This is a genomic window from Adhaeretor mobilis (assembly GCF_007741515.1).
Lineage (GTDB): Bacteria > Planctomycetota > Planctomycetia > Pirellulales > Lacipirellulaceae > Adhaeretor > Adhaeretor mobilis.
In genome coordinates, this window is the sequence record NZ_CP036263.1 from 115343 (window position 1) to 173013 (window position 57671).

Consider the following 57671-nt stretch of genomic DNA (forward strand, 5'->3'; position numbering starts at 1 on the left):
GATTGCTTCGACCGCCGACTCAGCCCTGGGTTTTCGACCTTCCGCATGGCGCGAAACATTTCCAGTCGTAGATCGAACTCGACGAGTTGCTCCGTATATTCGGATGGAGCTTCCTCAGACTGAGGGAACCGCTCGCGCAGCTCATCCAGGTAGAGTGAGTCGGCCTGCTCCCAATCGCTTGGGTCGTCGGAAGCCATCAACGGCTGGGCTTTGGCAAACAGTGCCGCCTCGCTGTCAGGCATCATCGTCCAGGTGCCCACGCCGATGAGACCCGTCAAGCACAATGCCAGAAACCAAGCCCGTTCGTAGAATGGCGAGTCATCTTTCTTGCGAGTTTTCTTCCGGCGAATTCGCTTGAGTTCTCCGCTGTCGTCGTCTACCGACAGCCCACCTTGCTTGCCCGACCAACCATGTGCAGCCGCTCCTACGCCGGCAGCTACCTTGCGGCGCGCGTTGACAATTGCCCGGTGCGCTTCCTCAGCCGTGGCGAATCGCTCAGACCGTTTCACAGCCAGCAGATTTTTCACCAAAGCGTCCAGCCAAACCGGCGCGTCGAGCACCGTGGCCGATACCCGCGCCGCCGGGGCAATGCGTCGCGCTTCGATCAACTCTTCTGGCGTGTCGGCCGGCCAGGGAAACACGCCAGTCAAGCAGCGATAGAGAATCACTCCCAAGCTAAACAGGTCGCAGGCCGGCAAGTCCTTCGACTTTCGCCCGCGGAATTGCTCCGGCGAAAGATAGTGGGCCTTGCTCATCGGCGATCGCAGTCCGAGCACCTCATCGCGATCTGCCCAGGTGGCATCCAGTCCAGTGATTCTTAAGCCGATCTCGCCCTCTTCGCTTGCCTCGGTTGGTAGCAGCACATGTGCAGGGGTAAGCCGCCGATGGACGACCTGCTTGCTATGAAGATAGACAAGCCCTTCGCCTATCGCCTGAGCGATTTCCACGGCGGGCTCCCAGGCAAGTTTCCCCCGGCGCTCGAGCAGTTCGGCGAGGGATTCCCCTTCAACCAGTTCGAGCGCCAGGTAGGGTTGCCCCCCATCGATGGCTCCCCCCAGCAGCCGCACCAGTCGCGGATGCTCCAGCTTTTGCAGTCGGCGCACATCCTCCATGAACGAGTTCCCGCCGAGTGTGTCTTTGACAACCGCCGGGTCGATCAGCTTGACGGCCATCGACCGCTTCAGCTCCAGATGTACTCCGCGCAGCACATTGCTATCGGCCCCGCCGGCCAGCTCACCCCCGAGGGGCGCTTCCAAAGCAAAGGGTCCAATGCGCGAGCGACGGGAAAGAGGATCAGTCATCCAATTGAAAGAAAGAGTAAAGTAGCGCCCCTGCTCTCTCCATTCTACTTGGAATCACGCGAGCGGCAATTCGAGTGTTTTTCACCCCACAAATAGCCGCGAGCCAACGGCTCGTCGGGGAATCGATGAAAAAGCTCCTTGCTCTCAAGTGCACCGACGTCGGAAGGATACTGTAGCTAAGCCCCTCGGCTGCGCTCGGGACAGGCCACTAACGGCGATTAGGTGCTCAATCGCGACTTCACTCCTGCCCACTCCTGCATCGCAACCTTTGACACCTCGGGCAAAAGTAAATTTTCCTTGAGCCAACTGTTGCCGTTTCGATTTCTGCATCACAGCGGCCGCACCACTGGTGCTTGTAGACCAACAGCCTTTCTTCGCGATTCATCTTGCTGGGCGGTTTGCCGATGTCGGCAGCGCTGGCCACTATAATGCGGTTGTACTTCACGCCGGTACTTAGTAGGTCCACCAGTAGCTGCCACAGCTCGTCAAACTCCGCACGGCTAAGTGAATTGCCCGGTTGCTCGGGATGTAGTTTCAGTAGGTGCAAGACTTCGGCCCTGTAAACATTTCCCACGCCCGCGATCACGGCTTGATTGAGTAGCAGCGTTCCCATAGCAGAGCGGCTCTTGCTTATTTTATGCCAAGCCAGTTCGGGGTTCGCATCTTTGCGTAACGGATCGGGGCCGAGCCGATCGTAGATGGCAGTCACTTGCATCTGGTTGAGCAACTCGCACGTGTTGGGCCCCCGCAAGTCGAACGCCTTCTTCTCGCCGACAATTCGAACGCGTACTGCCCCACGCGGTTCGGGTGCAGGTAGCTTGTAACTTTGGAACTTACCGTAGAGACCAAGGTGAATGTGCAGTGCGGTCGCTGGCCGCTTCGCAGCCTTCTTCCAGTGATAGAATAGATGCTTGCCGTAAGCTTCGACCGACTCCAGGGCGCGCCCATTAATCAGCTTGGCTTGATCCTCGAACCTCCCTTGCGGCGAGCTGACTCGAAGCTTCTGTCCAACGAAGTCGCGATTGTGATCGCGCGCCAAGCGGTGAATTGTGTGGCCTTCAGGCATGAGTGGGTACTCTTTTGGCGAGTGTATAAATATACTAGGAGTGAAGCAGCAGAGTATGAACGCCGGTACCTCAATCTTCTACTGTTCCCACACGTTCCTCCAGCCACTCCACCCCAGTACGAATCTCCCCGAACACATCCCCGTGCCAGCCGTGGCCGCCTTCGTAAGGGACGAGCGTTACCTCAGCATCGGCTCGGCTCAGCACCTTGGCGGCTTGCTCCGCCATGCGGTACGGGCACACACGGTCGTCGCGGGAGTGCAGCAAGTAGTACGCGTGGCCTTTCGCATTTTTGAGCGGTGGAAGTTCCCTAGGCTTGAACACACTCATTGCTATGAGCGAGCCCTTCACGCGTTTACTCGATAGCGAAATCGCGTACGCTACCGGGCCGCTGGAGGACCAAGTTAAAGTAAAGATTCGCTGCGGATTGATTTTGCCGCCCGCTTCTCCAACCCGTTGGATCACATCATCGAGAATCGCTTCGACGAACTGCTCCGTTGAGAATTTCATGCCCTTCGCTTTGTTCTTCGCTATCGGCCACGCAATTTGCTGCTGCGGTGTCCACTTCAAGGCAACCGGCTGAGCCACGAGATACCCCTCCGGCAGCGCCTGTTGCCAAATGCGTTTGACGAACGGGTTGAAGTCCGCGCTGCCGTCGCCACCGGGCATGACGACCACAATTCCGTACCCTTCTGGCGGAGCTTTCTGTTCTTCAAGACCAATGAGAAAGTACCGTTGCTGCTTATTGTCTTCGAGAAAGACATCGACTGAAGGGGCCTCTGTGACCTCAGTCGCACCAGCTGGAAAAGCGCACGCGAAAAATAGAACGAACGCAATCCGACGGTTAAGAAGACTATGTGTCATACATGGGTTCCTCAAAATTCGTTGGACAGCCTCTCCTATTTGCTCGTTGTGTTGTAGAGAAAATGCACTGGAGGTCACAAGTAGCAACAATAATATCCTTCGCAAACTTGCTCTCGATCCCTTACCATTGGAAGAAGTATTCAGACGGAATCCCCTCGAAAGACCTGCCGTGGCGACCAGAACTCTGCTTTTCCTGCTAACGACATTCACTTTGGTCATCGGCAGCACTCCGTTGCAAGCTAAGAAAGCACCGCTCAACGTTCTGTTGATTTGCGTGGACGATCTTCGGCCCGAGTTGGCATGCTACGGCGTAGACTATATTCACTCGCCGAATATCGACCGCCTGGCGACCGAAGGTCGTTTATTCCGGCGCCACTTTGTGCAAGCTCCTACTTGCGGCGCTTCACGCTATGCCTTGCTAACTGGGTGCTACGGGCCCGGCGGCAACGGTGCCCTTTTTCAAAGGGCTGCAAAGTTGGAGGCGAAGTCGGCAGAAGTCTTGCCCAGCATGCCGGCATGGTTTCGGCAGCAAGGCTATACAACGGTGTCGGTGGGCAAGGTATCGCATCATCCGGGCGGACGTGGCGGGCCCGATTGGGATGATGAGTCGCAGCTAGAGATGCCCGACGCGTGGGATCGGCACTTGCTCCCCAGCGGCCCTTGGCAACACCCACGTGGTTGGATGCATGGGTTGGCAAACGGTGAAATTCGTCAGCAGAACGGTGGCATGGATGTGTTTCAATCTCTTGCTGGACCTGACACGATCTACCCCGATGGCGTCAGCCTGGATGTTGCGCTGGAGCAACTCGACGAGCTAACCGCCAAGCCATCGCAGCCTTTCTTCTTAGCGGTCGGCATCCTCAGGCCTCACTTACCTTTCGGCGCGCCTGCGAAATACATGAAGCCCTACGAGAACGTGACGCTTCCGCCCACGCCCCATCCCAACAAACCTGCCGGCAAGACCACCTGGCATCGCTCGGGTGAGTTCATGAGTTACAACCGTTGGGAACGCAATCCCAACGACGACCCCGCGTTTGCCATCGAAGTGCGCAAGCACTACGCCGCGTGTGTGAGCTACGCTGACGCTCAAGTAGGCCGCCTTACTAAAGCTCTTAGCGACAGCGACGCGGCTCAAAACACGATCGTCGTTCTCTGGGGCGATCATGGTTGGCATCTGGGTGAACACGCTGTTTGGGGCAAGCACACGCTTTTTGAGGAGTCGCTGCACTCCCCGCTGATCATTCGCTACCCTGGCATCAAGCAAGCGGGGCAAGCGACCGACGCCCTAGTGGAAACCAGGGATCTCTACCCCACGCTATGCGACTTAGCGGGCATTGCCCCGCCCGCGTTTCTTATTGATAATCCTCTAGCAAGCGTTTCTTTACGACCGCAGCTCGAAGACCCGTCAACAAAAGGTCACGCGGCGGTCTCTTACAACAAAGCCAACCAGACGCTACGCACAGAGTCCCACCGCCTGATTGTTCACAACGACGGTAGCTCAGAACTTTACGACCACACCAGTGCTGCGAAAGAAACGAAGAACATCGCCGCCAATGAGCCTGAGTTGGTCGAATCGCTCAAGGAAAGACTACGAGAGCGCTTGGGGCGGTCACAAGAATCAGCCGCCACGCGTTGACGCCCGGTTTTTCCTGCAAGAGGAGCAAGAACTGTGGGCTAACGCCCGGCGGCTGACTTCTTCCCCTCGTTATGAGTCAGCTCAATCTGCCGATCAACCGGAAACCCGTCGGGCAACGGCGTAGGACTGACTGTCACAATCGTTGTGTCTGCTAGGTCATGCAGAGTTTCCGAAACGAGCCCAGCAGCCATTTCGTCCAATTCGGCAAGCGGCTCATCGAGAAGGAGTAGCTTCGGCCCAGTGGCTAGCGCTCGGGCGAGAGCCACACGACGGCGCTCACCACCCGAGAGCGTGTTTGCGTCGCGCTCGGCTAGCTCGGCAAGGCCCAGTTTGCCAAGCCAGTGAAAAGCACTCATGGATTTGAGTCCGTAAGCCACGTTTGAGCGCACCGTGCCGCGGAACAACAACGGTTGTTGATGCACATAGGTGCGCGACGCCAGCGGGCACTCGATGCGAAGCTGACCTCGATAGCCTGACTCTAGCCCCGCAAGTGCGCGCAGCAGCGTCGTCTTCCCAGCGCCATTGACGCCGAGAATCGCGATGCGTTCGCCAGCGGCAATGTCGAGATGTTGGACTTCGCAAATCGACTTTCCGTCGCGAATGACTTGAAATTGTTCGAGATGGATCATGAGTTATGCTCTCGTTCCCACGCTCCCGCGTGGGAACGTAAGTCACTGCCGCTCTGCGGCCTTCGAATTGGCGCAGAGGGTGAACGTTTCTCGACAGTGGTGAATAGCGCCGCGGGCGGAGCGGCTGGATATCCCGTTACCACGCAGGAGCATGGGAACGAGGGGAGATTGTACCACAATGGGTGTGTCAGTTTTTCTCTCTAGTCAATCGCGTCGTAATGAAAAATGCGCCGAGAGCAACAAGCAACAATATCGAGCTCATCGCCAGGCCGCGAGCGAATTCGCCGCGGCCCGTTTCTAAGGCGGTAGCCGTAGCGAGTGTTCTGGTACGGTCTTTCAAGTTCCCGCCGACGATCATCGCGATGCCCAGCTCAGTAACACAACGGGCGAAAGCGGTCATGATTGCCAGCAGTACACCGGTGCGCGCTTCAGACAAATAGGTGAGCCCGCGTTTCCAGGGTGAGGCGCCGAGCGTGAATGCCGTTTCGCCCACGCGAGGATCAAGCGACTTTATCGCTCCGTGGGTGAGCCCAATCACAATAGGCAACGCCAGCAGCAGTTCGCCGGCCACGATTCCCCACGGCGAGTACAACAATTCCAACGGCCCCAACGGCCCGCGGCGGGAGAACATCGCGTAGCACAGCATCCCCACGAACACGGTCGGCAGTGCCATTGCCACGCGAGCGAGAAGCACCAGCGTCGCTTGCCCGGCAAACTGCTTACGAGCCAGCAACACGCCCAACGGCAAACCCAGTATTGCGGCAATGGCGACCGCGGTGGTCGAAATCCAAACGCTCCGCCATGCTGCCGAAAGTACCAGCGGATCACCAGACACAATCAAATGAAACGCTTCACGAAGGCCTTGCCAGACGAGGTTCATAGGGTGTGGGCTGATGCCGGGTAGGTGCAATGTTGTAGGCCGGAACTCGTACTACTCGTTCCGGCCTACGTTTAACAGGTTATTGGGGGTGAACAGTATCTCACCCTCGATTTTGAATTCACGTATCACTTGTTGCGCAATGTCAGAGATCAAAAAGTCGGCAAATGCGTTGGCGAGTTTCGAGCCTCTTGCTTCGTTCTTCTGCGGATCAACGACGATCACACTATAGGGATTAGCAAATTCTGGGAGTTCTTTAACAGTACCAGAAACCAAAGGCACGAGCTCGATCTTGCTTAGTCTTCCTAAGCGGGAAAACTTCAGAAAGGTGCCACGGTCGGTAAGCGTGTAGCCTTGCATTTCATCGGCAATGGTAAGAGTAGCACCCATACCCTGCCCTGTTTCGATGTAGTCGCTCCAGTCCGGTCGCCCGTCAGCTGCTTTCCAAAGTTGCAGTTCGCGTTGGTGGGTGCCACTGTCGTCGCCGCGAGACAAAAATCTTGCCTGCTGGCTGGCGATTCGCTGAAGCGCTTCTTCCGGTGGCAGATCGCGAATATTCGCCGGATCGTCGGCCGGGCCGATAATCAGGAAGGTATTGCTCATTACCGCTTCCCGCCGCGTGCCATGCCCGGCTGCCATAAACGCCTCTTCCGCTTCCGGCGCATGGACCAAGAGCACATCCACGTCACCTGCTTCGCCAAGCTTCAGCGCCTTGCCTGTGCCCGCGGCAACCACATCGACGCGCACCTGGTGTTGTTTCTCAAATGTAGTTAGCAATTCTTCAAGCAGACCTGAATCTCGAGTGCTTGTGGTCGTGGCTAGGCGAAGTGCAGAAGGCGCATGCTCTGCCTGGCAGCCAACCGAGAGCAGACCCAGTGCGACGAAAAGTGATAGGGTGATGAGCCTCACTTCAACAACTCATGCAATTTAAAATGAAACTTTCCGAGCTTCCCACCATAGTTGCCCGCGCCGATGGCGAGTACACCATCGCCAGCCGCTTCGTTGAGCAGCACTTTCATGGCACTGGCGACTGCTTCCTCATCAATGCCGTTTACGACGATTTCGTAACAAGCGTTCGCGCGGTCAACGAGCTTTGTTTCAACGCGACCCCGCAATGTGGGGCAGAAGGCTTCGTTAATGCTGGCCACCAGTTTCTTGTATCGCGAGCCCACTTTGCTGCCGCTGCGTACGACGCCGCCCGGAAAAGGTGCGATCACGCCCGGCATGTCGCGAATCGCTTCACTCGCGCGACGGGCCGCATTGAGCGCCGTGATTTGGTCGGTGCCCTGCAAGATGATGTTCCCACCAGCCACGCCTTTGCCGATGCCGACATTTTCCTCTACCAGGAACTCGCCATCCATCACGGGAATGCGCCAGTAACGCGTCCCAGAGATTACCTTGCTCTTTTGAAGCCCATCGCCGAAGTAACGTAAATGTTTGCCAAGGGGAATGGTTTCCTCTGCTTCTTCTAACCCATTGAACACGGCTGTCGTCGGGCAGGTCATAACGCACTGGCCGACGCGATTTGGAATCGCCTTGGAGAGGGCTTCCGTCGAAAACCCAAACGCAAGGACCACCGCTGCCGGACGACCGTCGGGCGACTCACTTGCAGGGATTCGCTGATCGACGCCCACCTCAGCGTCACACGCGATCACACTGGAACCATAGCCGCAAAGTTCATTCAAGGCGGCGTCCAGCCAGTAATCGTCGATCGCCGAGATGACCAACCGCGTGTAGCGCATGCGAAACGCTTCAGCGAACGTGTCAAGAATTTCGGTGGAGCCGATTTTCATGGCGGCGGCTTGCATGGCGAGACAAGTGAAAGGATTGAATCATCGCTCATCATCGCTGTCGCGAGCTTTGGTGACAAGCACTGCCATGAAAGGGAATAGAGGAATGCCGAAAGAGAAATACTCGTTTGGGGAATCAAAATAGCCGCGACTAAACAAGTCGCCGGGGCCAAGTTCGATTCAACACTCGCTCGCAAGGTCCCGGCAGACTGTTAGTCTGCGGCTAGTTTCAGTTCTCCAACTGCTGCTCTCCCTTCGACCTTCCCCTTTCGATTCGCGCTGTCATGTCCTCTTGCGAACATCTACAATATGCGTTCCCACTCATCAGCAGGTGCCTAGCGCCCTCCAATTAGCGCCCCAAACATGACCGACTACATTAAGATTGCCGGCGGCACGATTCACGATCCGGCCAACGATGTCGATGGCGCCACGCGCGACATTTGGATCTCCGACGGTAAGATCGTTGCCCCGCCGGAAGACGCCAGCGTGAAGCCCAACCGCACGATCGATGCGCAAGGCCTGGTTGTCATGCCGGGCGGCATCGACATGCACTGCCACATCGCCGGGCCGAAGGTCAATACGGCCCGCAAGATGCGCCCCGAGGAAAAGCGCGCCTCGGAGGTCGTCCACCGAACTACCAACACACGCAGCGGCACGATGGGCAGCGTGCCCAGCACGTTCGCCACCGGTTACAAGTACGCCGGCCTGGGTTACACGACTGCTTTCGACGCGGCCATTCTGCCGCTAGGTGCCCGTCACGCGCACGAAGAGTTCGACGATACGCCCTGCATCGATAAGGGCTTCTACGTGTTAATGGGAAATAACCACTACGTGATGAAAAGCATCGCGGAGAACGAGCCGCAAAAACTGAAAGCATTCATCGGTTGGCTACTTAAATCCACCAAAGGCTTCGCGCCGAAGCTCGTCAACCCGGGCGGCGTGGAGGTTTGGAAACAGAAGCAAGCCGGCAACGTACACGGGCTGGACTCTGAGGTCGACCACTTCAACGTCACTCCCCGACAGATCGTCAGCCAAGTGACCCAGGCCGCCAACGAGCTGGGTCTACCCCATCCGGTACACATACACTGCAACAATCTCGGCATGCCGGGCAATTGGGAAACCACGCTCGAAACGATGAAGGCGCTGAACGGTCACAAGGGGCACCTCACGCACATCCAGTTCCACAGCTACGGCGGCGGCGACGCGGACGAGAATACGTTTAACTCGAAAGTCACCCAGCTGGCCGAGTACGTCAACACGCACGACAACATTACCGTCGACGTCGGCCAGGTGCTGTTCGGCGAGACGACCAGCATGACCGGCGATGGGCCGCTGGGGTACTTCCTTTCCAATGTGTACGGCGGCAAGTGGTACAGCGGCGACACCGAGATGGAAGCCGGCTGCGGCATCACTCCAATCAAGTACAAGAACAAGAGTCTGGTGCACGCGCTGCAGTGGGCGATCGGCCTCGAATGGTACTTGCAGGTCGAAGACCCGTGGCGCGTGGTCATGAGCACCGACCACCCCAACGGCGGATCGTTCCTGGCGTACCCGCAGATCATCCGCTACCTGATGGATCGCCAGTACCGCAAAGATGTCATCAAGACGTGCCACCCGCGGGTGAAAGACCGTTGCACGCTCGGCGACATCGAGCGCGAGTACACGCTCAACGAGATCGCCATCATCACCCGCGCCGGCCCGGCGAGAATCCTCGGCCTAAAAAACAAGGGCCACCTCGCCCCCGGTGCCGACGCGGACATCACCGTCTACACGCCCCATGAGAACAAAGAAACGATGTTCGAGCTACCACGACTGGTGATTAAGGACGGCGAGATCATCGTCGACCAAGGCGACATGCGCGACCCGAGAAACGGTAAAACCCTGCACGTTCTGCCGGAGTATGACACCGGCGTGGAAACGGATATTCAAGCGTGGTTCGAGGAGTATTATTCGATTCAGTGGCGGAACTATCCGGTGGATGATAGTTACTTGCACAGGTCGGAAGTAGTGGCGGGGCGGTGAAAGGGCAAGTAGGGTCCGCTGTGAGCTTGTGAATTATTCAGCTACCTACTCGGCAGCTAAGAATTTAGAATCGGTGACTGCTTTGATTCTAACATGCTTTGCGATGGAGGTTCTTGATGGAACGTACCACACAGACCGGCACGGCCCGTTTTCAGCGTGCTGAGCGACGACAGATCGAGTTTCGCCCGCTCGCACTCGATCACTTGCTTGCTGAAGATCACGCAGCGCGACTGATTTGGGCCTACGTGGAAGGACTCGACCTGACGCTCTTGTATCAGAAGATTAAGGCGGTGGATGGGAATGCTGGTCGCAATCCGATCGATCCAAAGATTCTCCTCTCGTTGTGGCTCTTCGCCACCGTCGAGGGAGTCACCTCCGCTCGTCGACTCGCTAAGCTCTGCCAAGAACACTTGGCTTACCTGTGGATCTGTGGCGAAGTGAGCGTGAATTACCATACGCTGAGCGACTTTCGCACCCAACACCATGAGTTTCTCGACGACCTGCTCACTCAAAGCGTGGCCACGCTGCTGCACCAGGGACTCATTGAACTCAACAGCCTGGCCCAAGACGGGATGCGTGTTCGCGCATCGGCCAGTTCGAGTTCCTTCCGCAGGAAGCCCACCCTCGATGAATGCCTCGCCCAGGCGGAGCAACATCTGGAAACACTTCAGAGGGAGAGCGAAGAAGATGTCGGGGTTGAGAACCGTCGTGAACAGGCAGCACGGGTGCGTGCGGCTCGTGAGCGGCAGGAGCGTATTGAAGCGGCTTTAGAAGAGCGTGAAACGCTCGTTCCGAAAATGGAGCGTCGTAAGAAGGGTTCTGGTAGCGAAGCACGCGCTTCGACCACCGACCCCGAAGCACGCAAGATGAAGATGGCCGATGGGGGCTTTCGTCCGGCCTATAACGTACAGTTTGCGACGACGACCGATACGCTGGTGATTGCTGGTGTGGATGTGGTCAATGCGGGGACTGACGGTGGTCAGATGAAGCCCTTGATTGATCAACTTGAGCGGCGCTACCAGCAGGCTCCCGAGCAGTACCTGGCCGATGGGGGCTTCGTGAAGCTGGACGACATTACTGCCCTTGAGCAGGCGGGTATCACAACGTACCTGCCGATCATGGAGCAAACACGTAAGGAGTCCAAGGGGATCGACCCGTTTGCTCCGGTGAAAGGCGATAGCGAAGAGGTCAAGCGGTGGCGTGCCCGGATGGGCACTTCCACAGCGAAAGAGATCTATCAGCAGCGCAGTGCGACTGCTGAGTTCCCCAACGCCGGCTGTCGGAATCGGGGGCTGGGTCAGTTCCCGGTTCGAGGGTTGCTGAAAGCCAGAGCGATCTGTTTATGGCAGGCACTAGCGCACAACTTCCAGAGAACACTTGATTTACGGCGGCAAGCGACCGGGTAAGCTTGTGATGATCAGGCAAGGATGCCAACGCCATCGGGTCGTCAGCATCCCAAGCAACTTTAGCAAACAGGGGTGTTTAACAACGACACAACCAACCTTTCAAGAAAGAACCCCCGAGCACTAGGACCTCAGGCCCGGTTGAGAAAAATTCACGGCCTCTGTGCGGACCAGCGTGCTGGCTGGTATCTCTCCGGCACTCACCCCTAGTTCCGTCGCGACCATCGTTGCTCTTGGTCCGCACAGCGGACCCTACAGCCCCGCTACCCGCAACGCCGCTTCATACTCCTCCGGCGTATTGCAATTCATTAAGCTCCGCAAATGCGAGTCAACCGTGTGCAGCTCTTCGACCGGCACTTCGCGCGTGTCACATTCTTCAAACAAGAAGAACGGCCGCAGGCGATCCGCCGCGAGTAGCGCTTCAACATTGGGCAGCACACAAGTTCGATAAACGGCCGCCAAGGGATGGTGGAACTTTTGGTCCTTCGCCACAGCGATGTCGTGCTCGGTGTTGTCAATTTTGTGGAGTAACGCAAACAGCCGCTCCACGAATCCTGGCACCAGTAGTGGCACGTCGCAGCTCGTGGCGTAGGCCGCTTCGATATTCTCAGGCAGCGCTAGTAGTCCCGCGGCTAGCCCTTCTAGCGGGCCGCGTCCGGGATTTTCGTCGTAGGTGATCGCGACGCCGCTAGGCAGTTCAGGCAACTCTTGTCCCACCGCTGCCACCACCACGATGTTTTCCGTCGGAACGACTTCCCCAACGATGCGCACCACGCGCTGCAGCATCAGTTCTGGCCCGAAGGGCAGCAGCGCTTTCGCACTGCCCATGCGAGTCGATTTGCCTCCGCAGAGGACGATCGCGCCGTACTGGTTATCCATTCTTGTCTCCCGACACACATCACCCCAACTGAGTACAAATTCTCGCGAAGGCGCTAAGACGCAAAGTTGGTTGTGGGGGTAATCCTACTGTGAAATCCCTTAGCGCCTTTGCGCCTTTGCGAGAGCCAATTATTGTAGCTGTAGCAATCCTCCGCCACCCGTGCGACAAGCGTCATGGCTCTCAAGCTTACCTACATCGGCGAAACGACGGTCCCTGTCGAGATCGAAAACTTCACGCCTACCTGGGCGGTGGACAAGTCGCTTGACCAGATCAAGGCGTTTGAAATCTATCACGGCAACAGAAAGTTGCCGCTGGCAGAGTTTTTTGATGTCGAAGGAGATTCGGCTGACCATTGCTTCGACTTCCATGGCGACCTGTCCGGCGTGCATTGGATCGGTGCGCATATGGACTCTGGTGAGATCCACATTCACGGCAATGCAGGCCGGCATGTCGGTAGCGAGATGACCGGTGGCACGATTCACGTGCATGGCGATGCCGGCGACTGGGTTGGCGCGGAAATGAAAGCCGGGCTCATTCACGTGCATGGTAACGCGGGCCACTTGGTCGGCGCGGCGTATCGTGGTTCTACAAAAGGGATGTGCGGCGGTACGATACTTGTGGATAGCAACGCTGGCAACGAGATCGGTCTCACCATGCGCCGCGGCACCATTGTTATCGGCGGCAACGCTGGCGATGTGATTGGCTTCAATATGATTGCCGGCACCGTGATTGTGCTCGGCGAAAGCGGCATTCGGCACGGCGCAGGCATGCGTCGCGGCACCATTGCTTTGCTTGGCGGCAACTCCCCGAAGAATCCACCGCCGAAGATGCTCCCTAGCTTCAAGTACGCTTGTACCGCTCAGCCGCAATTCGTGAGTTTGCTACTGCGAGAAATCCGTGCTCTTGATTTTGCAATCCCTGCTGAGTTGCTGGCCGCCCAGTACGATCTCTATCACGGCGACATGGTAGCGCTCGGCCGCGGCGAAGTGCTGGTGCGCCACGCGGCGTAAGGCGAAGGTAGGGTATCGTCGAGTGGAGCGAGGCGTACCATGAATCCTGTGTTCGGTATGCCTCGCTCCACTCGGCAGTACCCTACCCCCACTTCAGTCGTACAAGAACACACCGACCTCAGTCCCCTCGTCGTAGCCTTCACTGTCGGCTGGAATCACGACAAAACCATCGGCCCGTGTGGTGCTACTCAAGACCGAGGAACCGCTATTTGTGATCGGTTCAACCCAGCTGTTCTTGGGATTGAACGCCACTCGCGCGTACACAAGACGGCCCAAGGGAGACATGAGTTTGCTGGCCACTGTTCCTTGCACGGAACGGTACGGCCAATTTGCGCTGCGCCCGCCGAGTTGGCGAATCGCACGGCCAGCGAAAAAATCATAAGCGCACAAGCACGATACTGGATTGCCCGGCAGCAGAATCACAAGCCGGCCATCAAGCGTGCCCATGCCAGTCGGGCTCCCTGGGCGCATGTGAATGCCGTGGATGCCTAGCTCCCCGTGTTCCGCTAGTAGTGTCGGTGCGTAGTCTTCCTGGCCGACGCTCGAACCGCCTGACACGAGTATGACTTCCGCATCAGATTTCAATGCGGCGAGAATCGCGTCGCGATCATCGGGCACGAGATCAGGACCAGATGTCATACCGCCATCGCGATTTACGAGTGCAGCAAGCATCGGCCCGTTCGCATCGGCGATCTGGCAGCCCGCTGGGGTTGTGCCGGTGGGAAGCAATTCGTTGCCGGTAATCACAATTCGTACGCGGGGACGCTGCACAACCTTGACCGCCGGGCAGCCAATCGAAGAGAGCACACCCACGTCTTGCGCTCGTAGCTGCCGGCCTGCTTGGAAAACTTCAGTGCCGGCGGTTATGTCCTCCCCAATCGTACCGACATGTTTGCCGGCAGCGATCTCATCCAGCACGAACAGTTGAGAATCGTGGAATTCACACCGCTCAGCCGGCAGCACCGCATCGGCACCGGCGGGCAGGGGCGCGCCGGTCATGATGCGCACTGCTTGACCAGGAGCGACTTCCCCAGCAAACGCCTCGCCCGGGAAGCAATCTCCGATAATCTCTAGACGCAAGCGATTTTCAGAGCCTGCTCCCCGCGTGTTTTCCGCGTGCAGCGCAAAACCATCCATCATCGCCCGCCGAAACTGCGGCACATCGACCGTGCTGTTCACGTTTTCCGCAAGCACTCGACCCGCTGCATCACTTAGCGAGATCAATTCTTGCATCAGTTCAGTAGTCGACGGACAGTGTTCATCGAGCCAAGCGAGTGCTTGCTGGACGGTTGATCGCACAGCGAATCCGCGCATGCGCACGTCTGCATTGGGGTGGGCGGCATTGGGGTGAGTATTTGAAGAACGCATAGATGATTGGCTTGTGTAGTCGGCTGGGTTCGAGTTAGCTATGATAGTCGATATGCGCGATCCAAGTAGCCCGCGAGCTACTTTCATCGAATTGAGATATTCAATTGTCCGTGACAAAAACCCACCACGATGTTGCCTGCACTGTCTGCGGTTGCGTTTGCGATGATATCTCTTTGGAAGTGCGCGATAACCAAATTGTCTCGCACAAGAATCTTTGCACCCTAGGCGAACCAGCGTTCTTAGAACTCACCGACGCTGCGTCATTGGTTTCTCACAAGAAGCAGCTCCCGGCGCAAACCTTGGGGTTAGAAGAGAAACTACAGTGCGCCGCCGAAATCCTCGCGAACAGCCGCGCACCACTGGTCTACGGTATGTCGCGCAGTAGCACGCCCGGCCATCGAGCGGCGGTTCGCCTGGCAGACAAATTGGGCGCCGTGATCGACACCACCGCCTCGACTTGCCACGCAGCATCGATCATGGCCTTGCAGCAGGTGGGCGAGAGCACCGCCAGCTTGGGCGAAGTGCGGCATCGTAGCGACTTGGTCATCTACTGGGGAAGCAATCCGCTAGTGAGTCACCCACGCCACATCGAACGCTTTGTCGACGCTCCCGGCCAGTTCATTCCCGGTGGTCGTAAGGATCGCAAGCTCATCGTCGTTGATACTGAGAAAACAAAGACGGCAGAGTTGGCAGACATTTTCATTCAGGTGGAACCGGGCGGCGACTTTGAACTGCTTTGCGCCTTAAGAATGCTCACCCAAGGCAAACCACTCGGGGTCGGTGGCCCCATTCACACCAACCAACCCTCGACGTCAGTCGGGGGATCAATCGGGGGAGTCGAACTCGAACAGATCGAACACTTAGCCAAACTGCTGCGAACCTGCCACTACGGCGCAGTCTTTTTTGGATTTGGCATCACGCACACGAGCGTCCCCCACGCCACGATCGAAGCACTACTGCAACTTGTCACCGAGCTCAACGACCACACTCGCTTCATCGCTCGGCGCATGCGCATTCCGGGCGACGTATCTGGCGCGGACAGCGTGCTCACTTGGCAAACCGGTTTTCCCTTCGGCGTCAATTTGGCCCGCGGCTATCCGCGTTACAACCCGGGCGAGTACACAGCCGGCAGCTTACTCGAACGCAAAGAGGTCGATGCCGTGGTGATTGTCGGCAGCGAGGGTGTCGCGAAACTGTCGCCCTCGGAGCAGGAATATCTAAAAACGGTTCCCACAATTGTGCTCGACTATCCTGGCAGGGAATGTTCCTTTCAGCCGACGGTCCAGTTTACGACCGGCGTGTATGGTCTACACTACGAGGGAACGGCCTACCGTATGGATGAAGTCCCCATTCCACTACGTGCCGTCTTGCAAAGCGACCTGCCCAGCGACGAACAGGTGCTGCAGGGGATTCTAGAGCGGGTACTAAATTAGTCATTCCGATAGCGCCTCCCCTCGTACCCACACTCCTGAGTGGGGACGCGATATCCAACCATTCCCGCCGCGAAATCGCAATCGCAACGGCATGATCTGTGTTACCCGCGACACTTGCGGTTTCGCCGTAGTTTAAATCTGAGTCCCTTCCCGCGTGGGAACGTGGGAACGAGGTCAGCGAGACTTAACCACCCCTTGAAAGACACATGCCAGAACAACAAGCCACAGACGCGCTCCAACACGTGCATTCGCGCGTGCGAGACTTGCTTAGCGATGCAGCCATCGCCGAAAGCGCACCTAACCGCCGCGTCAAACAGGCAGTTTTTCTCGCCCGAGAGCTGCAACGTCGTGCCTCCGAGCTGCAAACGCCGGCAGAGAAGCATCAGCAGCACGAGCTAGACGAGATGATCCAGTCGCCTGCAGACAAACAGACGTTGATGCAGATGACCGATCAGGCATTTCGCTCGCACTCATCGAGCCGCTCGGCTAATCAATTGGTGAACATTCTCGACGTGCAGGGCATTCCGCGGTTTTTTGGCGTGTTCGACAAGGCGATGCTCAAAGGCTTTCAAAACTTTGGCAGCTACCTGCCTGGCGTGGCGATGCCGTTGGTGAAAGAGAAAATGCAGCACGAGACGGCCAACGTGGTACTGCCCGCCGAAGAGCAACTACTCAAAAAGCATTTGATCGAACGCCATAAGGAAGGTTTGCGGATGAACGTGAACGTGCTGGGCGAGGCGCTACTCGGCGAGAAAGAAGCCCAGCGACGTTTGCAAAGTTACCTGCGGGCGCTAAGCCGGCCAGAAGTGGAAGTCATCTCGGTAAAAATTTCCACGATCTACTCGCAGATTTCGCCCATTGCCCGCGAGCGCACCATCTCGGTGATTTGCGACCGGATGGAACTGCTCTACCGGGCTGCGGTCAGGCACAAATTCACTTTACCCGACGGTAGCGAATCGACGAAGTTCGTTTACTTAGACATGGAGGAGTATCGCGACAAGCAAATCACCGCCGAGGTTTTCATGCGCACGCTTGATCGGCCGGGGGTGGAAAACGTCCGCGCGGGCATCGCCCTGCAAGCGTACCTCCCTGATTCGTTTGCCACACAAAAGTGCATCACGGAGTGGGCACGCCAGCGCGTTGCCGCCGGCAAGTCGCCCGTGACGATTCGTTTGGTGAAAGGCGCGAACATGGAAATGGAACGCGTGGAAGCAAGCCTGTTCGGCTGGCCGGTCGCCCCCTTCACGAACAAGATCGAGACTGACGCGAACTATCTCAAGATGCTGCAGTATGGGTTCCAGCCGGAGAATATCGCTGCGGTGCGCATCGGAGTCGCGTCGCACAATCTCTTCTCGCTGGCCTACGGGCTGGTACTTGCATTCGAGGCAGAAGCTCTTGACCTCGTGCAGTTCGAAATGCTCGAGGGGATGGCCAACCACCAGCGACGGGCAATGTTCGAGCTTTCCAAGAACATGTTGCTTTACGCGCCGGCTTGCACGCAAGAAGACTTTGTACACGCGATTGGCTATCTGGTGCGCCGTCTGGACGAGAACACAGGAGAAGAAAACTTCCTGCGCCACGCATTTAGTTTGAAAGTCGGCGATGACGAGTGGGAAATGCTCGAGGAAGGTTTTTTGCAGGCGTTTAGGCAAATCGATTCGGTGAGCGAGGAGCCCAATCGCACGCAAGACCGCAATGATACCGAAGCAGAACCAGCGCTGATCCGTTCGCTACGAGGAAGTGATACCTTCAACAATGTCCCCGACACCGATTGGTCGTTGCCGCAGAATGGTGAGTGGGCCCAGGGAATCGCCGAGCGCTGGCTATCGAGACACAGCGATGGGCCAGAGCATCACCGCGCTGCAGACGTGCCGCTGGTGGTCGCGGGCAAGGAGATCTTCGACGATCGCAAAGTCAACGACACGGTCGACCCTTCGCGTCCCGATAAGGTGGTCGCCCGCTACCGTGAGGGTACCAACGAAGATATCACAGACGCGGTGGCCTGCGCCGTAGACGATCCTACTGGCTGGCGACAACTGCCGGTTGCCCAGCGACGGGAAATCCTCGAGCGCGTCGCCGAGGAAATCGCCCGCCGCCGTGGCGATCTGATGGGTGCGATGCTTGCCGAGGGGGGCAAAACCCTCGCTGAGAGCGACCCGGAAGTCTCCGAAGCGATCGACTTCTGCCGTTACTATGGTCAATCGGCCATGGATTTTCACAAGCTGGAGGGCCTTACACCCAGCGGCAAAGGCGTGGTTGCCGTGGTATCGCCCTGGAACTTCCCGCTGGCGATTCCTTGCGGAGGCGTCGCCGCGGCGCTGGCGGCCGGTAACACCACGATCATCAAACCCGCTTCCGACACCGCCATGATTGCCTATCGTGTTTGCGAGTGCTTCTGGGAGGCAGGTGTGCCTAAAGAAGCATTGCAGTTCCTCACGGGGCGTGGCGGCACCGTCGGGCACCAACTGGTCACGCACGAGACGATCGATGCCGTGATCCTCACCGGCGGCACTTCAACCGCTGAAAAAATGCTCGCCGCCAAACCGGCGATGAACTTGCTAGCCGAAACCGGCGGCAAGAATGCCACGATTGTCACCGCCTTGGCCGATCGCGATTTAGCGATCAAGAACGTGCTGCACTCCGCCTTCAGCCACGGCGGGCAAAAATGTTCCGCCACGTCGTTGTTGCTTTTGGAGGAGGAAGTCTACAACGATCAGAAATTTAGAGACATGCTTTGCGACGCGGTCGAGAGCCTGCGGGTCGGCTCGGCCTGGAACCTCTCCACAAAAATCGGCCCGTTGATTCGCCCCCCCAGCGGAGATTTGGAACAGGGCTTGAAAGACCTCGAAGACGACGAAACCTGGGCCGTCATGCCGCGCCTGCACGTGGACGACAACCCCAACCTTGTCGCACCCGGCGTGAAGTGGGGCGTCACTCCCGGAAGCTATACCCACAACACCGAACTGTTCGGCCCTGTGTTGGGTGTGATGTGCGTGAAGGATCTCGAACATGCGATCGAGCTGGTCAACGCGACGGGTTATGGGCTGACTTCAGGACTAGAGAGTCTCGATCATCGTGAACACGAGATCTGGAAGCGTGGCTTACTGGCGGGGAATCTCTACGTCAATCGCTCTACGACCGGCGCGATTGTGCTCCGCCAACCGTTTGGTGGCATGGGCAAAAGCGCCGTCGGCCCCGGCGTAAAAGCTGGTGGCCCCAACTACGTCGCAACGCTGATGAATTTTGCAACCAAGGCGGAAGGTGGAGAGGGGACGAAGAACTCACCAGCGGAAAATAGCCGCGAGCTAACAGCTCACCGGAGCCCCGACACAGAATCAATAACTACCGAACCAACTCAGCCCCAGTGGGAAGCCTACCAACAACTCTGCACGGCAATCAACGATCCCACTCTCACCGCAACTCTCGCTAGCTACGAACAGTGGGCCGAGGAGGAATTCCTCAGCACACACGACCACTTCCAGCTCCTCGGCGAAGACAACATCCGCCGCTATCTTCCTGTTGAACAACTCCGCATCCGCGTCCACAGCGAAGACACCCCCTGGCAAGTCTACGCCCGTGTCGCCGGCGCTCGCGCAGCCGGTTGTGAGACGACCGTCAGCGTGCCGTCAGATTTGACAGGCGAGGCGATGAGTGCTGTGTCTCGCCTGAAAGAAATCGTTAGTGCTTGGTCACCGCAGGTGGAATTCCTCGTAGAGTCCGATAAGGAATTGGCGCAAAGGACGGCACAGCGAGAAGTCGGTCGGCTACGCTATGCCGACCCGACGCGGGTGCCCGCTGCAGTCCGGAAGGCCGCGGCCGATGCGCTACTTTACGTTGCCGACACTCCGGTAAGCGAGCACGGCCGAATAGAACTGCTGTGGTACTTCCGCGAGCAATCGATCTCGCACGTGTATCATCGTTATGGGAACCTGGGCCTGCGGAGCGGAGAGCTCAAGAGTTAGCCGCCATTGTCCCGATGCCGAGACAACGACGGCTATATTCTCTACTTCTTCCGCTTCTTCTTGCGGCTTTTTTGCGCCCAGACTTTAGCAAACGCCGGGTCGAGCCTCGCGAGCCGCTGGCGGCGCACGTCGATTTGTCGCACCTTCCCCTTCTTGGGCTTCACTAACACGAACGGCAGGCACACAGCACGCACGTGGAGTGGCTCGCAATCGCCGTAGGGAGTGATCGCCAAGCGCACAATCTCTTCTCGCTCGGTGGCCTCAACGCCACACTCCCACATGATTAGCGGCAGCTCGCACACTTCGTAGAGCACGCCCACCCAATCGTTTACGCGCACCTCTTCTGGCGCAAGCGACCTAGCAAGAGTCGTGCAAGCTGTGTCGGTCTCGCAATCGGTAGTGGTAGAAGAACCCATGCGGAGGTGGACAACGCTACCCTAGGGAAGGTTCGCAACTGCCGCTTGCGGCTTAGCCGACCCCGTCAACGTTGATCCAATCCGGAGGAGCGCGCCCTTTTGAAGAGCCGCATAGCGAGGCAATGGCAGACTCTACAACCCAATAACGCACTCCACAGTGCAGTCGATTTACAGAACGCAGGGTCGGTCATCGCACGGGCGCCGTACTTTTACTTGCCCATTGTAGTGGAGATTCTGGCTCGAATAGGGGCTCGCTCTAATCACCGAATCACCCATCAAAAAACCTCTTGTTTTCAAGCCTCAATCACGCCGCCTAGCCTGTTGTGAGGGAGCCCCTTCCACTGGTATATTAAAGGGCTCACAAACCCATTTCGCCGCGGGCCTTGGCCCGTGCTGGCGACCGCGCCAAATAGCGAAATTAGCACTATTGATCTACGTTTTTTAACGTACGAAGGACATCACACGTGGCGGATGACGATATCAACGAGGGCCCAGCAGGCTCCGAAGAAGGCTCTCAGGAAGAGGCCAGCACACCCGTGAGTCCTACCGATCACACGGCCAACCTCAATCCCGATGGCACTCCCGGCAACGATGCCCAGGGGAACCCCATCGTTCCCAACTTCGATCCCGCCACGGCCATCGCTGCGCGGCTGATCGATTTGCCGATCGAGGACGAGCTCAAGGATAGCTACCTCACCTACGCGATGAGCGTCATCGTCAGCCGCGCGCTGCCCGATGTGCGCGACGGGTTGAAGCCTTCGCAGCGGCGCATTTTGGTCGCCATGAACGACCTGAACCTGTCGCCGGGTGCCGGGCGCGTGAAATGCGCGAAGATTTCCGGTGACACCAGTGGTAACTATCACCCGCACGGTGAAAGCGTTATCTACCCTACGCTGGTGCGGATGGCCCAAGAATGGAACTTGCGGCACACCTTGGTCGACAAGCAGGGCAACTTCGGCTCAATCGCCGGCCTGCCCCCCGCGGCCATGCGATATACCGAAGCGCGTCTCTCGTCGATCGCTTGGATGATGCTCGACGACTTGAAGCTCGATACAGTCGACTTCGTGCCTACCTACGACGAACGGCACATGGAGCCGACCGTCTTGCCGTCCAAGTTCCCCAACCTGCTGGTGAACGGTTCGGGCGGTATCGCCGTAGGCATGGCCACCAGCATTCCGCCTCATAACTTGGGCGAGGTTTGCCGCGGTGTGATCGCCGTGATGGACAATCCGGAAATCAATGTCATCGAATTGATGGACATCATCCCCGGACCCGATTTCCCGACTGGCGGCACCATCTGCGGTCGTAGCGGCATCCTCAAGGGCTACCAAACCGGTCGTAGCACCGTCACGGTACGCGCTCGTACGAGCACTGAAGAGAAGGGTAAGAAAACGCGAATCATCGTTCACGAGATTCCTTATCAAACCTCGCGCGACTCGGTCATGCTGAAAGTCGCCGCGCTGGCGAACGAGGGGCGCATCGTCGGTATCTCGGACGTGCGCGACGAGAGCGATCTCAAAGAGCCCGTGCGCATCGTGATCGAATTGAAACGTGATGCCGACCCAGACGTCGTGCTCAACCAGCTTTACAAGTTCTCGCCACTGCAAGACACGTTCTCACTCATCTTGATCGCGCTGGTTGATGGTAAGCCGCGCATGCTCACGCTCAAGGAGATGCTCGAAGAGTTCCTCCGCCATCGCGTGACGGTCATCCGACGTCGTACACAGTTCTTGCTCGCTCGCGCACGCAAACGCAAGCACACCGTGCAAGGCCTACTGCTCGCCCACGCCAATATCGACGAAGTGATTCGCGTTATCCGTGCGTCGAAAACGCAGCCCGAAGCGAAGCAGGCGTTGATGCAAATCAAAACGCCCGGCGCGCTGTTAAAACGAGCCCTTGGCGACCAGGGGTACGAGCAGTTCCAAGACGAGCGGGGCGTTGCCGAGGAGTACTCACTCACCCCCGTGCAAGCCGACGCGATCCTACGCATGACGCTTGGCCAACTGGTCAATCTTGAGCAAGAAAAGCTAAGCGACGAGCACGCCAAGCTACTCATCGAGATCGCCGACTACATCGACATCCTTGGCGACCCGCAGCGCATTTTCACGATGATTCGCGAAGATTGCCAAATGCTGATCGACAAGCATGCCGACGAGCGCCGCACAGAGATCAGCCACGAAGAGATTGGCGACGTGAACATGGAGGATCTGATCGAGGAAGAGACGATGGTCGTCTCGATCAGCCACCAGGGCTACATCAAGCGCACCCCGGCCAGCGTCTACTCAGCTCAGAAGCGTGGCGGCAAAGGGATCAAGGGCGCGAAGGTCGAAGAGGACGATCCGGTCGAGCACCTGTTCGTTACCAGCACACACCACTACCTCTTGTTCTTCACGAACCTTGGCAAAGTGTATTGGCAAAAGGTCTACAACCTGCCGCAACTTTCACGCGACAGCAAAGGACGCGCGATCGTCAATCTCTTGAACCTTGCTGAGAACGAAAAAATTGCTGACTGCCGCGCAATTCGCGATTTTGAGCAACCGGACCATCACCTGCTGATGGCTACACGCAACGGTTTAGTGAAGAAAACCGACCTCAAGGCTTACAGCCGACCCAAGAAAACCGGCATCATTGCCATCAAGCTCAAAGAAGGCGATGAACTCATGGACGTAGTCGTTACCGGCCCCGGCGACGAAGTGATCCTCTCCACTGCCGACGGCATGGCGATCCGTTTTCGCGCAAGCGACGCCCGTTCGATGGGCCGGAACTCCAGCGGCGTCAAAGGCATCAACCTCAGCAAGGGGGATACCCTCGCCGGCATGGTGGTGGCCGACCCCGAAGCGACGTTGCTAACCGCCACCGAAAAAGGCTTCGGCAAACGCACCTACTTCGGCCCTAACGCCGAGGGCGAAGATGAGCGCAAAGACACTAGCGACGAAATCTCTAGCGGCAACAGCTACCGCACCCAAAACCGCGGTGGCAAGGGGCTACGCGACATCAAAACCACCGACCGCAACGGCTCGGTCGTCGGCATCTGCCGCGTCGATGAAACTGATGAGCTACTGATGATGACCGCTCGCGGAAAAATCCAGCGCGTGAAAGTCAGCGACTTCAACGTCATCGGCCGCAACACCCAAGGCGTCAACCTGATGACCCTCGGCGATGACGATTCCCTCGCCGCCATTGTTCGCGTGCCGAAGGAAGAAGCCAACGACGAGGAGATCGGCGAGATCATCGAAGGTGAAGCATCAGGCGCAACCGAAGAATCATCTGACGGTAGCGGTGAGGAAGAGTAGCTCCGGCCTGCGGAAAAGTAGCTCGGCCTTCCAGGCTGAGTTGGTTCAAACGTGAAATTTCCTACCCGCGTCGCCCAATGTGCGGGGTTCTCGTTCTCAACTCCACGATACTCAGGCAGGATGCCCGAGCTACTTTCAAGAGCTACTGCTACAATGACTGCATGAAACGCAAACTCGCTTACGTCGCCGTCATTCTGTTGCTCTTGTTTGGCTTCTTCCTCTACCAACTCTTCGGCCCGCATACCAAAGTGCAACTCGGTAAGAGCACCACGTTCATCACCGAGCCACTCGCTGACGATGGCCTTCCAAATTATATCCTGGCGATCACCAACAAGCAGTGGGAAGGAGTCACCCCAGAAAACAACGGGGCACTGCCGTTCTGCCGGGCGATGGGGCCGTTGGAAGGCATGCCGCTGGCCGAATTCGCGCTGCTGTGCAACGCCATTGGGCTGGAAGATGTTAATCTAGAAGCATGCCTCCGGATGCCTGATGAGGATGCGGCTATCAAAGAATCTCTCGGCGCGGAGCTCTCCAAAAACAAAAGCAGCAAGCATTGGAGAAAAATAGAAAGCTACGGCTTTGGCGATGCATACGGAGGTGGTGAGTACGGAGGTGGCGAGCTTGAGGGAAACGATACTGCCAACAATGAAGATAGCGAATCAGCGGAGCAAGAGTTCCAAACGGATTTGGCCGTTGGAGAGTTTCTCAACCTCACAAGAGCCTACCCCTGGGCGCGCAGCGACAGCCCTGTGCTAGCCCAATGGGTGGATGACAATCAGCAGCCGCTGGATTGGCTGGTCGAAGCCGCCGAGCGACCAGAATTCTTCTGCCCCTCGATGACGGCGCTGAAAGAGCCTGAAGCAGAGATGATTCAGCTTCTGCTCTCCTACGCGCAGACGAGTCGCTCAGCAGCACGCGCTCTCGCCACCCGGGCACAGCTGCGGATTGGCGAGGGTCAGCTTGATGATGCCTGGCGTGATACTCACGCCTTATTTCACTTCGGTCAGCATGTGGCTGGGGGAACTTATCTGGTGGAGCAAGTAGTCGCTCTCGCCATTCATGGCACGGCTCTTCCTGCCCACGCAGCCTTGCTCAATCATCCGAAACAGGAAGCCGATCTTGCCCGAAAAATCTTGGCCGACCTTTCTGCGCTCCCATCCCGTGTGGGCATGGCCGATGCGCTCAACTATGGTGAGCGGCTCATGTTCATCGACATCGCTCTACGTACGGCAACTAATCGACTCGGTGGTACTGTAGGCGTGGACGGCATGGAAGACATTGACAGGATCACCTCCAAAGCAAAGTTGGATACGAATCTGCTACTTGAAGTGGGCAATCGCTGGTACGACCGACTTGCCGAGGCGGCTCGCTTAGAAAATCGCACTGCGCGATCCGCAGCTATCGAGAGAATCGATATCGAGCTGCTAGACACACTCCAGAGTAGGCCAGCAAAAATCCTAGGGGCGGTTCTAAGCCGCAGTGCGCGTTCTCGCCTCGTTGGCGAAATAGTTCTCAGCTTTATGCTGCCCGCTACGAACGCAGCTATGAATGCCGAAGACCGTGGCCAAATGCAGCTCGACTTGGCGCGTGTAGCTACAGCACTAGCGATCCACCGTTTGGAACAGGGCGAGTATCCTGAGCGCCTTGCTGATTTGACGCCTGACATTCTTGAAGTCATCCCGCCAGACCTTTTCGCTGGCAAGCCACTAAAGTACGAGCGCCGTGACGAAGGTTATCTGCTCTACAGCGTAGGCCGCAACGAAACAGACGATGGTGGCACGCATCTGGAGAACGTGATGGACGAAGAACCCTGGCGGCTTATCAACGGCGAGTGGGCCAACGCAGAGCAAGCCGGAGAGTTTGCTGCCGAGCAGTGGGAAAAGCTCGATGGTACTCACGAGGAAAGTGACGACATGATCATCCGCCTGCCGTTGCCAGAAATAGAATGGAAGAACTAAAAATACAAGCACGCAGCGCAAGCAAGTGGATTTCTCACCCCACTATATCTTGAAACCTTGTTCATCCTGAAACCTCGTTCCCACGCTCCCGCGTGAGAACGGAAGTCTTGACCGCTCCTGCGGTCATTCGGGTAGTGCTCTTCTCTGCGGCGCTGCTATCGCCGCAAGAGCGGCTAGAAATTGCGTTCCCACGCAGGAGCGTGGGAACGAGTGGCGTCTAGTGGTCCGCATCGCGGACCCTGCACGGTAGCCATTTTCTGGCTAGTTCGGTAGCTTGGGGGATTCCTTAGCGCCATCGGGACGATGGCGGCTAACGAGACTTCCGCTTTCCACTATCCCACTTCCCCTCTACCATGCCAGACCCCTACTTCCAACAGCTATTCGCCGACCGCATTGGCGGTGCCAACTACGGCAAAGACGATTCCGTCTACAAGTTCGAAAAGATCAAGCGCGCCAAACGCAAGGCGCTGGCCGATTTCCCTGATCGCCAACTCCTTGACTTCGGCATTGGCGAAAACGACGACATGGCCGATGAAAACGTACGCCGCGTCATGGCCGAGGAGATCAACAAGCCAGAGAATCGTGGCTATGCGGACAACGGCACCCCTGCGTTCAAGGAAGCCGTCGCGCGAATGATGCAGCGCACTTACGGTGTGGAGCTCGACCCGGCGACGGAAATCTGCCCGGCAATTGGCTCGAAGCCGGTCTACGCCATGCTGCCCGGCGTGTTCATCAACCCGGGCGACATCACACTGATGACCGTGCCCGGCTACCCCGTGGTTGGCACGCATACCAACTTTTATGGTGGTAGCGTTTACAAATTGCCGCTGCTCGCCGAGAACGACTTCCTCCCCGACCTCGATGGCATCCCCGCCGACGTATGCGAGCAAGCGAAGTTACTCGTGCTCTGTTTCCCCAACAGCCCGACAGGCAAGACCGCCACGCGCGAGTTCTACGAGAAGGCAATTCAGTTCGCCAAAGAACACAACATCGTGATCGTGCAAGACGCAGCCCATGCCCTGCTCTCTTTCGACCAAGAGCCCAATAGCTTCCTCGCGGTGCCCGGTGCGAAGGATGTGGGCGTCGAAGTTCACTCCATGAGCAAAGGCTACGATATGATCGGCTGGCGCATGGGGTGGGTGTGCGGGCATGAACGCATCGTCAGCGCGTTTGGCTACGTGAAAGACAACAGCGACTCCGGACAATTCCTGGCCATCCAAAAGGCGTGCATTGCCGCGCTCGATGACGATAGCATCCCGCAGCGCATTCGCGCCAAATATCGCCGCCGCATGGAGAAGCTCGTTGCCACACTCACGCGTTGCGGGTTCCAATGCGAAATGCCCGGCGGCACTTACTTTCTTTACACACCTACCCCGAAAGCTTTGGAAGGCCCCGGCGTGAAGTTCGCTAATGCGGAAGAGGCGAGCCAGTTTCTCATCAAAGAGCAATCGATCTGCACCGTGCCTTGGGACGATGCCGGCTCGTTCCTAAGATTTAGCGTGACCTACGTGGCTGAAGACGAGGCCGCGGAAGACGCTCTCATGGCTGAGACGGAAGCCCGGCTGAAGAGCCTGCAGCCGGTGTTTTAGCCTAGGTGCCTCAGTTAAAACGTTGCAATGCATTTAGCTTCGACGCGACGGATAGAATTCACGACCTAGTGCGGCATGAACAACTGCCCATGAAAAGCCCTGCCAGTATCAACACAGCGGCAGCAGGCTCTGGGACCGTGGAAGGGTCGATGCCGCCAAAAAGATGGATTCCGCTCGGCCCATGCAGTGTCATATAGACTCGATTCTCAATCGAGTAGAGATCCGAAATGCCGAGGTAATCGAGTGTGGCAAGTTCAGGGAACAACTTCTCAAGATTCACGGCAGCGTAGGGATCCTGCGGAACTATTCCAGGGAAGTAGCCATAGCGTTCATCGGTCACTCGAGCAGGATAAGTGCTTTCGTGAGCAATTACGAAGTCACCGTGAGACACTAATGCGCCTTCATAGATGTTGAGGGGATTCCCATCTGAGTCTCTAAAAAACTCATGCGCAGCCTCTCCTAGCACGAAAAAAGCCGAATACGCATCGGCGTAGTTTAGGCCCCTACCGTCGGACCGTTCCGCAATGGAACCAACTCCCGTACCAATGCTGCCATAGCTAAAGGATCCTTCTGGATTCCAGATAGCTGAGACCAGGCCAATCGAACCCGGCTCGTGAACTTCACCGCCAACAAACCCGCCTGTAGACACTTCACTAGCATACTGACAGCAGCTGCGCATCCCTGTGGGTGTTGGCTCTGGTTCTGCTAAGCGTACCACTGATCCGTCAGGCGAGTAGCGAAACACATAGGCTCCGCCATTTTCCGAATCGACATAGACATTCCCCACCGCACGTAGATTCTCATCAATGCCAACGAGGTAGCCTGCATCGGGCCAGCTCACGATTTCTGGACTCGGGCTATTGATTTGAAATAGTGCACCAGTCGGTGCGGATGTCACAGGATCAACAAAGTTACCCGCGAGATACAACTGATTGTCAAAAGCTTTAATCACGGGAGTGATACTCGTGGCTGCGCCTAGCTCACTATGGATGATAGGTGTCAGCATGCTCTCTCCAGAACGATTAACATGCCAGAGGCCATTCCGTGTACTGATATATGCCGTGTCGTCAATGACGGAAAGCTTGGCGTAGCCAAACTCAGGTGCTGTCGAATCAACTAGAGTTAGCCCCAGAGGAGGCAGCGCTTCAGCTTGGCGCATTCCACATAAGAGGAATAGTGCGCATAGGGTAAGAACACTCTGCAAAGGTGACGAGTACAGATCGGAATGACGCATAAAATTTTCGGTCTAAAAGGGCTTCATGGCAGGCAGAATACTCAATCCCTACAGGTTAGATTCTACCAGATCGCTTTTGACGCTGCGAACCTTCCGCAAGGCGGCACGTACTTTCTCTACACCCCCTCGCCCAAGGGCCTGGAGGGTCCCGGCGTGCAGTTTGCCAATGCGGAAGAGGCAAGCCAGTTTCTCATCAAAGAGCAATCCATCTGCACGGTGCCCTGGGACGATGCCGGCTCGTTCCTGCGGTTTAGCGTCACCTACGTCGCAGAGGACGAAGCCGCCGAGGACGCACTGATGGCCGAGACGGAAGCTAGACTGAAAAGCCTCCAGCCAGTGTTCTGAGATAGGTAGGCAGTGGGCAGTAGACAGTGGACAGGCTAGCCAGCGAGCCCTTAGTGACTAGAGTTGGCTCGCGCGAGGATTTGGGAAATTATCCGCCTCCCCCCAATATCCTTTGTAGCCTGTCGAATACCCTCACGCTGCCCTGGGTTTTCAGCGGTTACACCCCTACAATAGCTCTCACGAATACTTCCCGCCTTTAAGCTCCCTGTTATCTGTAAGCCCACGTTTATGGCCAAAGTCATTTTGCCCGCCGGTTACAACGAGCCCGCCACCGAAGCGGCCGTGGAAATCGATCTCAAAAGCCCCGGCACCGCGGCCCTGCTCGCGTGGCTAGTGCCCGGCTTGGGCCACATCTATCAAGGACGCACCGGCAAGGGCATCCTATTTTTTGTGTGTGTGCTGGGCACATTCGCGTACGGCATGATCTTAGGCCAAGGCAAAGTTGTGTACGCCGCCTCGCCCAGTCCGCTGCCCATCCCCGGCCCGTTCTATCAGCGTTGGCAATACGTTTGCCAAGTAGGCGTCGGACTAGCAGCCATGCCGGCCTATTTGCAAACCGTCCGCGATCCCACAGGCGAAAGCCAAGCCTCCAGCGACGAGCAAGGGGGCTTCATGGCCCCGCCCCGCCAGCGACCGTTCCGCTACACGGACGATTCCAACAACGAAACGATCCAGCCAACTGAGCAAGCCCTATGGGCGGCGCGCAACCATCCTAATTTCGAGGTGGGCACGGTCTACACCGTGATCGCCGGCCTGTTGAACTTGCTAGTTATCTGCGACGCCTACGCCGGCCCGCTAGTCATTGCCCCGGCAAAGGAAGAACCAGAAAGCGACGACGAGAAAAGTTAGTAGTTTCCTGCCTAGAACTGTAGAGAATGCCCTCTGGGGCGTTCCGTGAACACGATGCTATCCTCAATACTACTATCGGCTGTGACATTCCCCTTGGCCGTCATGAATCTCTGGCATGCCGTGCCACTGGTCGTGAGCGTAAGCCTCGTGTGGTCTGCCACGCGTCACGAATTGCTCCAGCCGATCCTGCACCACGCGGTGCGATTCGCCCTCTGGGTCCTCGGCTTCATGGGCATCTTCATGGTGCTACTAGGGATCATGCAGTACTTCGCCGGCTAATTTTTGCATCCAAACCGGCCACTTGCGGCTTAGCCGCACCGCAGGAATGTGCTACGATACTAGGCAGTTGGAATACAGAAACACCCCGCGCTTGTAGCTCAATTGGATAGAGCACTGGTCTTCGAAACCAGGGGTTGTAGGTTCGAGTCCTACCAGGCGCGCTTGACTTGAGTTTCTTCGAGCACCAGGTTTCCGTTGGCGGGGGTTCACTTGCCTGCCGATGTTCGGAGTCGCTCGGGGATCGCGCGTTGCCACGCTGTTCCCCAACGAGGCGTCCCTAGTGAGACCTGCCTCAGCTGTGCTCGCCGACACTGACGAAGAATGGCATTCAGGAAAAGTTTACCTGAACATGGAAATTAACTCGTATATTGCAAAGCAATTTACAGAACTACGGTTGTTCTATCGATGTCGAACCAACTGACAGTACTCATTCCTTGCAAGGATGAAAGTCTTAACATACTGCCATGTATTGAATCTGCTCAATCCATTGCCGATGAGATCTTGGTGGCCGATTCGGGGTCGACCGACGGCACACTGGAGATGGTTAGCGAACGAGGCGGTTGCCGCGTGATCGAGCGCGAGTATGTAAACTCAGCTGACTTCAAGAATTGGGCAATCCCACAGGCGAGTCATCCGTGGGTATTGATTCTGGACGCCGACGAACGCATTACCAAGCACCTAGCTGCGGAGATTCGGCAGACGCTAGCCAATCCTGATAAGAACATCGATGGCTATTGGATTGGCAGACAAAATCACTTCATAGGTCACCGCATCAAGCATTGCGGGTGGAACCGGGACGGCGTGATCCGACTCTTCAGACGCGATGATGTGCGTTACCAGGAGCGTTGGGTGCATGCCAAAATGGAGATCGCACCGGAGAGAGTGGCTCGGCTCAAAGAGACCATGCTGCACTACACCACTTGGTCGACTGATGACTACTGCGAGAAGCTGAATCGCTACGCCAATTGGAGCGTGACAAATTACGTCGCCGAGGGGCGACAGCCGAGTGCCGTGGCCATTTTCCTGTCCGCACCCCTGCGATTCCTGCAACTCTATTTGTTTCGAGGTGGATTTCTCGACGGCATACCGGGCTTTCAGGTGTGTATGTACTCGGCGTTCTACTCATTTATGAAACAGGCCAAGCTGTGGGAAGTGAGCCACGGCCGATTGGAATCGGGTGCTGAGCCTCGCCAGGCAGTTTACTCAGCAGAGTAAGTGGCGGACCGCTGGAGTAGAGCGTAGCGCGTAAGTTGAGAGGTCCAACCTAGTCAGGCTGCTCGCCGCGGTGCTTCGCGTGCTGTGATTTCTATCTCCGGCGACCGCTCCAAATAGACGAGTGTCATTTCATGTGTGTAGGTCTCTAGCATTGCCATCAGACAAGCGTGTAGACCTGCCCATCCGTCACGCCAGCCGTGGCGCAGCAGATAGGCTTCAATAAATTTACGTGACGACCGCCAAAGCAATTTGGGCCATGTAGATCGCTGCCCTCGGTGAAAATCTCGTTCGGCACGCTCGGTCGATGCTGTGACGCGTTCTTTGATATCATCCACTACACTCTCCGGTGTTCTTACGGCTAGGCGAGAGCGAAGGACACCGATTCGATGGTCAGGAGGCTGCAGTTCGGGCATGTGTTCGACAAGCTCGTAATTTCCAAGGTCGCGTCGATAGAGACGTACGGAATCGGACCGTTGAAAACCACCGTAACGCAGATGCGTACCCTGCACACATGGCGTTGTGCCGATTCTGTAACCGTCCTTCGTGGGATTGAAGAACAGCGTATCCTGTACCTGTCGGCCCAATTCAGGATTGAGGCGCTCATTGGCCATTATCTGTAAAATCCAAGGATGCTGGGCTTGTTGCCGAGCAACTTCGAGCACTTCGCAACGATCAGCAGTTGCACTGCCGAGGATGCAGCCTATTCCCTTGTTGCGGACAATGTCGTGCGTACCATCGGTCGAGCCCATGTCGACAACCAAAATTTCGTCGGCAATGTCGCATACCGAATCTACACAGCTAGCAATAGTCGGCGCATTGTTGTAGCTAGGAATCAGCACGGTGAAGAGTTGTTCACTGTTGTTCTCTTCTGGCCGAGCTTCCCCCAGATACTGCCGCGCTTCGTCAGACTGCTCAATCAGTTTGGCCGCGAAAGACTTTTTCAAAATAGCTTGTCGCACAATCTCAGCGGCTGCGGGATTGGATCGCCAGTTCCGTGGATGCAGTAGATCACTGACGTCTCTGCCCTGCCGCTGTCGAAAAGGCTTGCAGTGCTGGCGATAACGCGTGATGCTTTCCAAATCGATCAGCCAAACCTTGCCAAGCGGATCGACCAACAAGTTCTCAGCCTTCAGATCCTTGTGAGCCACTTTCAACTCATCGAGTCGCTCAAGAATATCCGCAATTTGCTCAGCAATCGATTGCAGTCTCGCGGTATCGGGACTCCCATGCCGCATCAGTCGGTACAACGTAGTTGATTCCACATAATCGGTGAGGAAATAGGATCGCTTCTTGAAAGGCCCGACTGTTGTTTCGATGCAGGCACGAGGGCGAGGAGTCGGTATGCCCAGTCTGTAAAGATACGTGCTGTTCTGCATCGAGCGGCACCCCGTTGTCTTAGAAAGGGCATTCTTGGCACGGGCGCCAAGATCATTGAGATCTTGACATTTGAAGACATAGGTATCGCCTTCGTGCTGCAATTTGACGACCGAGCAACTCAACTTAATATGCAGTGTTTCGCCTTGATCTAGAAGACCGTGTGGGTCTTGCCACAGTTTCAGCTCTAGATCTTTCGGCAGTTGGGTGTCCCAGCGCATCGCGCGTCGAATCGAACGGCGCTTTTTCACCTGAAGTTGCTGATGCTCACACGTCATTGGCTCAAGATTAGACATTCACACTCACTCATGAAGATTGACGCGAGCACTGGATGCCGAGAACCATTCTGAATTCTGCGACCCGTGTGGACGATGACGTTAAATTTTTTGGCCTAGGCAGCCGATACCAGTTGTATCGGTCGCAGGGTCGCCTGCTGCTAACGTAATTGTGCGGCAGAAACTGTTTTTGTTGTCAGTATCGTGAACGTGTCATTCAATGGTCAAAGGGGCAGCTTGGATGAAATCCGACGACCAGCCGCCAGTACCACGTCGTTGGTTCCGCCTGGGCAAATATCTGTTGCCTATCGGTGTTAAGCAAGCTACTTGGCGTCGCACGAAGTCGCCCAGCGAGCAGGTCTCAGTCGCAGATCTAGCTGCCCAGCATCCGGAGCAAGTAGCAGTTGAGACCTTTGGTTCTGAGGAATTGCTGCCCGAATATAGTTACGCATGCTTTCAAGCGGGGGTGATAACTGAGAAAGCTCTGCCAAGCAAAATGTGTCCAGCGGCATTCGTTGCACGGATTCGCGATGGGATGTCGTTCGGCCGGCATTGCTGTGCTATGGGTCCTGCCGGGAAAGCTGTGCGGGAGACAGGGTTCAATCTTGATGGCCAGGTACGCAACCAAGGTTCGTCGATGAGTTCGTTGCGACCACGACATTGGCGCCGACGACTCGAAGGCGATGTCACCTTTCGGCCCTGGCTTCCCCCCAAGCACCGAATTGATGGTCGAGTGGCACTGCTCAACACTAGGACTAGCCATAACTATTTTCATTGGCTGATCGATATCCTGCCTCGACTGATGTCGCTTAAGAAGCTAGGCGTGATGCCGGATTACTATTTGGTTGAGTCTCTTAGTGAGTCTCAAAAGAAAGCGTTCGAGTTTCTTGGAATCGATCGCGACCAATTGATCCAGCCGCATTGCCGCATGCTTATTGAAGCCGATGAATTGTTGGTGCCGTCGTTGCCCTCACCAACCTGCTTGCGAGATTTCGGCCGGTTTGCGACAGAGAAGCTAGGTGTGCAGCCACAGATCGGTTTCGGAAAGCGTATCTACATTACTCGCCGTTCGACGGGCAATCGTACCATTGCAAACGAGTCCCAATTGATCGAAATGCTCGCTGCACGGGGGTTCGAGACACATGCCATGGAAGACTATTCTCTCCAGCAGCAGGCAACCCTCATTCACCAGTCGGACGTGATTCTCGCTACACACGGTGCTGGACTAGCAAACTTAATTTTCGCCCGTTCTGGAACACGCGTCATAGAAATAGTTCCCGACGATCGGTACAACGCGACCTGTTATCCCAGGAAGAGTCGCATCCTTAGCTTCCACCATCAGCAAGTACTGGTGAAGTCTGGCAAGCCCAAACGAACACTAAATGTTTCATTGGAAGACATCAACTCTGCGTTGGTATGTGCAGAAATGGTTGTGCCCGTCCAAATGCGATCGGCGTAAATCAACTTTCTTACCAACGCAATGAGTCAAATCAAATAGGAGAAAGCTGGCATGCAGTCTGAAACACCTTGGCAAGAGAATTCTGTGTTTATCGAGATCGGTGTTCAATGCGCCGATGTCGCGCTTAGTCTGCGGCATGAAGGCTACTCGAATTATCTGGGAGTGAGTAAAAACGCTGCGCAGGTGGCCACGCTGCAATCTAAGCATCCGGAACTTGCAGAAGACTTGGTTCATACCCAGCAACGCAAGGTGGTACGCCGAAATAATGCCCAAGTCTTAATCCTATCGGGAAGCTCGGTTTTGCACCTGTGGAAGTACCGATCTGTGCGTCACGCAGATTGTGTTGCCTGGCGAGCAAGGTCTTCACCGCTGGCGCTGTTGGGCATGCTCGGCTGCCTGCTGCAGATGCTTACAAGGCGTTACTCGAAACCGGAAATCGTTTCGCTGCAAACTCCTGAAGGATCGACTTGCCGAATGTTTGTCACCCGGGTCCTGCGGCCAAAACTTCCGGGGCAAAAATCGCTGCACTTCATTCCCCACCGACTAGGGATCACGGGCCTGTTTGAGCGATTCAAAGAGCGCGAGGCCAAGTACGTCGTGCTGCGTTGGTTTGATGAGTTGCCGCAGATTAAACCCAACGAGGACGTCGATTTACTGGTGGCCGATGAATCGCTAGAGAGCGTGTTGGACATCCTTCATTCTGAGCCTGGAATCCAACCCTGCGATCTTTATAGTGAACGCGGCCTGCCACGTTCCGACTACTGTGGTACGCCCTACTATCCGAACTCGGTTGCAAAACGGATTTTGGAAAATGCCGTCCGGCACAACGACCTCTGCATGGTTCCTAGCGAGCACGATTACTTCCATAGCTTGGCCTATCACGCGGTGTACCATAAGGGATTGAAGTCGGATCTGCCCGTGAGCGGTGCAACCCAGCCGCGCAAAAGCAAGTCCGATCACGACTACGCCACGATCCTGCAGTCGATGGCAGAGAGGTTGGGCATCGATGTCGAGATCTCGCTCGAAGGCTTGCATAATTATCTGCAGCAGTCTGGTTGGGGCCCATCCGATGAAATGTTGGCTCGCTTGGCAATCGCTTGCTCGCGAAACCCTTGGCTTCAAACTTTGGCCAGTCGACTCGAAGACCACGTGCACGACCAAGGACTGGCCGTATTTGTGGTACGCCGCGAAGCTGTCGAACGGGAGCTGCTCAAACAAATTACAGACATGGTGGAGGATGGCGGATTCGAGATTTTGGCCACCAAGAAGCTTAGCGCGAAGAGGATAGAGATTGGCGCGTCCCAAACTCGGGGCGGCAACTGGAAACTCGAAGGGCATTTCGATATTTCAGGTGGACCTCCGGCTGCTGTCATCATTGCCTACGACGACAAACCGTTGCCACTCACTGCGAAGCAAAAGAAAAAATTCAAGACTCGGACCAATGCCCGGCTCTTCGTCAAGGAGCACATTCGTGACGTTCTTTGCAAGGAGTTGACCGTAGGCGAGCGCTTTAACGCATTGCACTCCAGTGACCATGCCGCCGATGCATTGCACTTGATTGAAACACTCGTTCCAGAGCTGATGGAAGAAGTGCTGGATCATCTCTCGGATTCGTCGCAAACGATTACAATTCGTGAAGAAGTACGACGAGCCGCCTAGCGTATTGAAATAGTAATTGAGATTCGGAGATTCCGACCCCCATGCTACCTCAAGACTTTTTGCAAGACGATTCTACGATCATCGAGGTTGGCGGCCGCGATACGTTCTTAGCCCCCAGAAAGTTTTTCGAACGATCAGGGAGTCTCGACTGACGCCCACCGACGCAACAGACTGCTGAGGCAGTACCCTGAATAGAAAGAGGGCACTTCACCGAATTTAGTGGATAGGACAGAGACGCGAGGGGCGGCTTGACGAGTCTGAGCGGAGGTGACTGCGGTGCGCATGAGCACTAAATCGACCCACTAAGAGTTGAGAAATACCAGGGAGGGAATACCGTGAAAGTTTCTGCCATCTTGGCTACATACAACGAACCCAAATGGCTCGAAAAGGTCATCTGGGGTTACGCTGTCCAGACACATGAAAGTTTTGAGCTTGTCATTGCCGATGACGGATCGACTGCCGAAACGGCTGAGACGATCAAAAAATTACGGAATGAAACGGGACTCATCATTAAGCACGTGTGGCACGAGGACGATGGTTTTCGCAAGTGCAGGATTCTGAACAAGGCGATTCAAGCCGCCACGAGCGACTACCTCGTATTCTCCGATGGCGACTGTATTCCTCGGAATGACTTTCTGGAAGCCCACGTTCGCTATGCAACTCCAAGACGATTTCTCTCAGGAGGTCTAGTGCGATTGCCGATGGACGTCAGTCACAAGATCAGCGTCGACGATATCCAAGAGCAAAAGGCGACCGACTATGCCTGGTTGCGTGGTAGCGGCATGTCGTGGAACAAGAAATGCGTAATGCTCGTGAAGTCGAAATGGCAAGCCCGGTTGTGCGACTTCCTCACCACCACTCGCGCCACTTGGAACGGACACAATGCCTCGGGTTGGAAAGAAGATATCTTGGAAGTCAACGGATTCGACGAGCGCATGGGTTATGGGGGAGAAGATCGTGAGATGGGGTTGCGATTAATGAACAAGGGAATTCAACCCGTTCAGATTCGCCATCGCGCAGTGTGTGTTCATTTGGATCATAAGCGCGGCTACGTCCACAAAGCTATCTTGGCTTGGAACAAACAACATCGCCAGAAGGTGTCTCGAATGCGGATGACTTGGACAAACTATGGCATCGCAGGCCAAGAGGACACATCTAGCGGCATGATTCTACAGTTCCCCGGCCAGCCAATCACACCAGTTGACACGGATGCCGAGCCTGCGGTAGCGAGCGACTCCAGTAACATGGTCGTGAGTTTCCCCACGCAAGAAGAGAAGCAACCGACTCGCAAAGCTGCCTAACAATGGCATCTGCGAATACTTTGATTTGCTGCGCCACCTTGCCGCAAACAATATGGGTTAGTCGCTGATGGAGTTCGCAACTCTCGGCCGGTTTGTTGAACAATCTCGACTTGCCGGAACCACTGGGCCTGCTGACAAAGTGGCAATTCTGATTTAGCAGACGAAATTCGGTGACTAGCAATCATCCAATTGCTAGTAAGCAGTGCTACACGTTGGAGTAGAGCGATTGCACTTCAGCGTCATCGATTGCGTGATTATAGATACGTACGTCGTCCATGCCCCCCGAGAAGGCTCGATAGCCACCATGCTCAGCACCCAAAGCCAAAGGCAGATTGTTCGTCGTAATGGTGAACTGATCGTTCACGCTATTGTCGAGCTGGCCGTTGATGTAGAGCCTAATGGAAGATCCGTCGTAGGTTGCAACCACGTGCATCCACTCGCTTCCGTTGGTGGAATAGGAGGTGCTGCTGTCCAAACGATGATCGTTCTTGTCGCTATCCTGATTGAATCGTACAAATACCTTACCCTTGGAACTGAGTGAAAGCTCGAATCCATCCGTATTGCCGTGCTCTGCCTTCTTCACGAGATACTGTGTTCCTTTCTCGTCGGGACGAATCCAGGTGGAGATCGTGATCTGATCGGTGATGTCGAGCAAAGGTGTGTCTTCAATCTCGATATAGTCGGAGCTACCATCAAGTTGCAGGGCGCTGCCGGATGGACCGTTGATCGCTTGCGGAGAGCCATTCACGGTGCCCACGTGCCCATGCCCTGACGTGTCAACGACCGTGCCGCCGGAAGTACTATCCAGTGACCATTCCCCCACGAGCCCCGCAGGACTTGTCGAAACGGAACTCACTGAAACCGTCACCTGATCGGATCCCATGAGCTGCCCATCATTGGCGGTAAGTTGCAATACATAGCTACCCGCAGCAGAGAATTGGGCTGTCGTGGTGGTTGAGCTACTGCTGCCGAAGTTCACACTTCCAGGACCTGAGACGACCGTCCAGCTGGTGGTGAGCGTACCCGAGTTGGGTAGTCCATCGTCACTGGCCGAGCCAACGAGTGTCGCTGACCCGCCTAGAGTGATCGTCTGGTTACTACCAGCGTTTACCTGAGGGGCCTGATTCGTGGGCGCCGCTGGATTGACCGTGACCGTCACCTGATCGGAGCCTATGAGCTGCCCATCATTGGCAGTAAGTTGCAATACATAGCTACCCGCCGTGGAGAATTGCGCTGTCGCGGTGGTTGAGCTACTGCTGCCAAAGTTCACACTTCCTGGACCTGAGACCACCGTCCAGCTGGTGGTGAGCGTACCCGAGTTGGGCAGTCCATCGTCACTGGCGGAGCCAACAAGTGTCGCTGACTCGCCTAGAGTGATTGTCTGGTTACTACCAGCGTTTACCTGAGGGGCCTGATTCGTGGGCGCCGCTGGATTGACCGTGACCGTCACCTGATCGGAGCCTATGAGCTGCCCATCATTGGCAGTAAGTTGCAATACATAGCTACCCGCCGTGGAGAATTGCGCTGTCGTGGTGGTTGAGCTACTACTGCCGAAGTTCACACTTCCTGGACCTGAGACCACCGTCCAGCTGGTGGTGAGCGTACCCGAGTTGGGCAGTCCATCGTCACTGGCGGAGCCAACAAGTGTCGCTGACTCGCCTAGAGTGATTGTCTGGTTACTACCAGCGTTTACCTGAGGGGCCTGATTCGTGGGCGCCGCTGGATTGACCGTGACCGTCACCTGATCGGATCCCATGAGCTGCCCATCATTGGCGGTAAGTTGCAATACATAGCTACCCGCAGCAGAGAATTGCGCTGTCGTGGTGGTTGAGCTACTACTGCCGAAGTTCACACTCCCAGGACCTGAGACGACCGTCCAGCTGGTGGTGAGCGTGCCCGAGTTGGGTAGTCCATCGTCACTGGCCGAGCCAACAAGTGTCACTGACTCGCCTAGAGTGATCGTCCAGTTGCTACCAGCGTTTACCTGAGGGGCCTGGTTCGTGGGCGCCGCTGGTTGGTTGGAGTAGAGCGATTGCACTTCAGCGTCATCGATTGCGTGATTATAGATACGTACGTCGTCCATGCCCCCCGAGAAGGCTCGATAGCCACCATGCTCAGCACCCAAAGCCAAAGGCAGATTGTTCGTCGTAATGGTGAACTGATCGTTCACGCTATTGTCGAGCTGGCCGTTGATGTAGAGCCTAATGGAAGATCCGTCGTAGGTTGCAACCACGTGCATCCACTCGCTTCCGTTGGTGGAATAGGAGGTGCTGCTGTCCAAACGATGATCGTTCTTGTCGCTATCCTGATTGAATCGTACAAATACCTTACCCTTGGAACTGAGTGAAAGCTCGAATCCATCCGTATTGCCGTGCTCTGCCTTCTTCACGAGATACTGTGTTCCTTTCTCGTCGGGACGAATCCAGGTGGAGATCGTGATCTGATCGGTGATGTCGAGCAAAGGTGTGTCTTCAATCTCGATATAGTCGGAGCTACCATCAAGTTGCAGGGCGCTGCCGGATGGACCGTTGATCGCTTGCGGAGAGCCATTCACGGTGCCCACGTGCCCATGCCCTGACGTGTCAACGACCGTGCCGCCGGAAGTACTATCCAGTGACCATTCCCCCACGAGCCCCGCAGGACTTGTCGAAACGGAACTCACTGAAACCGTCACCTGATCGGATCCCATGAGCTGCCCATCATTGGCGGTAAGTTGCAATACATAGCTACCCGCAGCAGAGAATTGGGCTGTCGTGGTGGTTGAGCTACTGCTGCCGAAGTTCACACTTCCAGGACCTGAGACGACCGTCCAGCTGGTGGTGAGCGTACCCGAGTTGGGTAGTCCATCGTCACTGGCCGAGCCAACGAGTGTCGCTGACCCGCCTAGAGTGATCGTCTGGTTACTACCAGCGTTTACCTGAGGGGCCTGATTCGTGGGCGCCGCTGGATTGACCGTGACCGTCACCTGATCGGAGCCTATGAGCTGCCCATCATTGGCAGTAAGTTGCAATACATAGCTACCCGCCGTGGAGAATTGCGCTGTCGCGGTGGTTGAGCTACTGCTGCCAAAGTTCACACTTCCTGGACCTGAGACCACCGTCCAGCTGGTGGTGAGCGTACCCGAGTTGGGCAGTCCATCGTCACTGGCGGAGCCAACAAGTGTCGCTGACTCGCCTAGAGTGATTGTCTGGTTACTACCAGCGTTTACCTGAGGGGCCTGATTCGTGGGCGCCGCTGGATTGACCGTGACCGTCACCTGATCGGAGCCTATGAGCTGCCCATCATTGGCGGTAAGTTGCAATACATAGCTACCCGCAGCAGAGAATTGGGCTGTCGTGGTGGTTGAGCTACTGCTGCCGAAGTTCACACTTCCAGGACCTGAGACGACCGTCCAGCTGGTGGTGAGCGTACCCGAGTTGGGTAGTCCATCGTCACTGGCCGAGCCAACGAGTGTCGCTGACCCGCCTAGAGTGATCGTCTGGTTACTACCAGCGTTTACCTGAGGGGCCTGATTCGTGGGCGCCGCTGGATTGACCGTGACCGTCACCTGATCGGAGCCTATGAGCTGCCCATCATTGGCAGTAAGTTGCAATACATAGCTACCCGCCGTGGAGAATTGCGCTGTCGCGGTGGTTGAGCTACTGCTGCCAAAGTTCACACTTCCTGGACCTGAGACCACCGTCCAGCTGGTGGTGAGCGTACCCGAGTTGGGCAGTCCATCGTCACTGGCGGAGCCAACAAGTGTCGCTGACTCGCCTAGAGTGATTGTCTGGTTACTACCAGCGTTTACCTGAGGGGCCTGATTCGTGGGCGCCGCTGGATTGACCGTGACCGTCACCTGATCGGAGCCTATGAGCTGCCCATCATTGGCAGTAAGTTGCAATACATAGCTACCCGCCGTGGAGAATTGCGCTGTCGTGGTGGTTGAGCTACTACTGCCGAAGTTCACACTTCCTGGACCTGAGACCACCGTCCAGCTGGTGGTGAGCGTACCCGAGTTGGGCAGGCCATCGTCACTGGCCGAGCCAACAAGTGTCGCTGACTCGCCTAGAGTGATTGTCTGGTTGCTACCAGCGTTTACCTGAGGGGCCTGGTTCGTGGGCGCCGCTGGTTGGTTGGAGTAGAGCGATTGCACTTCAGCGTCATCGATTGCGTGATTATAGATACGTACGTCGTCCATGCCCCCCGAGAAGGCTCGATAGCCACCATGCTCAGCACCCAAAGCCAAAGGCAGATTGTTCGTCGTAATGGTGAACTGATCGTTCACGCTATTGTCGAGCTGGCCGTTGATGTAGAGCCTAATGGAAGATCCGTCGTAGGTTGCAACCACGTGCATCCACTCGCTTCCGTTGGTGGAATAGGAGGTGCTGCTGTTTAAACGATGATCGTTCTTGTCGCTATCCTGATTGAATCGTACAAATACCTTACCCTTGGAACTGAGTGAAAGCTCGAATCCATCCGTATTGCCGTGCTCTGCCTTCTTCACGAGATACTGTGTTCCTTTCTCGTCGGGACGAATCCAGGTGGAGATCGTGATCTGATCGGTGATGTCGAGCAAAGGTGTGTCTTCAATCTCGATATAGTCGGAGCTACCATCAAGTTGCAGGGCGCTGCCGGATGGACCGTTGATCGCTTGCGGAGAGCCATTCACGGTGCCCACGTGCCCATGCCCTGACGTGTCAACGACCGTGCCGCCGGAAGTACTATCCAGTGACCATTCCCCCACGGGTCCCGCAGAACTTGTCGAAACGGAACTCACTGAAACCGTCACCTGATCGGATCCCATGAGCTGCCCATCATTGGCGGTAAGTTGCAATACATAGCTACCCGCAGCAGAGAATTGGGCTGTCGTGGTGGTTGAGCTACTGCTGCCGAAGTTCACACTTCCAGGACCTGAGACGACCGTCCAGCTGGTGGTGAGCGTACCCGAGTTGGGTAGTCCATCGTCACTGGCCGAGCCAACGAGTGTCGCTGACCCGCCTAGTGTGATTGTCTGGCTACTACCAGCCGACACCTGCGGCGGTGCGTTAATGTTGATCGAGCCAAAGCTGAATAGTACTCCCTCAGCGGTGCTTCCACGTGACGCCAGGACGACCACTTCATCACTAAAGTTCTGTTTCGTACTTGTTGCGTTGTTCAGCGATCCTGAAATAAGCGTTTCGCTGCTACCAAATGAAATGTTGTTGGTGGCAGTTTCTTTGTAGAGAATGTCGCCGCCAGAATCGGATTCTGTGTAGGCCACAATCAGTCGACCTGCATCCTCGTTGAGGATCACAATCGGCCGTGTGCCACTGCTGGCAACGTCGTACATGTTGTCCCATTGGCCATCAGGGCGACGCACGAGCAGTGCAATTTTCGCTTGGCCTCCGCCATCGTAGCTTGTTTTTACAGCCGCATAGAGCGTGCCGTCTGAGGCGACCGCCACGTTCAGATGATCGTCTGCCATACCGCCACCAGTATTACTTGCCGACTGCGAGGCAGGCACTTCGTCGGTCGACCATTGCGTAGGGTTCGCACCATCTACGTGGTAACGGAATCCGAACCGTTCCGTCGATTGGTTCGACCACAGCACACCGACAGTATTGTCTGGCATGGCAGTAATTACGGAGATGTCGTCGCCATCAATGTTGGACGCCAGGACGATCGAATCACTCCAGTCTGTGTACAACCCATCGCTATAGCGGACCTCGACGCTACTGGACTGATCGAAGGCAATCCACATTCGCCCCAGAGAATCGACGTCGATCGTCGCGGTTTCAATCCCACTGGGCAGGCCCATGTCGACCAGGTTAGGCCGTTGATCCCACAGCATGTAGTTATTGAGACTTGCATCGTACTCTATTGAAGCCAACTGAGTGTCGGTGCCATCGAACAAGAGAACATGCGCGAGGCTGTCGTCGGCCTTGACATCGGCATTGATGCTACTGTTGGAAGTGAGTTGGGTTGTTTGTGTCCAGCTATCTCCGTCGAGTCGCGATATCCAAGTGCCATCGCTTTCTGGCACGACACTCCACCATTGGTCGGCATACGTCCACACTTTAGACTGCGGTTTTTCGCCTGTATCGGTTGACGAATCAATTGGGAGATCGGTGAGTGGCGTAATCGAAAGCATCTCTCTCGATTCGAGAAACTCAAAACCTAATTTCCGCGATCCATAACCAGCTCGCGACTTGTGAGTCGTTCTTTTTCGGAACATAAGAACCTTTGCCCTAGCGCCGATCGTTGCCACGCTGAAAAAGGTGTCAACACTCGACCCAATCTGGAAGTAAAACAAGAAACCAGGCGGGGAGCTCTGAGGAGAACTAGTCGTGCGAGGGGAGAGCGGTCGTCGAGGAGTGAATCTCCAAACTAGGCAGATGGAGAAATCGATCGCAACGACTTAGTAGCAATTCCTCTGCCAAACCCTAGAAATGGGCAGATTGGCAAAGCACGCGACGGCCTGATCAGCTGTTACTTTGCCGATTAAACGCCACTTTTGCAGCTTCAGCGCAGCATTGCCACGTGCTTATTGCTGAAGCGTATGCGTGTTGAAGAAAGTAAACACGCTGAAGAGTTCTGTTGCTGAATCGCAACGAGAGGCGGGTCAGTGGACAAAGTCGATCGCAGAAGACGACTTTGTCAGTTCGCTACGCAGCGTCAGGAAAATGCCTGCTTAGGCGAGCAGCCGAAGTGAATTGACGCACAGTATTTGCCACGATCCCAACGCGTTTGGTCATCGTTCGATCTTCCAAAGCAACTACTGTGGGTTCACCTTGGACCAGTTCAAACTTGCAGCTGCCCTGGCGAAACACTCGATGTGATACGAACGATGATTGGCGACCGAACAGAGTGTGGTTCATCGGAGGCGCAATGATGGGAACAGAGAAAGCGTCGGAGTCTCGGGTGAGGACCCACTCCGGAAGCTGACGCACTAAGTCTGGCGTGGCCTTTTCCCCAGGGCGGACAACGAGGATCCAGGGGTTCCGTGGCTTGTTGGTTTCCGTGTCCGGCGGCAGATTGTCTAGGTTAACTTGGCTAACAGATCCTTTACCTGGATTTGCAATAGTGTGCCAGACTTGTATCTGCCTATGGATGGTATTCGGGGCGACGAGCAAGATTTCATCGGCCACGTCGCGGACCGATTCGATTGTCGAACTTAAGCATTCCGGAACAGTTTCCTGTTTGGAGAGGGGTACAATGACTGAAATCTTATTGGAGAGCTCTGCCTCGGAGTACTCGACTCTTAGCAGGTGATGGTGCAGTGCCCCATTTTGGTGAGCCCAAGGCTGGAGCGAGGTTTGCAGGAGTTCCTGTCGAAAGACCTCAGCCGCATCAACATTCTCTCGCCAACATCTCACGTGCAGAAATCTTTCAGCGTCTTCCAGATGTCTCCTGGATAGTTCACTTCGGTTGCTGTGCCGCTTAGTTTTTTCGAAGTCAATAAGCCATACACGCTGTGCTCGGTCGACCATAAAGTTTTCCGGCTTCAGATCGTTGTGGCTAATATTCAGCTCAATCAACTTCTGCCATATCGTGGCCACCTGGCGGGCAACGTCCGGTAAGTTCTCATCTGTTATCAGTCCAGAACGGATCGCGTGAAAGAGCGTAGTTCCATGGATAAAGTCGGTCAACAGATACGACCGATGGCTTAACGGACCGATTCCATCCACTACACAGCCCCGAATTTTCGGCGTCGGAATTCCATTCTCGCTCAGCAGAGCAGCTATTGACGCACATGCAGTTGCAGATGGTTTCCGCAATAACATGCGAGCCGAACGATAAGCCCCGCCCCAGACGTGCCGCTTGAGAAGATAACCTTGCTGCGGATGGTCGACGCGCAATACGGCGCACCGTTCTTTCTCTTGGAGCGTGGTCGCGCTGGCGACCAGTCGTCTATCTGGGTCGTCCCACAATGCCTCGACAAGGTCAGCGGGTAAAGAAGAATCGCAAAACAGCTTGCGGGTAAGACCAGCCCGGTGGACAGTTAATAGGGCTTTGATCCGATGGCTCGAGAAGCTTTGTCGCACGATTGGTAATAACCCGGTACAGTTGCCAATAAATTTGACTGATTAAGCAGTTTCTAACGGCCGATATAAGATTTTCGGCGAAATGACCATGAGAGCATGATCAGATATCGGCGCTCGTCGCGAAATTGCTAGCTAGCAGCCTATCGAATTACCCAAACCGCTTGCCCATTGTTACGATCGGAGCGTGACAACCGCGAAATTTCCTGCCTCCGCTACTTACGCGTATGAGAGCTCTCCAGATCACATAAGGCCGCTCCATGACAAGCCAGGCAATTTGCACAAGCGCAGCAAGACCTCCGGTGGCTTGCAAACTCCTCGCCGTGCCGAATCCCAACAACTTGCGCATCACCAAGCCTAAGTTTCGCGCCACCGCTGACATCAGTAGTCGCTTTCGCAGCTTTAGATGCCTCACAGCCAGGTCCGCCGAGCGGATCCGTTGCAGCTTCTTGTTCTTGGCCGTCCGTTGCCGCTTTCGTCGTAGTGTTCCTGGCAGACGCGTTCGACGACCTTATCGAACTGGGCCTCGGCCAGCAGCTTTTTGAGCTTGGCATAGAAGGCATGGCGAGACGACCTGGGCAGTTGGTTGTGCGCGAGGAACAAGTAGGCTTGCTGTTTGCGTCGGCGACGTCGCATTCCCATCCTGAGACGCTCCTGGATTGGCAACGGACAGCGTTGGCAAGTCGAGAACCTCAACCAGCCGCCAAATTAAGAGAATTACCTGTCCGTAAATTCAGGACCACCTCAACGAACTCCTGCAAAGAGCGGTCCCCTAGTCGATTGAGGACGATATATCCCACGAATCACGACAAGCTGATTAACTATTTCAATCGAATTAGGACTTCATTGCGACGCAAGGGGCCGGGCGTCCAGGGAGGGTCATAGCTGGCCAACTCAGCTTCGCCTATTCCCGAGATCTCCTTATCGCGCATCCAGCCCCGTAACCTTTCTTCAGCCTTTACGACTGACTGGCTTTCCGAGCGTCCTGCAAAACGGATGACCGCAAACCGACCGCCGACGCGGCGGCGAATCTGAACGTTATCATTGGTCGGTTCAGGAACATGTTTCTCCGATATTTTTTTTGGGATCACAAAACCCATTTGACCTTTGTCCTTGGGTCTTTTGGGTTCCATAAATACGGGAGTCGTCATGGGTACTTTTTGTTGACGGTCGTTCGAGCCGCTGATGTAACGAAATAATTTCATGAAGCTGCCGTCTTTGCCCTGTGGCTCGGACTGCATTTCTGTAGTTGCCATCATCAAGTCTGGGTACTCACGTAGTTCGAATGGACTCTCTAGTTCTAGGACCGTGTAAGCCGCGGATTCGTATGAGTTTCGCGAGGTCAGCTTCCAGCCGAAATACCCAAGAGTGGCGACAGCCATGGCAACGCAAAAATAAATCATTCTCTTTCTCAACATAATGATAATGTATCTAGGTTCAGTTGGAGCGGATTGATCTGATCGATAAGAGTACTGACGACCTTGACGAATGCAGGCAGAGAGATGGAATTCTCTTGTAATTCCTTTCTGCGATTATCTTGACGGAGTGTCTAATCTGAGTTCACCTTCCCAACAAATGGTGCAGAGCTGTTGCCAGAGTAGGCTGGCCTAAAGCATAGCCGCCGTGAAGAGATCATCCTCCTTTGATTCGACAGCAAACGCCTGTAGCTTTCCGACGGCTCGGCTTTCAAGTTGCCTGACGCGTTCTTTTGAGACACCCAACTTGTCCGCTAAGGACTGAAAGGTGCGTGCCTTTCGATGGGCTCCCAGAGCATAACGACTACGGATAATGAATCGTTCACGTCGGTCAAGCCGATCTAGCAGGGACGCCAACAACTCACGAAGATTGCTCCAAATCTGATCGCTCATCAACGAGGAAGAGCTTGTGTCGGCATCCTCGAACGCCCACTCTTCAGCATCCCTCGTAAAGCTGGCCTCTTCTTTAGCCGCGAGAGTCACCGTGCGATACACATGCCGCACGATCGAGCGATAAGCGTAGGTGCTGAATCGAAAACCGCGATCAAAGTCAAATTTCTCCACAGCCTTCATCAACGTGACCACGCCCTCACTGAGCAGATCGTCAAACGATTGCTGGGGGGTGACAAACTTCTTTACGATTGAGATAACCAGCCGCATGTTAGCCTTGATCAAGTGGTCACGGATTCTCTGAGCTTGAGCCAACTGCGACTCGATCGCGTCCATAGTAGTTGCTTCGACATCATCAGGATCGATGCGAGAGCGGAGCACACTGGCTCGAAACTTCAGAAAATTCATCTCGCGAAACAGGATTCGTTCCTGTTCTGGAGTGAGCAACGCGCAATCACACAGACGACGCAAGTGGGCTGGTAGATCTACGTCCCCTTGACTTGAGTCGTTCCCCTGCCGCAAGGTTGATGTCACCACGTCCTCACCACCATCGTCATCGAGTTCGAATTCTTGATTAGGAATGAAATCGATCTCGATCTGCACCAGCTCTAACGCGCGGTTCCGGTGGTTATCGTAATCTTCTAGTCGGGTGGCCTGAGGAGCCGTGGCGCTGCCGGATAAATTTTGCCAGGGGCTGAGAGTAAGAGCGGACATGATGAATCTCCTTCGGCATTAAAATCGTCCAAAACGTTCATGTCAGTTGTAGCGGCAGAAGCCTCCTTGGGCAACATGGAAAACGTTCAAATCGTTCGATATTCCTCGCGGTTGATGCAAACTGTTACAGGCGAACGACTTACGGGTTGCAGCTGTTATTGGGAGGGATGTTGTCTATAGTAGAGCATTGCAACCATTCCTTTTTAAGTTAAAAAATCATCCCTAACGTTCATATCAGGCACATCGATGAGAGATCTAGTCACCCCAAAGCAGGTTGCTCGTGCCATCGACGTCAGCGAGTCTTCGGTGAAACGCTGGTGCGATAAGGGCGTCATTTCCACGCAGTACACTGCTGGGGGGCACCGGCGAATTACTGTGTCGGGACTGATTGAGTTTCTACGAAATGGCAAGTACGAACTCACTCATCCCGAGGCGTTGGGACTACCACCCACCAGTGGCCAAACGACGCGAGTTGTAGACCGTGCCCGTGAGCGGTTGACCTCAGCCCTATTGGCCGGGGACGAACCGCGCTGCCGCCAGATTGCTTTCGATTTGTATCTAGCCGAGCACAGCATCAGTGTCATATGTGATGAGGTGTTCGCAGCGGTCTTTCGCGAGATCGGAGACCGCTGGGCCTGCGGCGACGCCGAGGTGTACCAGGAGCGTCGCGGCTGCGAGATCTCCTTACACGTACTGCACGAACTTCGATCGCTACTCGCCTCGCCTCCTGCTGATGCGCCTCTGGCAATCGGAGGTACCGCTGCTGGCGACCAATACAGCCTGGGGACGTCGATGGCGGAGTTGGTTCTGCGCGACGTGAAATGGAATGCCATCTCGTTGGGGGCCAATTTGCCCTTCAACACAATTTCTGTTGCGATTCGCGAGTACCGTCCTAAGCTGTTTTGGCTCAGTTGTTCCCACATTACAGACGAATCAGAGTTTCTAGCGGGATACCGTGAGCTCTATGACCAGTTCGGCTTAGATGTTGCGTTCGTCGTCGGCGGATATGCGCTGACCGAAGAGCTTCGTCAGCAAATGAAGTTCTCTGCTTACTGCGACAATATGCAGCATCTCGAAGGATTTGCTCAGACTTTGCACGGTGCGATCCAAAAAGAATCGGCCGAGTAAACAATTTCACAGCTCTTGGCCTGCCTTGCTTGCGTCGGTTTGCTGTTACCCTGCGGAACCGTTTACCACAGGCTCAAAGACTGGCTGCCAACGGAAAGCCTGGTTTAGTGAGCAACATCTGCGACATGCCCGTTTGTCGTTCTTGAAAGGCCGCTTCGCAGCAGCGGAAGTCCGTTGAGCTACGCAGGCGGTCCCTTATCTAGCAGAGTGAGCAGCAAGGTCTATCTGGAGGACTTGCCAAACTACCATGAAAAATTTGCGGAAAGAGGATGGGGTTGTCAAAGCACTATCATATCAGCAACCAGAAAAGCCGCTACCTTTGGCAATTGGTCAGGCAAATAGGTTCGGCTTGTATTTGAAAACTAGGGACCCACTTTATTGAGAGGACAACACAGTGCAAAAGATTCATCTCGCAAAAACTGGTTTTGTCGTCGCTGCTGCAGCGTCTTTCCTTTTCTCCGTCTACCTGTGGTTTACAGGGAGTCGAGAAGAGGGCCTGTTCGTCGGCATTTGGGTACCTTCCATCCTCAGCTTTGGAGCGCTCCTGTTGAGCGGAAAATCACATGGATAACATCGGCATATTTGTATTTGGGTTGGCTGTATTCGGAACAACAATAGCTGCCGCATTCTGTGTGCTCATCGCGACCGATCACCCTGAAGAATGACATGCGCAACCCTGAAGTACAGTTAGCGATTACAACAGGATTTCAATGTACCAATCTGACGCAAAACGTATGGAGTGTATGGAAGTTTGGGGTGGCAATCAGGCCATTAAGCAAGAGTTTCTTACACCTGGGCTGAAGATTTGGGTCTACAGTCAGCCCTTTGGTCAGGCGGTTGGAGGCGGCGACGTTTATTACCTCTCCTCCTGTGCGTCGGGACGAATCACGCGAATGTTACTGGCAGACGTCAGTGGACATGGCGAGCTGGTCTCGAAAACGGCGATTGGGTTACGCGACCTCATGCGTCGGAACGTAAATTACATCAAACAAACCCGCTTTGTTGGAGCGATGAATCGACAATTCACCAACCTTGGTGAACAAGGCGGATTCGCAACCGCCTTAGTTAGTACGTTTTTTGCGACCACGATGACCTACTCACTTTGCAACGCTGGGCACCCCCCGCCTTTAATCTTTCGCCGTGGAACATCTCATTGGTCAGAGCTGAAGAACCAAGCAAGCAGTTCGAAGATCCTATCGGACACACCGTTGGGAGTTGTGGATGAAGTAGCCTATGGCCAACACGATGTGCGCCTTCAAACAGGCGATATGGTGCTCAGCTTCAGTGATGCTGTTACGGAGTCGGAAGACAGAGATGGCCGTCAGCTGGGGCTAGCCGGACTCTTGCGGCTAGTACGTGAGTTGGGAGTTCACGACTCTGAGGAAGTCATCCCTTCGCTGGTCGAGCGAATCAAAGAGTTAAGGGGCAGTAATCTCCAACAAGATGACGCGACATTTCTTCTAGGTCAAGCAACGGGAGGCGGTCCGTCGTTGAAGAAGAGCTTGGTGGCGCCACTTCGCTTCATGGGACAGGTATCCGATCGCACCGAACTGGCTAAACCAATAGAAAAACTAGGCGAGTGAGATCCGGTGAAGCTTCCTGTATTCCCTACCTCCTCACTACTAGGCTAGAGACACGGCAACCCCAGGTAGACCGTTTGACTTGGACGCTCTCAGTTCTACTACTCATGCTCGTCCTCGTGGCAATACTTGTTGTAACCGCCTACGCTTGGCTGAGCCGTAGCATCTTCAGCGTGGGACCTCAGAGGATATTCGATCCTTGGTTCCAGGCGAAAATAACGGATGCCTACTTCGACTTTCTCACTTTCTACATCTGGGTTGCCCATAAGGAACGCGCGCTTGGCTCAGTCAACTACACAGGCTAGATCTCGTCGCTGGGCTGCATCCCGCTATTGTTCCAAATAATTTCCTTTCTGCTACTAGGCCGGGGGTACCCGGATGATCACGCACAACTAAAGTACCTATGCGGTACTGATTTCTTTGGAACGCTTGGGAGACTTAACCGATGTTTGGACTATTCGCTGATCGCAAGACAAAGCTTGAGAAAAAGCACGCGAAGCTACTCGAAGAGTCGTACCGGCTGAGCCATGTCCATCGCAAAGAGAGCGATCTGAAGGCTGCCGAAGCAGAAGCGATTTTGACTCAGATCAAGGCGTTGGAGGATGATGCTCAGTCGTGAGCGAAGTAACCTTCGTTGCAGCGTTGTCACCTTGGATAGATCGCATCACGCGATCTGCAGCCGCCATCCCACTCAGGAAAGCACCCTCGACTCGCGGTCCCCCACACCAATCGCCGCAAGCGCCGACTAGCAACTGGTCATTGAACAAACAACGCCCTGGCAGAGGTTCAATTGGCAGAGCGAATCGCCAGCGATGAACCTCGCTGTAGCTGGGGCATCGCTCTGGCAGTGCTACTGCTTGCCAAAACTCTTCCAGTAACAAGTTTTCGATCTCGGCGGCTGCGTTTTCCAAGTTGGCTTCCGACCAGGACGGTGATGCATGCACCACCCATGTTTCACCCGTTGACCCGCGCCCTGGCTTGCTATTGTTGCGGGCAATCCAAGAAACTGGCGACTCCTGTACAAACGCGGCATCGAAGGGCAGATTCAATGGCTCCTGAAAAGCTAGCATGAGTGCCCAGCAACCACTCATCTGTGCTTGTGTCGCTTCGTTAGCAAGCGCTGGGACGTCGCGGAGCAGTTGTGCCGTCTGAGCGGCGGGCGCAGAAACGATTACCGAATCGAAAGCCCCTAATACTTTTTCGCGGTCATTGGTCAAGTTCCACCGGTTGTGCACGCGCTTGACTGGCATCACGCGAGTACGAAATTGTACGTCGAGGTCTCTTGCTAGAAGTCTGCAAACCGCGTTCATCGCCGGGGCAGCAACGAATCGATCGACTCCTTGCTTATCTTTCTTAATGCTGCCCTCTTCCAAAGCCACGATGCGAGCTGTCCAAGGTTTGACGATTCCATCATGCAACCAGGAATCGACAGAACGCCTGAAACATGAATCACGCGCCGTGAAGTACTGTGCGCCGTGATCGAAGCTAAGGCTGCCTTCCGCGCGCCGAGTCGCCATCCGGCCTCCGACGCCTCGACTCTTCTCGAACACGGTCACCTTGAAGCCCTGATCGACTAGCGTGCGCGCACATGTGAGACCGGAGATTCCTGTTCCGATTACGGCCACCGTCGGAAATCCACTGTTCGACGGTCGCCTTGTCTCACATCGATCGGCATCGATGTCTTTTCCATTAGTTTGCGACATTCATTTACCACCTCATCGTAGCGGGCCCGCCCTTGAACGGACCGACAATCTGCTCGGTAATCCAACCACCGTAAAAATCACCTTTCTGCGGACGCACCAGCTCGTCGTCGACGTAACAGGCATCGGCTTTGCTGGGATAAAAGGCGAGGTGGTCCTGCAATTCCGCAAATCGCGGAGCAGGGTCAGGATAACACCAAGCTACGTCGGACACTGTCTGATCGCCGATGGTGAGTGCGTAGTAGCGAGCACTTCCTTTCCATTCGCACCAACTCATGTGATCCGAAAGCTTCAAGCACGTGACGCTCACATCTTGAGGCGGGATGTAGTAGACCGGAGGGTGACTGGTCTCAAGTACGCGTTTTGAATTCGTCGAGTCAGCCACGGTAAATTCGCAAACGACGACGCGAATTCGGGCGGTACAGTCTTCTATCATTGGCGGTCGAGGGTAGTCCCACACCGATTCTTGCCCCTCGCCAGGTTCTTCGCGGCCAACATGCATTCGCTCGACAACCAAACCGCCTCAAGCGGCTTCGTACTCCTTTAGGAACCCTCGGAACAAAATCCGATGCTCTTCTTCATCGGCTAGCAAACGAATGCAGAGATCCTGGGTGACGTAGTCTTCGCCATCGGTTGCCCTGATGATTTTGTTGTAATGGGCACATGCTTTCTCTTCGGCATCGATGACTGCCTTGATCACGCCTACGACATCAGTCGTCTTGTCCGTTGGCTGGATCTGGTTGCCCAGCTTTACACTTGCTGAGCCTGGCACCGAGCCACCCAGTTGCTTGATTCTCTGCCCCAACTGTTGTGCATGCATAATCTCTTCTGTTACATCGACGGCTAAAGATTTCTTGATTTCCTCAGCACGGACCCCGTCCAGGTTGACGCTGTTTGCGAGATAGTTGATGACCGTTTCGATCTCCATACTGTAGGCGATAGCGAGTAATTCTAAGACTTGTTCTTTTGAGTCAGCCACGGGTTAGTTCCTTTCGGTACAGTGTCAAAGTCTCTGATACGATAGGCTAGCTCGTTCGTCTGACAACGAAGAAAACTGCAATTTCCGGACAATCTCACGCCGTTTTCTGCGAGACGAGATGCTGAGCGTCACGCTCCGCGCTGTCAACGATCCGACTTAACATTCCCCGAAAAATGATCACATGGAGTGGGTAAAGGCTGTACCAATATGCCAATCCCCAGAGGCCAATAGGATCAAAGATAGCTGTCTGACGGATGCTAGAACCATTTCCTTTTGGCTGAACCTCATACTCCAGCCACGCCCTACCTGGAACTTTCATCTCTGCAATCAGTCGTAACTTTTGATCTGGGACGTATTCCTCGACTCGCCACCAATCTAGAACGTCGCCCACTCGCAATTGCTCGGGATCTCTGCGACCACGACGACGACCGACGCCGCCGCACACAAGATCGATCCAACCGCGAACATTCCAAAGGAAATCAGCGAAGTACCATCCTCGTTTACCGCCAATCCTGCGAATTGGAGCGAAGGCCTCAGCGGGTCGCGCGTCGGCATGGACAGTTCGAGTGTCGATAATTCTGTTGCCAAACCGCACGCCGCCCCAACTCCGCACGCCACGGGAGGACGAGAGAGCATCAGACCACCGCGTTTCAATTATCTCTTGATCTTCCTTGAGGAGGGCTCGCTGAATGGCTGCAACCAGGCCGCGAGGCTGAATGTCGAATTCGCTAAGCGCTGACGAATCGTTGACAATCGTTGGGTTGCGCAGGCTATCCACGAGCTTACGACCTACGCGTGCATAAACAGGTGTCACGAGACCCAGCCACAGACTTGACAAACTGGGCGTTAAAACGGGGACTGAAATGAGCCACCGTCGTAGGCCGCGTTGCCTTGCCCATTCTTGCATGATCTCGCCATAGCTGACCCGGTCGGGACCGCCGATTTCGAAAACACGGCTGGCGTTGCCCGGCCAATCCAACGCTCCAACTAGGTATTGCAGCAAATCTTCCACAGCAATTGGCTGAGTATGAACGCTGACCCATTTTGGGCAGATCATCACGGGAAGACGCTGGACAAGTGCCCGCACCAGTTCAAAGGAGAGGCTCCCCGATCCAATGACGATCGAAGCACGGAATTCAATGACCTCGCTTCCGGAAGCCTTCAGTAATTCACCCACCTCGTGCCGGCTACGCAAATGGGCCGATAATTGCTCGTCGTCATCACCGAGCCCGCCGAGGTAAATGATGCGCTGGACTCCCGCTTCGCGGGCGGCGGTGGCAAAGTTTCTTGCGGCAATGCGGTCCTGATCTTCAAACGAACCACTTGATCCCATGGAATGGACAAGATAATAGGCTGTACTAATCCCCTTGAGCGAAACTTTGAGGGAATCAATATCCAACACATCACCCTGAACAACCTCCGTCCGCGAGTCAACTCTTGCCGATAAATTCGCAGGTTTTCGAGATAGACAACGAACTCTTTCCCCACGTGCTTCTAGCAGTGGCAGCAGGCGGCCGCCAACGTAACCAGTAGCACCAGTGAGCAGTATCATTTTTGAAGTATCGCTCATGCTCATGCTCATGGTAGTGCAGTGGCTGTAAGCTTGGATGTTACTGGATGGAGGGTGACCAGAGAGAAAACTTGGCAAACCATCCAGAGGACCAGAAAACCTCGAGCGCTCCATGCCGCCGTTCTAAACCAGTTACATTTGACTAACCGTCTCTGCACGTCAGCGTCGTATGCTAAGACGAGCGTCGCATGTTGTGGTACTTGTACGCCATACGTTATTAGCCATATCGCTGCCAAGAGTAAGATTCCAAGCCAAACCGAAATGTCACTAATCCCAAGAGGGCGACTCCACAGAAGTATAATAGCAGTTATCAGTTCCGTGAGCATGACAGGTGCCACGACCCAAGCGACGAGTCGTTGATGGTCCATCTCGTAGCGTCGAAAGTTATCTCGCCCTACTCTGGAAAAGAGCGGATAGTGAACAATCTGGACAAACCAAATTAGTCCGACCATCGCAAACGTGGCGGCGATTTGGAGCAAGAAGCTCCATTTTGCGAATTCTGTCATACTAGTTCCAGTTTCGTTTCAATGGGCTAGTTCATCAGCGTCTTCGCTACGTAAGTGAAGTCGACCCTCGTCAGGAGTCGGCTGCATCATTGTGGCACCACGCGCAAATCTGCTGAGCCATTGTCGAGGAAATATGTCGGCCATCTCAATCTAGAGAGCCTTTAGCAGAGCAAGCTCTGATCATGTTGGCGCATTTGAAGGTTAATCTTGGCATCCCGAAGCAATTCCATAATCGACTGCCTGTTTGGTGGCCGACCTTCATGACCGTTATACCGGCAATTTTAACCTCAACGACTAAGATTAGCTGATCAAGACTTCGTTTTAAGAAGCTTAAACGTCTTCGCCAAGAGCCGCGTGGTAAACCGACGTGAAATAGCTTCATCCCGGTTGCCAAGTCGGGGACTTCAACAACAATCTTGCGGCCTGAACTGCGAATCGAAAATGGGGCAGAATCGAGCTCGCAGTCCAGGTCCGCATGAATATCAACGGGCGTCATGGCGACTTCCAGTTAGGTTTTGGTTTCGCTGCCATTGCGAGTTGTAATGCGTAAAACACCATTCATTTTCCAAAGTGCGTGCACCGCGTCGGCTGCTGTGGAGCTTGGAACAGAAAGCTCAAACTCATCGAAACGGTAGGCAATCTCGGCATCACGTCCGGTCAGTCGGTCGTACAGGCCGATGGCCAAATCTGGCCATGTAGTCGTATCGTCTGTGCTGGGCATAGTAGATCTCTCCGCATAGGGGCTGTTTTTCGGCTAACGGAGTGTTAGCTCGACTTAATGACCTTAGGAGCATTGGCAATATTGACAAGTGCCGAGGATGCGACGCTGATCACTTTGTCGAACTTGTGGAACTTGTCGATTGCTGCTTGGTCCCTACAAAGCCTTTGGTGAGAAAGAAAAGCGTTGATGTTTTACTGCGATTGCTAAAAAAGGTGAGACCAATGAGTACCCAATCAAAAAATGCTCGAGCTTTCATTGTCCTCGGAGCATCAGGCGGCATTGGGGCTCAAGTGGCTAGTCAGTTAAGTGCTGCCGGTCATGAGTTAATGTTGGCGTCGCGAAAGAGTGATCGTCTCGACGACCTGGCACGGGAACTTAAAGCTTCTAAACGAGAACTTGACGCAGTCAAGTGTGACGAGGTTCAAGCTTGCTTCGAGGCAGCATCACAAAAGTTTGGGAGAATCGATGGCGCAGTGAATTGTGTTGGCTCGTTGCTTCTCAAGCCCGCCCATCTCACCCGGGAGTCAGAGTGGCATGAGACCATTAATACGAACTTAACCTCCGCGTTCGCAACAGTTCGAGCGGCGGCTAAGACAATGACCAGCATGGGTGGTTCAGTCGTTCTGCTGTCGTCCGCTGCAGCCAAGGTTGGCCTAGCGAACCATGAAGCAATTGCGGCGGCTAAAGCAGGCGTTGTTGGACTCGCCCGGTCAGCGGCTGCTTCCTACGCTGGACGCAGCTTGAGGTTCAATGTCGTAGCACCGGGCCTAGTAAAAACTGAACTGACGAAGAAGATTTGGGAAAACGAAAGAGCTGCTGCCAGCTCGACAGCCATGCATCCTCTTGGAAGACTAGGAAAACCCGAGGAAGTCGCCTCATTAATAGCCTGGCTACTAGACCCAGCTAACTCGTGGGTTACTGGCGAGGTCTTCTCGATCGACGGCGGCTTAGGCAATATCCAAGGGAACCAACGCGCCACTCGGGGTTAAGAAATGGGTTTGTGAAAATTGATTTACCGACCAGTCGATGGGAATCAGTTCCCATCGTGACGTACATTCCTTGTTCAATAACTCAACCCCCACTTGCTTTGAGTGACCGTTTGGCAATCTATGCTGAATGGCTAATGATGTTGCGCAGAGTGCGCTGCGATAAACATTGCAAAAGCATGCTCTTCATCTCTGCCATCGCATGCACTGCTTTGTATCTTGCCTTGACGCTCACGGACTTGCAAAAAACAGTGAGCTGGAAAGGATGCGTGCTAGCAGTGCGAGCGAGGTCTAAAGCCAAATAGTGAAAAAAAGTCACTTTGCACGTCTGGAGACAGGACTACAGTTCAATAGGGAGCCTCGATTTCAGCCATCTCGTCTCGACTCAATCGTTCCACGCTCCCTCATAGACCAATGCAAGGAAGTATCATGCT

The 57671-nt window shown here is 55.3% G+C and carries 44 protein-coding genes, 1 tRNA gene and 1 pseudogene (2 of these 46 running past the window's edge); 23 read left to right on the plus strand and 23 right to left on the minus strand.

Translation table 11 applies throughout. The features are described 5' to 3' along the window. The 3 genes from HG15A2_RS00450 to HG15A2_RS23700 all read right to left on the minus strand — a co-directional run. Positions 1-1301, minus strand: the 5' portion of a protein-coding gene (locus HG15A2_RS00450; RefSeq protein ID WP_145056764.1) for a serine/threonine-protein kinase. Its footprint begins 370 nt before the window's first position; only the first 1301 of its 1671 coding nucleotides appear in the window; it begins with the start codon at positions 1299-1301; its stop codon lies off the left edge, out of view. 238 nt (positions 1302-1539) lie between these two features. Further along, entirely contained in the window at positions 1540-2367 is an 828-nt protein-coding gene (locus tag HG15A2_RS00455) for an Fpg/Nei family DNA glycosylase (protein WP_145056765.1), read from the minus strand. Positions 2368-2437: 70 nt separating this feature from the next. Then, positions 2438-3229 (minus strand): alpha/beta hydrolase, encoded by a 792-nt coding sequence (locus tag HG15A2_RS23700; protein ID WP_246117842.1) that lies wholly within the window; start codon positions 3227-3229, stop codon positions 2438-2440. A 169-nt stretch (positions 3230-3398) separates the two neighbouring features. On the opposite strand from HG15A2_RS23700, the gene HG15A2_RS00465 reads away from it, so the two are divergent. Next, entirely contained in the window at positions 3399-4865 is a 1467-nt protein-coding gene (locus HG15A2_RS00465; RefSeq protein WP_315851211.1) for a sulfatase, read from the plus strand. A 38-nt stretch (positions 4866-4903) separates the two neighbouring features. On the opposite strand, the gene HG15A2_RS00470 is transcribed toward HG15A2_RS00465, so the two are convergent. The 4 genes from HG15A2_RS00470 to fhcD all read right to left on the minus strand — a co-directional run bounded on the left by HG15A2_RS00470 (position 4904) and on the right by fhcD (position 8179). Continuing rightward, a complete protein-coding gene (locus HG15A2_RS00470) occupies positions 4904-5494 on the minus strand; it encodes an ATP-binding cassette domain-containing protein (protein ID WP_145056769.1) in 591 nt (196 codons plus the stop codon). Positions 5495-5681: 187 nt separating this feature from the next. After that, a complete protein-coding gene (locus tag HG15A2_RS00475; protein ID WP_145056771.1) occupies positions 5682-6374 on the minus strand; it encodes an ABC transporter permease in 693 nt (230 codons plus the stop codon). Between the two features lie 51 nt (positions 6375-6425). After that, entirely contained in the window at positions 6426-7280 is an 855-nt protein-coding gene (locus HG15A2_RS00480) for a substrate-binding domain-containing protein (protein WP_145056773.1), read from the minus strand. Beyond that, entirely contained in the window at positions 7277-8179 is a 903-nt protein-coding gene (gene fhcD, locus HG15A2_RS00485; RefSeq protein ID WP_246117843.1) for a formylmethanofuran--tetrahydromethanopterin N-formyltransferase, read from the minus strand. The genes HG15A2_RS00480 and fhcD overlap by 4 nt, the downstream gene beginning before the upstream one ends. A 345-nt stretch (positions 8180-8524) precedes the next feature. Between fhcD and HG15A2_RS00490 the strand changes: the two genes are divergently transcribed. After that, a complete protein-coding gene (locus tag HG15A2_RS00490; protein ID WP_145056777.1) occupies positions 8525-10183 on the plus strand; it encodes a formylmethanofuran dehydrogenase subunit A in 1659 nt (552 codons plus the stop codon). A 116-nt stretch (positions 10184-10299) separates the two neighbouring features. Continuing rightward, positions 10300-11589, plus strand: a complete 1290-nt coding sequence (locus HG15A2_RS00495) for an IS1182 family transposase (RefSeq protein WP_145056780.1) — start codon at positions 10300-10302, stop codon at positions 11587-11589. 249 nt (positions 11590-11838) lie between these two features. Here the strand turns inward: HG15A2_RS00495 and mobA are convergent, their stop codons facing one another. Beyond that, complete coding sequence (gene mobA / locus HG15A2_RS00500; RefSeq protein WP_145056782.1) at positions 11839-12465, minus strand: molybdenum cofactor guanylyltransferase; 627 nt, start codon at positions 12463-12465, stop codon at positions 11839-11841. A gap of 174 nt (positions 12466-12639) precedes the next feature. On the opposite strand from mobA, the gene HG15A2_RS00505 reads away from it, so the two are divergent. Then, on the plus strand, positions 12640-13476 hold the full coding sequence (locus tag HG15A2_RS00505; protein WP_145056784.1) for a formylmethanofuran dehydrogenase subunit C: 837 nt from the start codon (positions 12640-12642) through the stop codon (positions 13474-13476). A gap of 93 nt (positions 13477-13569) precedes the next feature. On the opposite strand, the gene HG15A2_RS00510 is transcribed toward HG15A2_RS00505, so the two are convergent. Further along, entirely contained in the window at positions 13570-14844 is a 1275-nt protein-coding gene (locus HG15A2_RS00510) for a molybdopterin molybdotransferase MoeA (RefSeq protein WP_218932214.1), read from the minus strand. A 110-nt stretch (positions 14845-14954) separates the two neighbouring features. Between HG15A2_RS00510 and HG15A2_RS00515 the strand changes: the two genes are divergently transcribed. Continuing rightward, a complete protein-coding gene (locus HG15A2_RS00515) occupies positions 14955-16277 on the plus strand; it encodes a formylmethanofuran dehydrogenase subunit B (protein ID WP_145056786.1) in 1323 nt (440 codons plus the stop codon). Positions 16278-16483: 206 nt separating this feature from the next. Beyond that, positions 16484-20239, plus strand: a complete 3756-nt coding sequence (locus tag HG15A2_RS00520) for a bifunctional proline dehydrogenase/L-glutamate gamma-semialdehyde dehydrogenase (protein WP_145056788.1) — start codon at positions 16484-16486, stop codon at positions 20237-20239. Positions 20240-20280: 41 nt separating this feature from the next. On the opposite strand, the gene HG15A2_RS00525 is transcribed toward HG15A2_RS00520, so the two are convergent. Next, entirely contained in the window at positions 20281-20655 is a 375-nt protein-coding gene (locus HG15A2_RS00525) for a hypothetical protein (RefSeq protein ID WP_145056790.1), read from the minus strand. A gap of 464 nt (positions 20656-21119) precedes the next feature. On the opposite strand from HG15A2_RS00525, the gene gyrA reads away from it, so the two are divergent. From gyrA to HG15A2_RS00540, 3 genes are all read left to right on the plus strand, one after another. Continuing rightward, positions 21120-23948, plus strand: a complete 2829-nt coding sequence (gene gyrA / locus HG15A2_RS00530; protein ID WP_145056792.1) for a DNA gyrase subunit A — start codon at positions 21120-21122, stop codon at positions 23946-23948. A gap of 161 nt (positions 23949-24109) precedes the next feature. Continuing rightward, positions 24110-25906, plus strand: coding sequence for a hypothetical protein (locus HG15A2_RS00535; RefSeq protein WP_145056794.1), 1797 nt, complete (start codon positions 24110-24112; stop codon positions 25904-25906). Positions 25907-26259: 353 nt separating this feature from the next. Next, the gene (locus HG15A2_RS00540; RefSeq protein ID WP_145056796.1) at positions 26260-27495 is read left to right on the plus strand and encodes an LL-diaminopimelate aminotransferase; all 1236 of its coding nucleotides are present in this window, start codon (positions 26260-26262) and stop codon (positions 27493-27495) included. Positions 27496-27553: 58 nt separating this feature from the next. On the opposite strand, the gene HG15A2_RS00545 is transcribed toward HG15A2_RS00540, so the two are convergent. Further along, positions 27554-28654, minus strand: coding sequence for a hypothetical protein (locus HG15A2_RS00545; RefSeq protein WP_218932215.1), 1101 nt, complete (start codon positions 28652-28654; stop codon positions 27554-27556). A gap of 159 nt (positions 28655-28813) precedes the next feature. On the opposite strand from HG15A2_RS00545, the pseudogene HG15A2_RS00550 reads away from it, so the two are divergent. From HG15A2_RS00550 to HG15A2_RS00575, 5 genes and pseudogenes are all read left to right on the plus strand, one after another. Continuing rightward, positions 28814-29074, plus strand: a pseudogene (locus HG15A2_RS00550) (LL-diaminopimelate aminotransferase); the annotation flags it as partial. Positions 29075-29302: 228 nt separating this feature from the next. Next, positions 29303-29923 carry a DUF6677 family protein gene (locus tag HG15A2_RS00555; protein WP_145056799.1) on the plus strand — a complete coding sequence of 207 codons (621 nt, stop codon included), beginning with the start codon at positions 29303-29305 and terminating at the stop codon, positions 29921-29923. Between the two features lie 54 nt (positions 29924-29977). Then, positions 29978-30202 carry a hypothetical protein gene (locus HG15A2_RS00560; protein WP_145056801.1) on the plus strand — a complete coding sequence of 75 codons (225 nt, stop codon included), beginning with the start codon at positions 29978-29980 and terminating at the stop codon, positions 30200-30202. A gap of 87 nt (positions 30203-30289) precedes the next feature. Further along, a tRNA-Arg gene (locus tag HG15A2_RS00565) sits at positions 30290-30363 on the plus strand. Between the two features lie 244 nt (positions 30364-30607). Further along, the gene (locus HG15A2_RS00575; RefSeq protein WP_145056805.1) at positions 30608-31417 is read left to right on the plus strand and encodes a glycosyltransferase family 2 protein; all 810 of its coding nucleotides are present in this window, start codon (positions 30608-30610) and stop codon (positions 31415-31417) included. A gap of 53 nt (positions 31418-31470) precedes the next feature. On the opposite strand, the gene HG15A2_RS00580 is transcribed toward HG15A2_RS00575, so the two are convergent. Continuing rightward, entirely contained in the window at positions 31471-33087 is a 1617-nt protein-coding gene (locus tag HG15A2_RS00580; RefSeq protein ID WP_145056807.1) for a lipopolysaccharide kinase InaA family protein, read from the minus strand. A gap of 220 nt (positions 33088-33307) precedes the next feature. Here HG15A2_RS00580 and HG15A2_RS00585 point away from each other — a divergent pair, with 220 nt between their 5' ends. From HG15A2_RS00585 to HG15A2_RS00595, 3 genes are all read left to right on the plus strand, one after another. Continuing rightward, positions 33308-34525 (plus strand): glycosyltransferase family 61 protein, encoded by a 1218-nt coding sequence (locus HG15A2_RS00585; RefSeq protein ID WP_218932216.1) that lies wholly within the window; start codon positions 33308-33310, stop codon positions 34523-34525. Between the two features lie 51 nt (positions 34526-34576). Further along, positions 34577-36184 carry a hypothetical protein gene (locus tag HG15A2_RS00590; RefSeq protein WP_145056811.1) on the plus strand — a complete coding sequence of 536 codons (1608 nt, stop codon included), beginning with the start codon at positions 34577-34579 and terminating at the stop codon, positions 36182-36184. Between the two features lie 335 nt (positions 36185-36519). Then, on the plus strand, positions 36520-37485 hold the full coding sequence (locus HG15A2_RS00595; protein ID WP_145056812.1) for a glycosyltransferase family 2 protein: 966 nt from the start codon (positions 36520-36522) through the stop codon (positions 37483-37485). Positions 37486-37690: 205 nt separating this feature from the next. On the opposite strand, the gene HG15A2_RS00600 is transcribed toward HG15A2_RS00595, so the two are convergent. The 5 genes from HG15A2_RS00600 to HG15A2_RS00620 all read right to left on the minus strand — a co-directional run bounded on the left by HG15A2_RS00600 (position 37691) and on the right by HG15A2_RS00620 (position 48067). Beyond that, positions 37691-43681 (minus strand): LamG domain-containing protein, encoded by a 5991-nt coding sequence (locus tag HG15A2_RS00600; protein ID WP_145056814.1) that lies wholly within the window; start codon positions 43679-43681, stop codon positions 37691-37693. Positions 43682-44111: 430 nt separating this feature from the next. Continuing rightward, entirely contained in the window at positions 44112-45491 is a 1380-nt protein-coding gene (locus HG15A2_RS00605; protein ID WP_145056816.1) for a lipopolysaccharide kinase InaA family protein, read from the minus strand. A gap of 408 nt (positions 45492-45899) precedes the next feature. Further along, positions 45900-46124 carry a hypothetical protein gene (locus tag HG15A2_RS00610; protein ID WP_145056818.1) on the minus strand — a complete coding sequence of 75 codons (225 nt, stop codon included), beginning with the start codon at positions 46122-46124 and terminating at the stop codon, positions 45900-45902. Positions 46125-46309: 185 nt separating this feature from the next. Then, positions 46310-46891 carry an SOUL family heme-binding protein gene (locus HG15A2_RS00615; RefSeq protein ID WP_246117844.1) on the minus strand — a complete coding sequence of 194 codons (582 nt, stop codon included), beginning with the start codon at positions 46889-46891 and terminating at the stop codon, positions 46310-46312. 204 nt (positions 46892-47095) lie between these two features. Continuing rightward, positions 47096-48067 carry a sigma-70 family RNA polymerase sigma factor gene (locus HG15A2_RS00620; protein WP_145056822.1) on the minus strand — a complete coding sequence of 324 codons (972 nt, stop codon included), beginning with the start codon at positions 48065-48067 and terminating at the stop codon, positions 47096-47098. Between the two features lie 246 nt (positions 48068-48313). On the opposite strand from HG15A2_RS00620, the gene HG15A2_RS00625 reads away from it, so the two are divergent. From HG15A2_RS00625 to HG15A2_RS00640, 4 genes are all read left to right on the plus strand, one after another. Continuing rightward, complete coding sequence (locus HG15A2_RS00625; protein ID WP_145056824.1) at positions 48314-49195, plus strand: MerR family transcriptional regulator; 882 nt, start codon at positions 48314-48316, stop codon at positions 49193-49195. Positions 49196-49905: 710 nt separating this feature from the next. Next, positions 49906-50778 carry a PP2C family protein-serine/threonine phosphatase gene (locus tag HG15A2_RS00630; RefSeq protein ID WP_145056826.1) on the plus strand — a complete coding sequence of 291 codons (873 nt, stop codon included), beginning with the start codon at positions 49906-49908 and terminating at the stop codon, positions 50776-50778. 104 nt (positions 50779-50882) lie between these two features. Then, positions 50883-51080, plus strand: a complete 198-nt coding sequence (locus HG15A2_RS00635) for a hypothetical protein (protein WP_218932217.1) — start codon at positions 50883-50885, stop codon at positions 51078-51080. Positions 51081-51220: 140 nt separating this feature from the next. Further along, entirely contained in the window at positions 51221-51394 is a 174-nt protein-coding gene (locus HG15A2_RS00640) for a Lacal_2735 family protein (RefSeq protein WP_145056830.1), read from the plus strand. On the opposite strand, the gene HG15A2_RS00645 is transcribed toward HG15A2_RS00640, so the two are convergent. The 6 genes from HG15A2_RS00645 to HG15A2_RS00675 all read right to left on the minus strand — a co-directional run bounded on the left by HG15A2_RS00645 (position 51363) and on the right by HG15A2_RS00675 (position 56251). Next, positions 51363-52478, minus strand: a complete 1116-nt coding sequence (locus tag HG15A2_RS00645; protein WP_145056832.1) for an NAD(P)/FAD-dependent oxidoreductase — start codon at positions 52476-52478, stop codon at positions 51363-51365. The two genes, HG15A2_RS00640 and HG15A2_RS00645, sit on opposite strands and share 32 nt — an antisense overlap. 4 nt (positions 52479-52482) lie before the next feature. Next, entirely contained in the window at positions 52483-52911 is a 429-nt protein-coding gene (locus tag HG15A2_RS00650) for a DUF427 domain-containing protein (protein WP_218932218.1), read from the minus strand. An 87-nt stretch (positions 52912-52998) separates the two neighbouring features. Then, positions 52999-53454 (minus strand): ferritin-like domain-containing protein, encoded by a 456-nt coding sequence (locus tag HG15A2_RS00655; protein ID WP_218932219.1) that lies wholly within the window; start codon positions 53452-53454, stop codon positions 52999-53001. Between the two features lie 94 nt (positions 53455-53548). Further along, a complete protein-coding gene (locus HG15A2_RS00660) occupies positions 53549-55024 on the minus strand; it encodes an SDR family oxidoreductase (protein ID WP_218932220.1) in 1476 nt (491 codons plus the stop codon). 651 nt (positions 55025-55675) lie between these two features. Further along, positions 55676-56026 carry a hypothetical protein gene (locus tag HG15A2_RS00670; RefSeq protein ID WP_145056836.1) on the minus strand — a complete coding sequence of 117 codons (351 nt, stop codon included), beginning with the start codon at positions 56024-56026 and terminating at the stop codon, positions 55676-55678. 12 nt (positions 56027-56038) lie between these two features. Further along, positions 56039-56251 (minus strand): hypothetical protein, encoded by a 213-nt coding sequence (locus tag HG15A2_RS00675; RefSeq protein WP_145056838.1) that lies wholly within the window; start codon positions 56249-56251, stop codon positions 56039-56041. A gap of 221 nt (positions 56252-56472) precedes the next feature. On the opposite strand from HG15A2_RS00675, the gene HG15A2_RS00680 reads away from it, so the two are divergent. Both HG15A2_RS00680 and HG15A2_RS00685 read left to right on the plus strand, forming a co-directional pair. Then, positions 56473-57240 (plus strand): SDR family NAD(P)-dependent oxidoreductase, encoded by a 768-nt coding sequence (locus HG15A2_RS00680; RefSeq protein ID WP_145056840.1) that lies wholly within the window; start codon positions 56473-56475, stop codon positions 57238-57240. Positions 57241-57666: 426 nt separating this feature from the next. Next, positions 57667-57671 carry the start of a carbon storage regulator gene (locus HG15A2_RS00685; protein ID WP_145056842.1) on the plus strand. The gene runs 214 nt beyond the window's last position, so 5 of the gene's 219 nt are visible here — the first part of the coding sequence; the start codon lies at positions 57667-57669; its stop codon lies beyond the right edge, outside the window.

Coding starts and splice junctions, on each gene's coding strand:
- HG15A2_RS00455 (WP_145056765.1), bottom strand. CDS start 2,367: ATGCCTGAAGGCCACACAATTCACCGCTTGGCGCGCGATCACAATCGC.
- HG15A2_RS23700 (WP_246117842.1), bottom strand. CDS start 3,229: ATGACACATAGTCTTCTTAACCGTCGGATTGCGTTCGTTCTATTTTTC.
- HG15A2_RS00470 (WP_145056769.1), bottom strand. CDS start 5,494: ATGATCCATCTCGAACAATTTCAAGTCATTCGCGACGGAAAGTCGATT.
- HG15A2_RS00475 (WP_145056771.1), bottom strand. CDS start 6,374: ATGAACCTCGTCTGGCAAGGCCTTCGTGAAGCGTTTCATTTGATTGTG.
- fhcD (WP_246117843.1), bottom strand. CDS start 8,179: ATGCAAGCCGCCGCCATGAAAATCGGCTCCACCGAAATTCTTGACACG.
- HG15A2_RS00490 (WP_145056777.1), top strand. CDS start 8,525: ATGACCGACTACATTAAGATTGCCGGCGGCACGATTCACGATCCGGCC.
- HG15A2_RS00495 (WP_145056780.1), top strand. CDS start 10,300: ATGGAACGTACCACACAGACCGGCACGGCCCGTTTTCAGCGTGCTGAG.
- mobA (WP_145056782.1), bottom strand. CDS start 12,465: ATGGATAACCAGTACGGCGCGATCGTCCTCTGCGGAGGCAAATCGACT.
- HG15A2_RS00505 (WP_145056784.1), top strand. CDS start 12,640: ATGGCTCTCAAGCTTACCTACATCGGCGAAACGACGGTCCCTGTCGAG.
- HG15A2_RS00510 (WP_218932214.1), bottom strand. CDS start 14,844: ATGCGTTCTTCAAATACTCACCCCAATGCCGCCCACCCCAATGCAGAC.
- HG15A2_RS00520 (WP_145056788.1), top strand. CDS start 16,484: ATGCCAGAACAACAAGCCACAGACGCGCTCCAACACGTGCATTCGCGC.
- HG15A2_RS00525 (WP_145056790.1), bottom strand. CDS start 20,655: ATGGGTTCTTCTACCACTACCGATTGCGAGACCGACACAGCTTGCACG.
- HG15A2_RS00535 (WP_145056794.1), top strand. CDS start 24,110: ATGAAACGCAAACTCGCTTACGTCGCCGTCATTCTGTTGCTCTTGTTT.
- HG15A2_RS00540 (WP_145056796.1), top strand. CDS start 26,260: ATGCCAGACCCCTACTTCCAACAGCTATTCGCCGACCGCATTGGCGGT.
- HG15A2_RS00545 (WP_218932215.1), bottom strand. CDS start 28,654: ATGCGCCAAGCTGAAGCGCTGCCTCCTCTGGGGCTAACTCTAGTTGAT.
- HG15A2_RS00555 (WP_145056799.1), top strand. CDS start 29,303: ATGGCCAAAGTCATTTTGCCCGCCGGTTACAACGAGCCCGCCACCGAA.
- HG15A2_RS00560 (WP_145056801.1), top strand. CDS start 29,978: ATGCTATCCTCAATACTACTATCGGCTGTGACATTCCCCTTGGCCGTC.
- HG15A2_RS00575 (WP_145056805.1), top strand. CDS start 30,608: ATGTCGAACCAACTGACAGTACTCATTCCTTGCAAGGATGAAAGTCTT.
- HG15A2_RS00580 (WP_145056807.1), bottom strand. CDS start 33,087: ATGTCTAATCTTGAGCCAATGACGTGTGAGCATCAGCAACTTCAGGTG.
- HG15A2_RS00585 (WP_218932216.1), top strand. CDS start 33,308: ATGAAATCCGACGACCAGCCGCCAGTACCACGTCGTTGGTTCCGCCTG.
- HG15A2_RS00590 (WP_145056811.1), top strand. CDS start 34,577: ATGCAGTCTGAAACACCTTGGCAAGAGAATTCTGTGTTTATCGAGATC.
- HG15A2_RS00600 (WP_145056814.1), bottom strand. CDS start 43,681: ATGTTCCGAAAAAGAACGACTCACAAGTCGCGAGCTGGTTATGGATCG.
- HG15A2_RS00610 (WP_145056818.1), bottom strand. CDS start 46,124: ATGCGACGTCGCCGACGCAAACAGCAAGCCTACTTGTTCCTCGCGCAC.
- HG15A2_RS00615 (WP_246117844.1), bottom strand. CDS start 46,891: ATGATTTATTTTTGCGTTGCCATGGCTGTCGCCACTCTTGGGTATTTC.
- HG15A2_RS00620 (WP_145056822.1), bottom strand. CDS start 48,067: ATGTCCGCTCTTACTCTCAGCCCCTGGCAAAATTTATCCGGCAGCGCC.
- HG15A2_RS00625 (WP_145056824.1), top strand. CDS start 48,314: ATGAGAGATCTAGTCACCCCAAAGCAGGTTGCTCGTGCCATCGACGTC.
- HG15A2_RS00630 (WP_145056826.1), top strand. CDS start 49,906: ATGTACCAATCTGACGCAAAACGTATGGAGTGTATGGAAGTTTGGGGT.
- HG15A2_RS00635 (WP_218932217.1), top strand. CDS start 50,883: ATGCTCGTCCTCGTGGCAATACTTGTTGTAACCGCCTACGCTTGGCTG.
- HG15A2_RS00640 (WP_145056830.1), top strand. CDS start 51,221: ATGTTTGGACTATTCGCTGATCGCAAGACAAAGCTTGAGAAAAAGCAC.
- HG15A2_RS00645 (WP_145056832.1), bottom strand. CDS start 52,478: ATGTCGCAAACTAATGGAAAAGACATCGATGCCGATCGATGTGAGACA.
- HG15A2_RS00650 (WP_218932218.1), bottom strand. CDS start 52,911: ATGATAGAAGACTGTACCGCCCGAATTCGCGTCGTCGTTTGCGAATTT.
- HG15A2_RS00660 (WP_218932220.1), bottom strand. CDS start 55,024: ATGAGCGATACTTCAAAAATGATACTGCTCACTGGTGCTACTGGTTAC.
- HG15A2_RS00670 (WP_145056836.1), bottom strand. CDS start 56,026: ATGACGCCCGTTGATATTCATGCGGACCTGGACTGCGAGCTCGATTCT.
- HG15A2_RS00675 (WP_145056838.1), bottom strand. CDS start 56,251: ATGCCCAGCACAGACGATACGACTACATGGCCAGATTTGGCCATCGGC.
- HG15A2_RS00680 (WP_145056840.1), top strand. CDS start 56,473: ATGAGTACCCAATCAAAAAATGCTCGAGCTTTCATTGTCCTCGGAGCA.